The sequence below is a fragment of the Streptomyces sp. NPDC002896 genome, assembly GCF_040295225.1.
GTDB lineage: Bacteria > Actinomycetota > Actinomycetes > Streptomycetales > Streptomycetaceae > Streptomyces.
Map to the genome: position 1 here is coordinate 1 of NZ_JBEOVA010000019.1, position 56,089 is coordinate 56,089.

The following is a 56,089-nucleotide window of genomic DNA, read 5'->3' on the forward strand; positions in this document are numbered from 1 at the left end:
CTGGCCGAGAGAGAGTCCGGTTTCTTCGGCGGCCTCGCGGTGTGCGGTCGCCAGGGGGTCTTCGCTGGTGTCGGTGTTGCCGCCGGGAAACTGCCACAGCCGGTTGCCGTACACCGAGCGCAGCTGTTCGGGCCGATCGTGTTCGTCGCGGATGTACAGGCAGCCGTGCACCGTGTGGTGGGGCACGGTCTTCACGTACTCGGTCGGGGTCATGGGTAAAGGGTGGCCTGCACGTTCGGGCTGGTGATCGAACTCGTATGCCAGGGCGCCCAGTTGTTCTTTGGCTGGCGGATAGATTCTGTGGAGTGCGTCGAGCAGTTTCGCACGGTCTCCGCCTCGAGGCTCTCCTCGCGCGAGGACGGCCGTCCGGCCCGCCCGGAGCCAGACCGGCCTTCCCGCTCTCCAGGAACTGGGCCTTCCACTTGACCACCGAGGTCTCAGAGGTCTTGTTCTTCCGGGCCGCCTTGGCGACCGTCATCTCGCCTGCCAGGACGGACAGCACGATCCGTATCTTCACTTCCACCGGGAACTGCGGTGGACGGCTCATCAGACTCTCCGTCGGGTCAGGGACTCAGCTAACCCCTGAGCCACAAAGTCTGACGCGCGACACCAACGTCACCCCCGACAACCCTCCGGAAAGGTCAGTAACGCTCGTAAATGCCGTTCGGTGGCGAGAAGTTCAGCGGCTACGGCCGTACCGGCGGCAAGCATGCCCTGGAGGCGTTCACCGTCCCCGTGGGCATCACCGTGACCGCCTGACCCGCGGCAGACCGTAAGACCGGGCAAGGCAAAGCCATCCGCGAAAGGGTGGCCTTGCCCGTGTCCTTTGTGGGCTCCGGGGTCTTGACGGTTCGACCGACCCACGGAGAGTATCGCAGAAGTTCGTGAGTTTTCCATGTGAACGGCGGTGCCCCGAGGGGACCGATAGCGAGGAGGAGCCCGATGACGTCGCGGACGGAGAGCGCCACCCGCCCGGCCTGGATGCCGGAGTGCTGGGACATGGAGGCCGATGTCGTGATCGCCGGGTACGGGGGTGCCGGGGCGACCTGCGCCGCGATCGCCACCGACGCGGGGCAGGAGGTGCTTCTCCTGGAGAAGGGGGCGGTGGGAGGCGGCAACTCGGCGTGTATCGCGGGTTCCCTGCTTGTCGCGTCGGTCGACGACGACAAGTCGCTCGAGTATCTGGACTGGATGTGCGGCGGGCAGACCGAGAAGGACGTGCTGCTCGCCTACCTCGACGGGCTCGGCCGTCTTGCCGAGTTCGAGTCCCGCCTGGGCTTCCCCCTGAAGCCGGACGCGCGGCCCTTCAGGGCGGACGGCTTCTTCCCCGAGTTCCCCGAGGCGCCCGGTGCCGAGGGATTCCTGGGCGTCAGTTTCATCAAGGCCCCCGGCGGCGCGGCGTTGTTCGAGTCGATTGCCCGCCTGGCTGAGAGTCAGGGTGCCCGGGTGGAGTATTCGACGCCCGTCACCGCGCTTATCCAGGATCCGGCGTCGGGAGAGATTCTTGGTGTGACCGCGTCAGCGCCCGACGGCACACGGATTTCGGTCAAGGCCAGGAAGGCGGTGGTGCTCGCGACGGGCGGCTTCGAGTTCAACGAACGGATGCGGCAGCAGTACATCAGCCACTGTCCGACCCTGTTCTCCGGCAGTTCGAATCTGACCGGAGAGGGCATAGAGATGGCTCAGGCCGCGGGCGCTCAACTCTGGCACATGAACTCGGTGACGGGTCCGCTCAACTGGGGTGTTCAAGTCGATCCGGACACGGTGTATGTCACGCATGAGTTCATGCGAATGACCGGATACGGCTACAACGCGGGACTCTTCAAGGACGCCGGTAGCGTCATCTGGGCGAACAAGCACGGCCGCCGCTTCTACGACGAGACGACCGAAATGGCCGGACTCCATCACGGCTACGGAAACAGGGAACCCTGGTTCGCTATGGAGGTGGAAACGGCCGAGTTCGCGAATGTGCCCGCGTTCCAGATATTCGATCAGAAGGCGTTCGACGCCGGCGCCGCCATGACGACGAAGAACTCGCGTCTGCCTGCATGGAGTGAGGACAATCGCGCCGAACTCGAACGAGGCTGGATCATCAAGGCGGACACCGTCGAGGAACTGGCGAGGCGTTGCGTCTTCCCCACGTTTCCCGGTGCGTCCCGGGGCGGGCACATCGATCCGGGGCAGCTCGTCGACACGGTCGAGGAGTGGAACCGGATGTGCGCCGCGGGGGAGGACCGGCACCACGGGCGTGCCGAGTTCCTGACCCCTCTCGACACCGGCCCCTTCTACGCGGTCGGCCCGATGCTGCCGACCTTCATCAACACACACGGCGGTCCGAAGCACGACGCGGATCAGCGGGTACTGGACGCTCGTGACCAGCCGATCCCCAGGCTTTACGCGATCGGCGAATGCGGATCGATGTGGGGCCCGTACTACAACTCGATGGGCGACATCGCCGAGTTCATGATCTCCGGCCGGCTCGCCGCTCGTCACGCCGCAGCGCTGACGCCCTGGGACGAGACGGCTTGACCCGGCTCAGGTTCGCCGGTGACCCATCATCGTGGGTTGGTGGGTCACGCGCTTTCCGATGAGGCCTCCGCCAGGCGCCGCCGGCGCCGGAGGACCCTCAGCGCGCGCCGTGTCCATTCCAGTCTGGCCTCGGTCGTGAGGATCATCATTTCGATCGCCAGCTGGCGGCCGAAGACGGTGTCGTCCGAGGTCTCGGGGCCGCCGCCGTACTGCTCGGTCAGCACCTGCAGCGATATGCGTTGATGCTGCAGGGACTTCTCCCACTGATCCGCGACGGAATGGACGAACTCCTCGAAGGATTCCCCTGGAAACAGGTCCGCGGTGCAGGTCCGGAGCCCGACCTCGTCCTTGATGCGGTCCAGATCCATCGAGGAAGTCAGCCACTCGGTGACCGACGACAACCCCTTCTCCGAAATCGAGTACAAGCGCCGCTGAGGCCCGGACACACCTGGAGCGACCCGCCCGGTGATGAAACCGTGAGTCTCGAGCTGCTTCAGCTCACGGTAGATCTGCGTGTCGTACGCGTGCCACCCGTTACCAATCGATGAGTGGAAACGCTTCTTGAGGTCGTAGCCACTCATGGTGTTACGGGTGAGAAGTTGAAGGATGGCGTTTCCCAGCACGCTGGGCGTCCAGTCGGACTTCGAGTTCGGCATTGTCACCTCGACATTCGATCGAAGGGCTAACAGTATCGCATATGTTGTATGCCGGAGAGGCGAAACGGGCGCATGTGTGAACATCCAGATTCCGGATTCCTGTGTGACACGCGAGGCTCTTGTGGCGCGCTGTCGGAGCGGGCCGGAATCCCGGAAAAACCTTGACGGATCGTTCCAACAGGCGCACTTGTGCGATAGTGTCCCATGCTGAGAGCTGTGTTACAGGCAGGTGACTCGCTGTTGCCGGAGGTCGTCAGGCTTTCCGGGTCCGGACAGGAAGATGGGATGAGTCCATGCGTAAGTTCCTGGCACCGCTCGGCGCGTCCGCACTGATGCTGGTGGCCGTTGCGTGCGGCAAGCCACCCACAGCCAGTGCGAGCGACGCCGATGTCGTTTTCGGTTCAGTGGAGGAGATGGCGGCGGCGGCGGAGAAGGAAGGTACCGTCCTCGTCTACACCGACTTCCTCCCGACCGACGCCGAGGCGCTCAAGAAGGCCTTCAAGCGTGCGTACCCCAAGATCAATCTGCAGGTCCAGCGGATCGGCGGCACGGACCTCATAGCCCGCTACGAGGGCGAAATGGAGGCTGGCGCCCCTTCCGCGGACGTGGTCATCTCGGGGCAGCCCGACTACTACGCCGGCGCCGTCGACCGCGGCATGATCGTGCCGCTCCGGGACACCGGAGTGCTCGGGTTCGTGCCCAACTTCCCGAAGAAGTACATCTACGACGAGCTCGACACCGCCCTGATCCAGGCGATCCAGCCCGGCCTGGTCTACAACACCGAGCACGTTCCGGGCGGCAAGGTGCCCAAGACCTGGGAGGATCTGCTCGACCCCTTCTGGAAGGGCAAGGTCGTCACCTATTCGAGCTCCGGTACCGACAACACCAACCAGTTGATGGCGCTGAACCTCCTTGTCAAGAAGTACGGCAGCGGCTTCCTGGACAAGCTGGCCGGCCAGCTCGGCCCCGATCAGGGCGGAATCCAGCCCATGCACAGCGCCGTGGGCGCGGGTGAGGCATGGGTCGCGATGCGGAGCCTCCCGTTCATGGTGGAGGCGATGAAGGCCGAGGGCGCCCCGGTCGAGTTCGTCCCCATGGCGGACGCCTACTGGCCGACCCACGGTTTCGGCATGTCGGCGAAGGCCGCTCATCCGGCCGGCGCCCGCCTGCTCTCCTACTTCCTGCTGACCCCGGAGGGCTCCGAGTCGGTGAACACGCCCGTCGGGTCCTACGGCCCGTACGACGATATCCCGGACACGTACGTCCCGCCCACGCCGAAGGACATGCGGGATGTCAAGGAACGAAGCGACGAGCTCCTCAAGCCCTTCAAGAACTGACCGCGGGTGAAAGGAAGAGGACCGGTGCGGGCAGCGACTGCCCGCACCGGTCCTCTTCTTTCGCGTCAGGAGGTCGTCACGGCCTCACCGGAGCGCCACTTCGCCTCCTTCTCTCCGAGCGCCGAGTCCCAGAACCCGCCGGTGACGGCACCCTCGTAGGGCGGACGGGCGCTCGCGCGCAGGGCCCCGACCGTCGACGCCTCACGGCCACGGGTCGCGAAGGGGTCGAAGCGGAGGTGTCGCATGGCGTTCAGATGCGTGATCTTGTTCACCTCGTCGTCCGGCATACCGGAGAGGTAGCTGTTCCACGCGAACTCGAGTCCGTCCGGCCAGACGCAGTCGCCGTGCGGGTAGTCGAACTCCCAGCAGATGTTGTCGATACCGATCTCGTGCCGGAGGGCGACACCCGACTTGTCCTCGATGAAGCAGGTGATCGCGTGCTCCCGGAAGACCTCGGTCGGTGACTTCGGGCCGTACGCCTCCCGCACCCACGGGCGGGCCCGGTAGGCGATCTCGCATCGCTCGAGGAAGAACGGCACCCACCCGGTGCCGCCCTCAGCCAGGAGCAGCTTGAGCGGCTGATAGGTGCGGAAGACGTTCGACCAGACGTAGTCGGCGGCGGTTCCGTAGAGGTTCAGCGGAATCATCACGCCCGTCGCTTCCATCGAGCAGTCGTCCGATGTCTTGGGGAGTGACGACGAGGAGCCTATATGAGTGGCGACCACCGTTCCCTCGTCGCAGCACGCGGTCCAGAACGGCTTCCAGAACTCGTCGTCGTAGATGCTCGGAAGGCCGAGCTTGGACGGGTTCTCGGAGAATCCGACGACATGGACACCCAGCTTGGAGATGCGGCGGACCTCTTCGGCCATGGCCACCGGGTCCCACAGCGGCATCAGACCGAGCGGGATCAGACGGTCGGGGTGCGGGCCCGCCCACTCCTCGACCATCCAGTTGTTGTACGCCTGAACCGAGGCCAGGCCCAGTGCGCGGTCCTTGACCTGCATGAAGAGCTGGCCGGCGAACCGCGGGAACGACGGGAAGCACAGCGACCCGAGGATGCCGATGCTGCTCAGCTCGGCGACGCGCTCGTCGGCGTTCCACGCGCCAGGGCGCATGGCGCCGTAGTTCATCGTCCAGGGGCTGTGGACGCCGTCGACCACCCAGCCGCCCTGGCCGTTCTCCCCCGCGACGAACTTGGGACCTCGTTCGGCGAGGCCGCTGGGCAGGCGGCCCTCGAACATGTTCGGTGGCTCCAGTACGTGATCGTCGACACTGACAAAGACCAGATCCTCGAACTTCACAGCAATGTCCTTCCTGCTTCGCCGGGAGTTGCTTCTTGTCCGAAGTTCACTGACGCCGTACGCGGGCGTGCCGTGTCCCGATCAGTCGGTCACGGGGGGAAAGGCATGGATCCACTTGGCAGTCGGCCTGCCCTCTTCGTCGACCGACCCTTCGGCGGCGTAGAACTCGAGTTGGAGGTTGTCCGGGTCGCGGAAGATCAGTACCGCGCCGGTCCTGGTCGGCAGAATCTCGGTCCGGGGAACTCCGAACTTGTCGAGCCGCTCCCGCCAGCGCTCCAACTCGGCAACTGACGGCACGGCGAAGGAAACGTGGTCAAGACCGGTCCGGAACTCGCTGAAGGAATCGCCCGAGTTCTTGTCCCCGTGGTGGGTCAGGGACACAGCGATGCCGCTCCCCGGATCCTCGAGGATCACCTTCGTATAGCCGTCCCGGCGCATCTCCCGGACGTTGACCAGGCCCAGTACCTCCGTGTACCAGGCCTCACTGCGCTCGAGGTCGCTCACGGTGAAACTCACATGCGCAAAGCCGGATATCCCGAGCATGCCGTCCTACCCTTCCGGTGTGGTCCTCGGCTACCGGCCAACTCGGGGCCTTGAGCACCGCCACATGCGGTCCGGCCGCTGGGCGAACGCGTCATGCGCGGCCAGAGCCTGATCGACCGGTTCATGGTTCACGACAACCGTGCACTACCCCCTTCACGAGGGGCACCTAGCGCATTATTTTGCTAGTGCTCCGGGAAGTCAACAGGTCGCATATGGGCGGCGATCGGGCGTAGCGCCGCCTCCGGCGGAGTCGGACCTCGTTCGTGCGGGCGCGGCGCGAGGTTCGGCCGGAATCTCAGAAAACCCTTGACGGACCGTTCCGACAGGCGCACTTGTGCGATAGCGTCCGGCGCTGTGAGCTGTGTTGCAGCGCAGGTGACTCGCTGTTGCCCGAGGCCGTCAGGCCTTCCGGGTCCGCACACGAAGATGGGATGAGTCCATGCGTAAGTTCCTGGCACTGCTTGGCGCGAGCGTACTGATGCTGGCGGCTGCCGCGTGCGGCAAGCCGCCCACCGCGAGTGCGAGCAGCGCCGATCTTGTTTTCGGTTCTGTCGAGGAGATGGTGGCGGCGGCGGAGAAGGAAGGAACGGTCCTTGTCTACACGGACTTCCTCCCGACCGACACCGAGGCGCTCAAGAAGGCCTTCAAGAATCGATATCCCAAGGTCGACCTGCAGATCCAGCGGATAGGTGGCACGGACCTGATAGCGCGCTACGAGGGTGAGCTGGAAGCCGGAGCGCCCTCGGCGGACGTGGTCATCTCGGGGCAGCCCGACTACTATCCCGGCGCCGTCGACCGCGGCATGATCGTGCCGCTCCGGGACACCGGAGTGCTCGGTCTCGTGCCGGACTTCCCGAAGAAGTACATCTACGACGAGCTTGACACCGCGCTGATCCAGGCGATCCAGTCCGGCCTGGTCTACAACACCGAGCACGTACCGGCCAGCAAGGTGCCCAGCACCTGGGAGGATCTGCTCGACCCCTTCTGGAAGGGCAAGGTCCTTTCCTACTCGAGTTCTGGTCTCGACAACATCAACCAACTGCTGACGCTGGACTCCCTCGCCGAGAAGTACGGCACCGGCTTCCTCGACAAGCTCGCCGGCCAGCTCGGCCCGGCGCAGGGCGGACTCCAGCCCATCCACAGCGCCGTGGGCGCGGGCGAGGCATGGCTCGCCATGCAGAGCCTGCCGTTCGTGGTGAACGCGATGAAGGCCGAGGGTGCCCCGGTCGAGTTCGTCCCGATGGCGCACGCCTACTGGCCGACTCACGGTTTCGGGGTGTCGGCGAACGCGCCCCACCCGGCGGGCGCCCGCCTGCTCTCCTACTTCCTGCTGACTCCGGAGGGCTCCGAGTCGGTCAACACGGGCGAAGGCTCCTACGGGCCCTACGACGACATCCCGGACACGTTCGCCGAGCCCACGCTGAAGCGGATGCGACAGGTCAAGGAACGTCGCGACCAGCTTCTCGGCCCGTTCAAGAACTGACCGTGCCGTGTGACCGCAGCTCTTCCACCGACGGACAAATGCGACACGTTCCGCTGAGCAGAGACTTCGGCTCAGATCATTTCGAGAGGAGCACCATGTCGGACCAGGCTGATGTTGCCGGAACCGAACGGGCGTCGGACTTCGACCCGATGGACCCCGCATTCACCGATGACCCGCACCGTCTTCTCCACGAGATGCGATCCAAGTGCCCCGTCGCCCACTCCGATCAGTGGGGCGGATTCTGGGCACTCACCCGTCGCCGTGACGTCGTGGAGGCGGCCAAACAGAACGACCTCTTCGTCAACTCGGTGCTCCACATCATGACCAAGCCGCGGGCCGGCGCCCCGGTGCACAATCGACCGTTGATGCACGTCGACCAGCCGGAGCACACCTGGTTCCGCGACGTGATGGTCCCGGTGTTCGGCGGCCCTGTCGGCCCGGAGATCATGCCCGCCATCCGCGCCGAGGCCGAGCGTCTGGTCGCGGCGATGGCGGCGAGCGACGACGTCGACCTGGTCCGCGACTATTGCGGCCCGCTCATGGCGTTCACGATCACCAAGGTCTTCGCCATGGACGACGTCGATCCGGCAGACCTCAACCGCTGGTGCGGGATGTATGTCCGCGGCGGCCAGCCGGGTCACCAGAATCCGGCCGAGGTGGCGGAGGCGCACGAGAACATGCAGCGCGTCGCGCAGGAGTTGGTCGAGGACCGGCGCCGCACCCCGCGCGACCCGTCGCGCGACCTCGCGACAGCCCTCGTACAGGCCCGCAGGCCGGACGGGCAGCCGCTGGACCCCGAGAAGGTCGTCGGCGCGGTACGGCAGCCCATGCTGATCGTGTGGCTGGCGACGTCGCACAGTCTCGGCAATATGCTGCAGCGACTGCTGCTGGACCAGGACCTCCAGAGCACTCTCCGTGAGAACCCCGCGCTGATCGCAGAGTCGGTGGAGGAGTTCCTGCGGCTCGACATGCCTCAGCTCGGCTTCGCCCGTACCGCGGCCGAAGACGTGGAGTTCGCCGGCGTGCGGATGAAGGAAAGCGACCCGGTGGCGCTGGTCTTCCCGGCCGCCAACCGCGATCCCGAGGTCTTCGAGAACCCCGACGAGTTCCGAATCGGCCGCTCGCCCAACCCGCACCTCACCTTCGGCGCGGGAATCCACTCGTGCCCGGGCAAGAACATCGCGCGCAGCCTGATCTTGGCGGCGCTCGAGTCGGTGATCAACGACACCGGCTCGCTGGAGCTCGCAGGCGCGATAGGGAAGGAACACTGGCCCTTCCGCGCCCCCCTGAACCTGCCCGCTCGCGTCACGCCCGCAGCGGCGTCGTAGCCCGCGGCCAGGGATCCGAATTCCGACACCTTGCAAGGAGGCATGGTGACGAGCATTCCCGTTCCGCGGGGAGGGCGGCTGCGGGCGGCGCGCCGGCATCGGCGGATGTCGCCGTTCGCGGCGTTCAGCCTGCTGCTGGCACTCGCGGCAATCGTCCTAACCGTGATCTCGCTGGGCTCCGTCGTGCTCAAGCTGTTCTTCACCGACGGCTCGTTCACCCTGGACCCGATCCAGCGCACGCTGAACCACCCCGACCTGGGCAGGACCGTCCTCCAGACCCTGACGATCGTGCTGGCGAGCACGGTGGTCGCGGTGATCGTCGGCGGAGGACTGGCCTGGCTCAACGAACGTACCGACGCCCGGATGGGCCTGCTGTCGGATCTGCTGCCCATGGTGCCGTTCCTGGTACCGCCGATCGCCGGCTCCATGGGCTGGATCATGCTCTTCGCGCCCGAGGCCGGTTACCTCAACAACGCCTGGCGGTGGTTGCTGGGCCTGTTCGGGATCGACACCGACGGTGCTCTGATGAACATCTACTCCTGGCACGGCATGGTGTTCGTGTTCTCCGTCTACGGAGTGGCGTTCACCTATATGATGATCGCCCCCGCCCTGCGCACGCTCGACTCCAACCTGGAGGAGCAGAGCCGGATCAGCGGTGCCGGGGCGCTCGAGACCCTGCGCAAGGTGACGCTCCCGTCGATCATGCCGGCCGTCCTTGCGGGTGCCCTGCTGTGGATCTGGGTCGCCATGGTGACCGTCGACATCCCGGTCGTCATCGGAACCCCCGCAGAGATCAGCATGCTGTCCAACGAGATCGTGACGGCGCTGCGCAACACCTATCCCGCGGACCGCGGTCTGGCCGTCGGGCTGTCATCGATCATCTCGATCGTCGTGATGTTCGTGTGGTTCCTGCAGACGCGGGTGCTGCGCGGAAGCCGACACGCGACCATGGGCTCCAAGGGAACCCGCACCATCCCGCTCCGGCTCGGCCGCTGGCGGACCCCGGCCCGCCTGGTGATGGTGCTCTACATGCTGCTGACCACCGTTCTGCCGTTCGGCGGTCTCCTCGTCGTGGCCTTCACCGGCACATGGCAGCCGTCCATCCAGTGGAGCCGGATCAGCTTCGACGGATACGCGACACTCCTGTCGAACCCGCAGATGCAGGCAGGCCTGCGCAACAGTCTGCTGCTCGCCCTGGCGGCCGCGACGGTCGTCGCGCTGGTGACAGCGGTCGTCTCGCTCTACATCAAGCGCGCCGGGCCGGTCCTCGGGCGGCTCGTCGACGCCGGGATCAAGCTGCCCGCGACGCTGGGCACCCTGCTCCTCGTGGTGGGCATCGTGCTCACCTTCACGGGCTCGCCGTTCTGGATGGCGGGCACGGTCACGATCCTCTTCCTCGGCTACCTGCTGCTGAACATCCCGAACGCCTCCATCACCTCCGACGCCGCCGTCGCCGGTGTCAGCGAGGAACTCACCGAGGCGTCCGCCATATCCGGGGCGGGCGACCGGCGCACCTTCTGGCGAGTGGTGCTGCCGCTGCTGATCCCCGCTCTGGTCGGCTCATGGGCGATCGTCTTCGTCCGCGTGATGGGCGATGTCACCGTGTCGTCGCTGCTCGCGGGCGTGACCAACCCCGTGATCGGCTACCAGATCCTCGAGACCCAGCAGAACGGCTCCACCTCCCAGGTGGCTGTTCTGGCATCCGTGCTGACGGTCGTCTCCGCCGTGGTCGTGTTCCTCGCCGTCTGGTACGGCCGGAGGGCCTCGCGGTGGGCGTCCTCGGAGCGACGCAGGCGGACCACGTAATCCTCCACAACGCCTGACAAAGGAGTCTGCGATGTCGTTGATGAAGTCCGCCACCCGCACGGCGGAGAAGGTCTCAGGAAACGCCGAGCCCGGCCGGCCGGTGCTCTCGGTGCGGAACCTGCGCAAGCACTTCGTCCGCTCCAACGGCGCCAAGGTCCCCGCCGTCGACGGGGTCTCCCTCGACGTCGCGGCCGGCGAGTGCCTGGTGCTGCTCGGCCCGAGCGGTTGCGGCAAGACCACGCTGCTCCGTTCCATCGCCGGACTTGAGCACCCGGACTCGGGCGAGATCCTCATCGAGGGCCGCCGGGTCTACTCCTCCGAGGCAAGGGTGGATCGTCCGCCCCAGCAGCGGTCACTGAGCATGGTCTTCCAGTCCTACGCGCTGTGGCCCAACATGTCGATCTTCGACAACATCGCCTACCCGCTTCGTCAGCGCGGTGTCGCGCGCGGCGAGGTGAGGAGCGAAGTCGAGCGGATCTGCTCCCTGGTGGGAATCGGCGAGGTCGTCTCGGCGTACCCGAATCACATCAGTGGTGGCCAGCAGCAGCGCGTGGCTCTCGCCCGCGCACTCGTCTCGGGGGACTCCCTCGTTCTTTTCGACGAGCCCCTCTCCAACGTCGACGCCAAGGTACGCAAGGACCTCCGCGTCGAACTCACCGCCCTGCAGAGCAAGTTCGGCTTCGCCGCCGTCTACGTCACGCACGACCAGGAGGAGGCGATGGAGCTCGGGCACCGGATAGCCGTGCTGGAGAGGGGCACTGTCGCCCAGCTCGCCGACCCACGCACCCTCTACTCCCTGCCGGTGTCCCACTACGTGGCGACGTTCGTGGGCTCGGCCAACGAACTCGAAGGCCAGGTCGAGTCCGTCACTCCCGACGGCGCGGTGATCAGCACACCGCTCGGCAAGGTGGTGGCTGGGAGGGCCGGACTCGACGTGGAGGCCGGCTCGACAGCAGTCGCCGTCTTCCGCCCCGAGCGCGCCCGGGTGGTGGCCGAGCAGCCCACCGGGCCGAACGCCTGGCCGGTGACCTACCGGTCCGAGATGTTCTCCGGCAATCACGCCGAGCACGTCGTCACGCGCGACCACGTCATCTACCGCGTCTGGTCCGACGGAGTCTCGGCGCCGCCGGCGCCGGCCAGTGAGGCGTGGATGTGCGTCGACCCGGCAGACGTGCACGCATTCCGCCCCCGGAGTGACGCGAACGGCTGACGGCCGGCGTGCAGGTACGCGAACGCGCCCGCGGCGTCGCCCCGGGCGCCGGCGTCGCCACGACCCGGGGAGGACGCGCCACTTGATCGGCTCCGGCCCGGCTCCCGCCCCGGCAAAGGGACCGTTCCGCCCGGGAAACGACCTCCTGGGACGACCGTGATCCGTCCGCGGCCGGGCGCGACCACATGCGAGTGGCACAGGCGCCCTGGACCTCGCTAGGTGGGACAGGCCACCACGCACGCTCCCACCGGCGGCGCGGACACCTCCCAGCCGCATCTGTGAGAGCCCCGGACAAGGGATGGCAGCGTCAACTGCCCCTGAGATCAAGAGGGTTGCGGACTAACAAATAAATGCGCTACCTTCGACGAAGCGTACTCGAGGAGTTGATCGACCATGTTGGTGTGTCTCTCGCCCAACGGGCAGAACCGCACAAGGACAGTCGACCCGGCCACCGAACTGCTCGTAGGTACCATCCGCGGCGTTGTCCACTTCACCCGCGCGAGCGCCGGCGACCCCTGGCGGGAGTCGCGTCGCTCGATCGAGCAAGTTCACGTCAGTTCGATTGCCTACGACGCCGAGTCGGGAGCCGTTCTCGTCGGCGGTCACGGGCAGGGTGGGCTGTGGATCAGCCGGGACGGCGGCCTCACCTGGGCCGAGTCGATGGACGGCATCACCGAGAGGCATGTCTTCCATGTCGCCGTCCAGAGGCGGAGCGAGGGCGTCGTCTGCTACGCCGGGGTGGAGCCGCCCGGCCTCTACCGCAGCCACGACCTCGGCAGGAGGTGGGAGCTGCTTCCGGCGCTGACCGAGGTGCCGGGGACGGACAAGTGGACCTTTCCGCCGCCCCCGCACCTGGCCCATGTCAAGAATGTCACCTGGCACGACAGCGACCCCGACACCTTCTACGTGTGTGTCGAGCAGGGCGCGTTGCTGCGCACCCGGGACGCGGGGGAGTCGTTCTCCGAGATCGACTCCTACGAGAAGAAGACCGATCTCTGGTATCGCGACGTGCACCGGACCGTGATCCGTGAGGACGACCCTGCCAAGATCATCCTCGTCGGCGGTGAGGGCATCTACCGGTCGCTCGACGCTGGCGTGACCTGGCAGCACGTCCAGACCCGCTTCGACCGCCTCGGTTACCCCGACGCGCTGGTCCTCGACCCCGACGACGAGGCGACCGTGTATGCCGCCGGTGCCGGGGACCCGCCGCGCACCTGGGCGGAGCAGCAGCTCGGCACCGCTCACGCGGGTGTGATCCGGAGCTTCGACTTCGGCGAGACCTGGCACGAAGCCGTCCAGGGCCTTCCCGCCGACGTCAAAGGCAACTTCGAGGCCATGTCGCTGCACGGTCACAACGGCGAAGCCGAACTCTTCCTCGGCACCGCGACCGGTGAGGTCTACCACAGCACCGACCGTGCCGAGACCTGGCACGAGATCGCGTCCGGTCTGCCGCCGGTGTCGAAGGTCCATCACTACCGCTGGTTCCTGAGCCCGGACGAGCGCAGCCGGATCGAGAAACTGGCCGCCGCCGGCCACTGACCAGCGCCTCAACCATGCCGTGGCCCCTGACTAGGAGCACCATGACCACCAACGCAGTCAACGCCGCCGGACCGACCGACGACCGGCCGCCGCCGGCGGTGCTCGTCTCACGAGAGGAAGCGCTCGCCGCGACCTGCAAGCTCAAGGAGGGCATCGCGGGGCGGGCCGAGGAGACCGAGTCGGCGCGCTCCGTCAGTCCCGACTCGATCGCCGAGATGGTCGACGCGGGCCTGTTCGGGATTGTCACGCCCAAGCGGTACGGTGGCTCCGAACTGGGGTTCGCGACCCTCCTCGAGGTCCAGGCGGAGATCGGGTCGGCCTGCGCGTCCACCGGCTGGGTCTACGGCGTTCTGGCAGGACACACATGGCTCGCCGCCCTGTTCCCGGAGCAGGCCCAGGACGAGGTGTTCGCTGACCCGCGCAGCCTCATCGCCTCGCTCATCCGGCTCGGAGGCAGGCCTCCCGAGCGGGTCCCCGGAGGATTCAGTTGGCGGGGCGGGACAGGACGGTTCTGCAGCGGCATCGACCACTCCGACTGGGTGCTCGTCGGCGGGCTGGTGTCCGACGGCGACGGCGCGCCCGAGCCGTGGTACTTCCTCATCCCGCGCGGCGACGTCGAGATCGTCGACGACTGGTACACGGTGGGTCTGCGCGGCACCGGCAGCAAGTCCCTCGTGGTCACCGACGCCTTCATCCCCGAGCACCGGGCGGTCCGGTTCGCCGATCTCAGCGCGGGAAACGCTCCTGGCGCCGCGATCCATGAGGGCGGCCTGTACCGCCAGGCGTACGACACCGTCTGGCCGTTCTCCCTGCCGGGAGCGGCGGTCGGAGCGGGGCGGGCCGCGCTCGAGGTCTTCACCATCAGCACCCGCCGGCGCCTCGAGGGCCTGCCGCCGATCGCGCAGGCCTCCAACGGCACCGCGCTCGCCCGTATCGCGAAGGCGGCGTCCCAGATCGACGCCGCGACCTACCTTCTGCTCCACCACGCGGAGGAGGCCGACAAGGCGCCCGCCCGGCCGGTCTTCGACACCGTTGCCAAGGCGCGCCGGCAACGTGACCTGGCCTTCGCCGTGCAGCAGGTACGCGAGGCCGTCAACACGCTCTACGAGGCCAGCGGCGGAAGCGGCGTCTACGAGTCGGGTGCCATCCAGCGCTGGTGGCGCGACGTGAACACCGCCGCCGAACACGTCGCATTCACCTGGGACCTGGCGTCCGTCGCCTTCGGCCGCGCAGCGGTGGGCCTGGGGCCGGGCGAGGGGCCGAAGCCGGGGCCCGGCGTCAGGGCGCGCTGAACGGGCAGCGGGGTCGTCGGCCGCTCAAGGGCGATCGGTCATGGGGCCGACGACCCCCCTGCCAGTAGTGCACTAATTGGTTACTGAGAGCAGGAGATGTTATGGGATCGCTCGAAAGTGCCAAACGACTGCCGCGCCCGCCCACCGACGGCGAAGACAGCCTGGGCTCCGACCAGTTCCGGAACATCATGGGCAGCTTCCCCTCGGGGATCACGGTCGTCACCACCCTCGGCCCCGGTGCGGTGCCGTGCGGTGCGACAGTCACGGCCTTCGCATCGATCTCGCTCCAGCCGCCCGTGCTCATGGTGAGCCTGGCAGCGGGATCGAGGACGCTGGGGGCGATCCGCCGGCACGGTGCCTTCGCTGTCCATGTACTGGACTCGTCCGGGGCCGCTGTCTCCCAGCACTTCGCGGCGCCGGCCAGCGGCTTCGACGGCATCGCGTGGGAGCCCTCCGGCCTGGCGCGCGGCGTGCCACTGCTGTCGCGGCACACGGTCGCGCACGCGGAGTGCCTGCTCCATGACATCCACACGGTCGGCGACCACCAGTTGGTGCTCGGTCTCGCCGTCGGCGGGCGTGCGTCGCAGGACATGCCGCTCGTCTACCACCGTCGCACCTACACGTCGATCACGGAGGAACTCGTATGACGTCCACGACGCCCACCCCGCGGCCGCTGACCGCGATGCTGCGTCCCGCCAACATCGTGATCGTGGGCGCCTCGGACAAGGGGCCGACGGCACGGCAACGTGCCGACCTGACGCGGACGGGGTACGCCGGCGCCGTGTACCCGGTCAACCCCCGGCGCCGGGAACTGTGGGACGGACCCTGCTACGCCGACCTGGCCTCGCTCCCTCAGACGCCCGACCACGTCATTCTCAGCATCCCCGCCACCGCGGTGCCCGCGGCGCTGGAGCAGGCCCTGGCCGCCGGGGCACGGAGCGTCGCGATCCACGCGGCCGGGTTCGGCGAGGGCGGTGACGACGACGGTCGCGCGCTCGCGGACAAGGTCCGGGCGATCGCGGCCGGCAGCGACGTCCCCGTCACCGGCGGCAGCTTCGGCGGCTTCTACCGCCAGGAGTCGGGCGTGATGACCCTCAGCCTGTCACGGGTTGCCGAGCGCGAGGGCAGTCCCGTCGCGCTCGTCGGCCAGAGCGGCGGAGTCCTCATGTTCACCTACGAGGCGCTCATGGACCGCGCGATCCGGCCCACCACCGTCGTGGCCTCGGGCAGTGAACTTCTGGTCGGCTGCGCCGACTTCGTCGCCGAACTCGTCGAGGACGACGCGACAAGGGTCGTCGCCTGCTTCGTGGAGTCCATCAAGGATCTCGACGCGTTCGGCAAGGCATGCCTGCGCGCCCGGGAACTCGGCAAGCACATCGTCGTCCTCAAGGTCGGCGCGTCGCCGGAGGGGCGTGCCGCCGCGCTCGCCCACACCGGATCGGTCGTCGGTTCGCTCGAGGCGTTCGAGGCGCTCGCCGCCGAACTCGGTGTGGTCACCGTGAGCACCCAGGACGAACTGGTCGACGCCGTCGAACTGCTGCTGCACTCCGGCGGCCTGCCCGGCCCCCGGATCGGTGTCATCAGTCACTCGGGAGGCCTCAAGGACCTCGTCATGGACTACGCCTCCCGCCTGGGCATCACCTTCCCGAAGTTCGACGACGCCACGATCGAGAAGGTCGCGGGACTCCTCGGCACCGGCTCCTCACTGGGCAACCCGCTCGACACCGGATTCCCCGGACTCTCCAACCCGGACATCTACCGCCGGTGCGTCGAGGCCGTCGCCGCCGACCCCAACGTCGACGTCGTCCTGGTCCAGGAGGAACTGCCGCGCAGCCCCCTCAAGCCGCGCGAGGAGAAGTACCTCCGCCAGCTCGCCGAACAGATCAGTTGCGGTGCCGTGCGCAAGCCGGTGGGCGCGATGTCCCTGTCGTCGTACAGTCTCACCGACCACGCCCGGTCCATCCGCGACGACCTCGACGGCGTCTTCGTGCTGCAGGAGGCGAGCCGCGCGCTCGCGGTCGTCACCAAGGCCGGCCGGGCCGCCACACCCGCCAGGCGGGCGGAACGGCAGCCGCAGCACCCCGACCTGGACGCCATTCGCGCGCGGCTCACCGAGCTCCAGCGCCCGGGTGTCCCGACGACCCTGTCCGAGCACGACTCCAAGCAACTGCTCGCCTCCTACGGCATACCCGTCACCTCCGACCGGCTGGCGCAGTCCGCGGAAGAGGCGGTCAAGGCCGCCGAGGAGATCGGCTTCCCCGTCGTACTCAAGGTCACCGGGGCCGCGATCAGCCACAAGTCCGAAATCGGAGGAGTACTCCTCGACCTTCGCGACGGCCCCGCCGTGCGCGAGGCCTTCGACAAGCTCGCCCAGGCGGCGGCCCGCGTCGCCCCCGGTGATCAGGCCGAGGTGCTGGTCAGCGAGTTCGTCAGCGGCGGCGTCGAGCTGGTGCTCGGCCTCAGCCGTGACCTCGAGGTCGGCCCGGTGGTCGCCGTCGGCTCCGGCGGTGTCGCGGTCGAGATCCTCGACGACGTCGCCGTCGGCCTGCCCCCGTTCGACCAGGAGACGGCGGCCGCCCTCCTGGCGCGGACCAAAGCAGGCCGACTGGTGGGCGGTTACCGCAACGCCGTCCACGACATCGAGTCCGTGCACCGCGCGACGATCGCGCTCGGCGCCCTCGCAGCCGACCTCGGCGACCTGGTCGAAGCCGTCGACATCAACCCGCTCACGGTGACCGCCGACCGCGCCTGCGCCCTTGACGCCCTGGTGGTGCTGAGCCCGGCGGCCGAGGCCTGACACCGCGATGCCCGTACCTGGAACGACCCCGCTCCCACGACGCGCGACGAAGCAAGAAGGAGAACGATGAAAACGGCAACGGCGGTTCAGGCACAGGTCGTCGACGGCGTCGGACACCTCGTCCTCGACCAGCCCGACCGGCGCAACGCGATGACGGCGGAACTCGTGGACGAGGCCATCGCCGCCCACGACGACTTCGCCGCCTCAGGCGTGAAGGTCGGTCTGCTGTCCGCGACCGGCCCGGTGTTCAGCGCGGGCGGCGATCTCAAAGCCAAGCGGATCCCAGGCGTGCCGCCGGCCGGCGTGCGGCTCATAGAAACCTTCGACAGCTCGCCGATCCTGTGGGTCGCCGCGGTGCACGGCCCGGCCATCGGCGCGGCACTGCACCTCCTCAGCACATGCGCAACCGTCGTCATCGCCGACGACGCCTGGTACCGCGTCCCCGAGTTCCTGCACGGCCGCTACCCGCGTCCGGTCGTCGCCGCGCTCGCGGAGATCATCGGCCCGCGCCGCGCGCTGCGGATGGCCACCACGGGCGAGAAGATGCCGGCGGAGGAAGCGTTCCGCCTCGGTCTCGTCGAACACGTCGTGCCCCCGGCCGAACTCATGGACACAGCCTGGGAACGCGCCCGCGCGCTGGCGGACACCGATCCGTCGACGAACGCCCTCACCCTCGCCAACGAGGCCTGGCGGAGCCGGCTCGGCACCCGCCCGCTCAAGGGGGCCTCCGTTGCCCGATGAACCGGACGCCGACGGGCTCACCGAGATCAGCCTCACCGTCAACGGCGAACCGGTGACGGCACGGGTCCCCGCCGACCAGAGACTTGTCGACTTCCTCCGCGACGAACTGGGACTGTCCGGCACCAAGATCGGGTGTGAGGTCGGCTTCTGCGGCGTGTGCTCCGTGCTCCTCGACGGCACCCCGGCCGGATCCTGCCACACGCTCACCGTGCTCGCCGACGGCCGTGACGTCGTCACGGCCGAAGGTCTGGCCGCGCGTGAGCGCGTCGATGAGCTCCGGCGGGCCTTCATCGAGGAAGGCGCCTTCCAGTGCGGATTCTGCACCTCGGGCCAGCTCGTCATGGCCGCCGCCCTCGTCAATACTCCGGACGCGGGCGAGTTGACGGCGGGGGAGCGCGCGTCGCGGATGGCGCTGACGCTGTGCCGGTGCACCGGCTACTACGGCATCCAGCGGGCGATCGACCGGGTGCTGACATGACCGTACTTCTGCGCGAACCCGAGACGCTGGAGGAGGCGGTCGGCATCCTCACCGCCGACCCGGGCGCCCGGCTCGTCGCCGGAGGGGTGACCGTCTGCCTGCAGATCACCCACCGCCGCAGCGATCCGTCGGCACTCGTCCTGCTGCGCCGCGTGCCCGGACTCTCGGGCGTCACCGTCCTGGGGGACGGCACTCTCGAGATCGGCGCGCTGACCACCCACGGCGAACTGGCCGCCGACCCCGAACTCTCCGCGCGTCACCCGCGTCTGACGGAGCTGTTCTCCGATGTCGGCAACGTGCGGGTGCGGGCGGCGGGGACGATCGGCGGCAACCTCGCCAACGCCGACCCGGCCCAGGACCCCGCAGTGCTCCTTGCCGTGATCGGCGCCGAGGCCCACACGGTGTCGCCGCGCGGCGAACGGACCGTCCCGATCGCCGGCCTGTCGGCCGGCGCGTGGCGGAGCACCCTGGCCGCGGACGAGGTGATCCGGCGTGTCCGGGTGCCACGACTGCCTCCAACGTCCCGGACCGGCTGGTCGAAGATCCAGTCCGGCAGCCTCGACGACTATGCGACGGTCAACGCCGGGGTCCGGATGGACCTGGGCGCCGACGGCACGATCGCCTCCGTACGGGCGGTCGTGGGCGCGGCCGTTGCGTCGCCCCGCGTCTTCGACATCCCCGCACTGGCCGGCTCGCACCCCGGCGACACCCTCGCTCTGAAGGCATGTGCGCGGGAGGCCACCGCGGACCTGGAGACCGTCACCGACCACCGCGGCAGCGCCGACTACCGGCGTCACCTCGCCGGTGTGGCACTCGGCCGCGCGCTCACCCGGTGCCTCGACGACGACAGGAGGCCGGCATGACCGGCAGGCCTCTTACCGACGGGACGGTGGTGCCGTCGGCGGACCACCTCGACCGGGTGACCGGTGCCGCGGTCTACGCCGCCGACGTGCCGTGCCCCGGCGCGCTGCACGCCGCGCTGGTGCGCTCGACCCAGGCCCACGCCCGTGTGGTCTCCGTGGACACCAGTGAGGCGGAGAAGCTCCCCGGTGTGCACACCGTGCTCACCGGCGCCTCCACCGGGGCACGGCGGTTCGGGCGGTTCACCGCCGACTACCCGGTCCTCGCGGTCGACCGGGTGCTGTTCGCCGGCCAGCCCATCGCCGCGGTCGCCGCGACCGACCGGCGGACGGCGCTGCGTGCCGCTGCACTCGTCAACGTCACCTACGAGCCGTTGCCCGCGGTGACCGACCCGGCCGAAGCGCCGGCCGAGGGCGCCGTCGTGCTCCACCCCGGGTACGACGGCTACACCAACCGCGTGCCCGGCCGGCCCGCGCCCAACGTCCAGGGCAGCGGATCGCTGAGCTCCGGTGACGCCTCGGCCGCGCTGGGGGAGTGCGACCTGGTCGTCACGCACACCTACACCTGGGACCGGTCCCACTCCGCGCCCCTGGAGCCGCACACCTGCCTCGTCGACGCCACCGGGCCACTGGTCCATGTGTGGGCCGCGCACAAGGAGCCGTTCAAACTGCGGCGCGATCTCGCGGCCATCGGCGGCCGCGACGAGTCCACGATCGTCATCCACCCGGTCAAGATCGGCGGCGACTTCGGAGCGAAGGGCTCGCCTTTCGTCGAAGGGCCGTGCCTCCTGCTCTCCGAGGCGACCGGGCGGCCGGTGCGCGCCGCCCTGCCCTTCGCCGAGGAACTGGCCGCGACCGGTGCCCGCCACGGAGGTTCGGTGGAGCTCCGGGCCGGGCTGCGCGACGGCAGGCTGCATGCCCACCAAGGCCGCATCACCCTGGACGGCGGTGCCTTCGCCGCCCTCAAACCAATGCCGACCGGTGTCCTGCCGCTGCTGGGATTCGCGGTCGGCGCGTACGACGTGCCCCATGTCGAGGAGACAACACTCGGCGTCTACACGAACAACGTTCCCGGCGGCCATGTCCGCTCCCCGGGAGAGTTCCAGCTCGCGTTCGCGGCCGAATCCCACATCGACGAGCTGGCAGCCGAACTGGGCGTGGATCCACTCGAGTTCAGACGTGAACACGCCGCACACGCCGAGACGGCCGGCATCGTCGACCGGCTCGCGAGGGCGTCGGCCTCATGGGAGACAGGCGAGTGTGACGGCCTGCTCCTCGGCGTCGGTCACTCGGTCTTCCACCGCGGACCCGGCCCCGGCGAGAGCACGGTGCGGCTGCGCGCGACCACCGGCGGCGTCCTGCTCGACGTCGGTGTCCCCGACCAGGGCGCGGGCAGCTACGAGTTGTTCCGCCGAATCGTGAGCGACAGGCTCGGCGTCCCCGTGGACCAGGTCGTGGTGACCGGAGCGGGCACCGACGCAGGCCTCACGGACGCCGGTGCCGGCGCCAGCCGGGTCACCGTGGTCGTGGGGCGCGCGACCGCCGCCGCGTGCGGCGAACTCCTCGCCGCACTGGAGGTGGCGCAGCCACCGGACGATCCCGGATGGCTCGGCCCCCTGACGGCAGCCCGGGGCGAGGTCACCGTGAGCGCGACGGCCGGGGTCTCACGCCAGGAGTTCCGGACACTGCGGGCAGGACTCGGCGGCCTAGCAGTCCAGGCCGCCGTCGACCCCGACACCGGAGTCACACGCGTCCTGCGCGCCCATCTCGTCGCCGACATCGGCCCGGTGCTCAACCCGCCCGCCGTGCGCGGCCAGTTCGAGGGCGGCTTCGTCTTCGGCCTGAGCCAGACGTTCTACGAGCGCCTGATCACCGACGGCGACGGCGCGATCGTCACCACCGGCCTCGACAGCTACAAACTGGCAGGCCACTGCGACATACCCCCGCTCGAGATCGAACTGGTCGAATCCGCGGACGATCCGAGGGACTTCTCAGCAATCACGGCGGTCGGCGAACTCGCGAACCTCGGCGTCCCCGGAGCCGTCGCCAACGCCGTCACCCGTGCCACCGGCGGACGCGTCCGCCACCTTCCGCTCACCGCCGAGCGCGTCCTGGCGGCCCTCACGGCCACACGGGACTCGGCGCACACAGCTTCGTAGAAACAGAAGAGGAGCCGGCCCATGTCCGACAAGATCCTGCTCGACAAGAAGTACGACGAGAAGGTCGCAGTCATCACCATCAACCGCCCCGAGAAGCGCAACGCGTTCGACGCCGACATCCTGAACGGCTACATCGACGCACTCGACGAGGTGCGCGACGACGACGGCATCCAGGTGGTGCTCACCCAGGCCAACGGCCCGTCCTTCGCCGCCGGCATGGACCTGCACTATCTGCGCGACTTCCGGGCCTCCTTCAAGCCCGTGTACGACTGGGGCCGGATGAAGGCACCGGCCCGCCTGTCGCTCGCTCTCATCAACTACCCGAAGATCAGTGTGGCCGCGGTCCACGGCTACTGCCTGGGCGGCGGATTCTCGCTGATGATGGCGCACGACGTGGTCATCGTCGCAGACGACGCCCAGATCGGCATGCCCGAGGTGCTGCGCGGCAGCTTCGGCCAGGGCGTCACCGCCCAGGTGATCAAGGAAGGCATCCCGCGCAAGAAGGCGGTGCTCCTGCAGCTGCTCGGCCGCAACCTGAGCGGCCTCGAGGCCGAGCAGCTCGGCTTGGCGACGTTCTCGGTACCGGCGGGAGAGGTCAAGGACGAAGCCCTCAAGATCGCCACCGAGCTCGGCACCCGCAACCCCTCGGTCCTCGCCCACGCCAAGATCGCCATCAACCTCGACCAGCACCTGCCGCTGGAGCACGCGATGTGGTCCGACGACATGGTGGCCGCCCGGATGCGGATGTCCATCGACCCGCTCGGCGACGTCGAGGGCTACCTCAAGTCGCAGAAGGGCGGCACCAACAAGGACTACCAGCGGAACTGAGCCGACCGGCCTCCTCCCCCGCCCGGACGCGGGGGAGTCCACGCAAGCACGCAAGGAGACGGAGATGACGCGGCTGAGGCTCAGCGCCTGCCTGTCGCCAGGCCTGGTCACCGACCCGCTCGCGAATCAGTCACCCGAGGGGATCGACTGGACGGTGAGCCATGTCCACCCCTCGGAGATGTTCTGGCGCCAGCTCAAGTTCGGTGACTTCGACATCTCGGAGATGTCGCTGGCCACATTGCTGATCCAGTACGAACAGGGCGTCAGGGACTGGGTCGCGCTGCCCGTGTTCACCATGCGCCGCTTCTTCCACACCGGCATCGTGGTGCGGGCGGACAGCGACATCAGACGGCCCGAGGACCTGAAGGGCGCTCGGGTCGGCGTGCCGGAGTACCAGCAGACCTCGGCGGTCTGGTCGCGCGGGGCGCTGCAGCACGAGTTCGGTGTGGCGCCCTGCGACATGACCTGGTTCATGGAGCGACCACCGGGGCTGAGCCATGGCGACGCGACCGGTTTCACCCCGCCGCCCGGCGTGACGGTCACTCAGCTCGACGGCACGGACACGCTGGCGGAGATGTTCGTCCGCGGTGAGCTGGACGCTTCGCTGGTGCATCTCACCGGCACCAATCTGATCGACCGCGGCGGCGCCCAGGGCGGCCGGCATGCGCCAGTGCGCCCGCTCTTCGACGACGGCCGGGCCGAGGGGCTGCGCTACCTCGCCTCGACCGGGATCCTGCCGGTGAACCACTGCGTGGTGATCCGGCGTTCCGTCGCCGAGGAACATCCGTGGGTGGTGCTCAACGTGTACGCGGCGTTCGAGCGGGCCAAGGCGGATGTACTGCGCCGTACGGCGGAGTTGGTCGAGCTGTTCGGCCGTGTGGGCATCACGCCGCCCGAGGCCGCGGACTCGGTGGCCTCGGGAGATCCGCTGCCCTACGGATTCGCGGGCCAGCGGCATGTCCTCGAGACGCTGGCGGGCTTCCTGCACGAGCAGGGCCTGGTGGGCAACACGATCGATCCCGCGAGTGTCTTCGCCGAGCAGACACTCACGCTCTGAGCCGCACACACGACGGGTTCCGATGCGGTAAGGCCCGGTGACGCCTGCTCCCCCAGAGCGTCACCGGGCCTTACGTGTCCCCTGGCTCATCGGGGAGCGGAGGTCGGGTCAGCCGCCCGGTTCCGGGGTGGTGCGGAGAAACGTCTCGAGGACCAGGCCGAAGAGGTCCGGGCGCTCCCACTGCGGCGAGTGACCGCACTCCGGCAGCACGACCAGCGACGGGTCCGCGTAGCACCCGGCGAGGGCGCGGACCATGGGCGGCGGCAGGAACGGATCGGCGTCTCCCGTGAGCAGCAGCACCGGACACGTCAGGGCGCGCAGCGCGTCAGGATCGATCCGGCCGGGTGGGGGACCGTCCGGCGGGAGTCGGTCGGCACTGGCGCTCTCGACCGCGATCCAGCGGCGTACCCCTTCCGGGTCGGCTGCGCGATAGGCCGGGCCGAGTTCGCGGAACCACGCGGGCAGCTTGGCGAACAGCTCCGGGAGGATCGGGGCGGTGCCCGCCCCCTGCGGACCACGCAGTCTCACGCCCGCCATGCTCGACGCGAGGGTCAGCGAGCGCACGCGGTCGGGGTGGCGGACGGCCATCTGGTTGGCGATCCGCGCGCCTTGCGCGACCCCGACGAGGTGCACGGTATTCAGCCCGAGCCGGTCGGCGATCGCCAGGGCGTCGGCGGCCTCGTCGTGAGCGCCGCCGACATCACGCGAACGCCCGTGCCCCCGGCGGTCGTAGGCCATGGCCCGGAAGCCGGCCCGTGACAGCGACGCCAGCTGGTGGGCCCAGAGCTCCACCGAGCCGACCCCGGAGTGCAGCAGCAGCACCGGATCGCCGCGGGTCCAGGTGTCGTCGGCCCCGGTGTCGCGGGAACCGGTGTCGACGGTCCACAGGAACGCCCCGCCCACGTCGACGTACCTACCCGAGGGCAGTGGGGGCGGCGACGGGGGTGCGGCTATCGGGGGTGCGGCCAGGTGGCCGGCCGCGTCCAGCTCAAGTCCGGTGAGCGCGCGGACCGTCATGATTCCTCCGCCCTCGGCACGGCGAGCAGCTCGCACTGGACCGCCATACCCGGCGGCAACTGCTGGGTGAGGGTGTGGCGCGCGGGACGGCTTCCGGGGTCGGGGAACATAGCGGTCCATTCGGCGTTCACCGCGTCGCGCAGCGCTCTGTCGGCGACGAAGAAGGTCATCTTGACGACGTCGTCCACGGTGGCGCCGGCGGCGGTCAGGACCGCGCGGATATTCTCGAAGACGAGTCGCACTTGTTCGTTTCTGTCAGGGGTGAGCTCGCCGATCTTGCGGTCGATTCCGGCGATGCCGCCGCTCGCCAGGAAGCCCCGGTGCAGGGACGCGACGGGGATCGGCTGCCCGCCGTGGCCGAGCCCTTCGACCTCGATGGAGCGACGCATCACACGGCCCCCTCGACAGGCGGCATGCCGTACAGGTCGATGCTCCGCTTGCCCTCCCGCAACAGGCGTATCACTTCCGCCTCCTTGTGCTCCCGCTGAATGCCGGCGGCTATCGCCTGACGCGCTTCGGCCGCCGGAACCACCACCACTCCGTCGGCGTCCCCAACGACCAGGTCGCCCGTGTGGACCGTGGTCCCGCCGATGACGACCGGCTTGCCGAGCGAGCCGGCCAGGGCGGGATTCTTGCCGGTGCCGCGGATGCACCGGCGCTCACTGAACACAGGAAACCCCAGGTCGGCTGTCTGGCGTGTGTCGCGGACCCCTCCGTCGATGACCAGCCCCGCGATGCCGCGGGCGAGCGCCGCCTCGGCGAGGACCTCGCCGAAGTAGCCGTACTCGTAACCGCCCGCCGCGGTGGCGACGATGACGTCGCCGGCTGACGCGGCGTAGATCGCGTGGTGCAGCCACAGGTTGTCGCCCGGGGGCAGCGTGACGGGGAAGGCCCGGCCGCTCACCGGCAGGCCGGGGGAGACGGGCGTGATCCGTGAGGGCAGGGCGCCGGCCGTTCCCGCGGCCTCGAACAGGGTGGCGGCTCCCAGCCGCAGGGCGGTCTCGAGCTCCTGCGATCCGATCCCGGCAGGTGTTTCTGTCATGCGGAGTCCTCCTTGGCGCGTCCGGCGTGCGCAGATCTTGCCTCGTGGAACCTGCGGGCCTACAGTAACGCACAAGTTTGTTTCTTCGTGAGCGGTGTCACTCTTTCCGAGGAGCTCTACGGATGGCCCAGATCGTCGGTGGAATAGGCACGTCGCACAGCCCGATGCTCCTCAACGAGCCGGACCTGTGGCGTGAGCGGGCGGACCAGGACCGCACCAACCCCGAACTCTTCGACGAGTCCGGTGTGCTGCGCACCTTCGAGGAGCTGGGGGCGGCAGCCAGCGACCGCTTCGCCGGCGAACTGGGCGAGGAACTCTGGGAGCGGCGGTACCGTGCCTGCCACGACTCGATGGACCGGCTCGCCCGCGAGATCTCGGCGCTGGACGTCGATGCGGTCGTCGTCGTCGGTGACGACCAGGGCGAGGTCTTCGACAAGTCGATCCAGCCCGCGATCGGGATCTACTGGGGTAAGGACTGGCACACCGGCATCCTGGAGAACGCCCCTGCCGGGCAGTTCTTCGAGAACGTCAAGGTCGGCTACGCCATGGATGACGTCCACTTCTTCGAAGGCGCGCCCGACCTCGCCCACGATCTGGTGACCACCGGTGTCGCGCTCGGCTTCGACATCACGTCGCTTCAGGAGATGCCCCCGGGCCGGGGTTTCGGGCACGCCTACGGCTTCGTCATCCGCAGGCTGCTGGGCGAACGGAACGTCCCCGTCGTCCCGGTGCTGCTCAACACCTATTTCCCGCCCAACCAGCCCACCGCGGCCCGCTGTTACGACCTGGGCCGTGCCCTCGCCGAGGGAGTGCGCCGCTCGGGCAGCGACCGCAAGGTCGTCTTCGCGGCCTCGGGCGGTCTGAGCCACTTCGTGGTGAACGAGGATCTCGACCGCGCGGTACTCGAAGCGATCGTTGCCGGCGACGCCGGATACCTCCGCTCGGTCCCTCAGGAACTGCTGCAGTCGGGCTCGTCCGAGATCCGCAACTGGATCACGGTCGCCGGCGCCATGGAGGGCCGAGCGGTCACCTGGTCCGAGTACATCCCTTGCTATCGCACGGCCGCCGGTACCGGCTGCGGGATGGCGTTCCTGCGGTGGGAGTGAATCCGCCCCTTCCGCCCGAAGGCGGGACACCGGCGGCCCGCCGGAGCCACCGCCCATCGCCGACTGCCCCGGGAGAACCCCTATGAGCGTGACCCCCACCGATCTGCTGAGCCGGCTCGCCGCGCTGGACACCTGTGCCGTCTCCGACGCCTTGGACCGTCACGGCCTGACGGGCGCCGTCCCGGGTGTCGTGTGCCGGACCGGACAGTTCAAGGTCGTGGGCCGCGCGGTGACGGTCGAACTCGCTCCGGCCGGCCGGACGGCGCCCGCCACCGGACCTGACGGAAAGCCACGGCACCTGTGCACGGCGGCGGTCGCCGCCTCCGGACCGGGCGACGTCCTGGTGGTGTCCCACCCGGGCGGAGTGATGGCCGGATGGGGCGGACTGCTCTCACTGGCCGCGTCGCTGCAGGGCATCGAGGCCACCCTCCTCGACGGCCCGTGCCGCGACGTGGACGAGAGCCGCGAGTGCGGCTACCCGGTGTTCGCCCCCGATGTCACCCCGATCACCGCTCGCAGCCGGATCGTCGAGGCCTCCTGGGGCGAGCCGGTGACGTTCGCAGGCGTGGCGGTCACCCCCGACGACCTCGTCCTCGCCGACGGCAGCGGTATCACCTTCGTCCCCGCCCAGCAGGCCCACGAGGTCGTCGCCACCGCCGAGGCCATGGCGGCCCGCGAGGCCGCCATGGCGGCCGACGTGCGCGCGGGCATGCCGATCACCGAGGTCATGGGCGCGAGCTACGAAGCACACACGGCAGGAGCAGCTTCATGACAACGACCGAACTCTCGCCCGAGCTCCTCACCGGGCTAAGGGATCTGGAGACTCCGACGGTGAGTGACGCCCTGGACAGGCTCGGGATCCCGGGCCAGTGCCTCGGCATCATGCCGCTCGACCGCGGCTTCCGGATGGCCGGCCCGGCGTTCACCGTGAAGTACTGCGACGACTACGTCACCGGCGGCAGCGTCGGCGACTTCATCGACGACATCGCTCCCGGACAGGTGGCGGTGCTCGACAACCGCGGCCGCCTCGACGTCACCGTCTGGGGCGACCTCATGACGATCCTCGCCGGCCGCAAGGGCGTCGCCGGCACCGTCGTCGACGGTGTCTGCCGCGACGTACGCCGCGCGCTCGCCCTGGACTACCCGCTCTTCACCCGTGGCAACTGGATGCGCACGGGCAAGGACCGGGTCCAGCTGGAAGCGGTCGGCGTGCCGGTGGAGATCGGCGGTGTCGTCGTCCGGCCCGGTGACGTCCTTGTCGGCGACGCCAACGGCGTGGTCGCCGTCCCCGCGCACCGGGCCGAAGAGGTCCTCGCCGTCGCCCAGGACATCGAGGCGGCGGAAGAACGCATCCGCGAGCAGGTCCAGAACGGCGTGAGCCTCCGCGAGGCGCGGAAGCAGGCGGGTTACCACTCCCTCCAGACGAGGGTCGGGTGAGCGCGGTGACCACCGAGGAGCACACCCTGCGGCTGCTGCTGCGTCAGATCCAGTACGAGGCGGACGGAGTCGTCTCGCTCCTGCTGACCGACCCGGCTGGTACGCCGCTCCCCGCATGGCGGCCCGGAGCCCACCTCGAACTCGAACTTCCCTCGGGACTGGTACGCCAATACTCCCTGTGCGGCGATCCGTCGGACCGTACGGGCTACCGTGTCGCCGTGCTGCGCGAGGACGGGGGACGCGGCGGGTCCAAGGAGATCCACACCGCACTCCCTGTCGGCACCCAGCTCACCGTACGCGGCCCGCGCAACCACTTCGAACTCGACGAGTCCGACGCGTACGTCTTCATCGCCGGTGGCATCGGCATCACCCCGATCCTGGCCATGGTGCGGTCGCTGGCCAAAGACAAGCGGTGGGAACTGCACTACGGCGGGCGCACCCTGACCTCGATGGCCTTCCTCGGCCAACTGGCCGAGTACGGTGGAAACGTCGAGATCGTCCCCCAGGACAGAGACGGGCTCCCCGACATCGAGGGAATCCTCGCAGGAGTCAAACCGGACGCCCTCGTCTACTGCTGCGGGCCCGAGCCGCTGCTGACGGCCGTGCGGAAGCGGTGCGAGGAACTGGGCATCGCCGGCCGGCTCCACATCGAACGGTTCTCCGCCTCCGAGGAGGCGCTCGCCGAGGCCGAGGCCGCCAGGTCCGGCGACGGCTTCGAGGTCGAACTCGCCCGAACGAGGCGCGTCCTGCGGGTCGACAGCGGCCGCACTGTCCTTGACACCCTCCGGGACGTCCTGCCCGACCTGCCCTCCTCCTGTGAGGAAGGCGTCTGCGGGACATGCGAGGTGCACGTCCTGGACGGGACCCCCGAACACCACGACCAGATCCTGAGCGACGCCGAACGCGAGGAAGGCACGTCGATGTTCATCTGCGTCTCCCGCGCGAAGTCCCCGCGGATCGTGCTCGACCTGTGAACCCGCCGTCCGACACCCGCACTTCGGCCGTCCAAGCCAAGGAGACGATTCCGTCTTGACCGTCATCGACATCCACGGCCACGTCAGCGCTCCAGCGGAGCTCTACGCCTACCGGTCGATCCTCGTCGCCGGACGCGGCGCCCACGGCCGCTCCGGCGTGAAGCTGCCGCCGGCCGGTGTGCTCAAGGCCGCCGAACGCCACGTCGGCCTGCTCGACGCGGTCGGCACCGACATCCAGCTGATCTCCCCGCGGCCCTTCCAGCTCATGCACTCCGAGGGGCCCGCCGACATCGTGCGCTGGTGGGCCAGGGCCACCAACGACGCGGTCGCAGCCCAGGTCGCCGCCTTCCCCGAGCGGTTCCGCGGCGTCGCCGCGCTCCCGCAGGCCGTGGGCACCACCCCCGACCAGTGGCTGGACGAGCTCGAACGGTGCGTCGGCGAACTCGGCTTCGTCGGCGTGCTCGTCAACCCCGACCCCGCCGAGGGCCAAGACCTCGGCATCCCACGGATCGGCACCGAGTGGTGGTACCCGCTCTTCGAGAAGCTCGTCGAACTCGACGTCCCGGCCCTGGTTCATTCCGCGGGCTGCAAGTCCACACGGGAGTCCTACAGCGAGCACATGATCACCGAGGCGAGCCGAACGGTGATCTCACTCGCCGAGAGCCGCGCCCTGACCGACTTCCCCGGCCTCAAGCTGATCGTGTCCCACGGCGGCGGCTCGGTGCCCTACCAGATAGGCCGCTGGCGCGCCGCACGCTACCTCGAGCAGACCGAGGTCGAGTCCTACGACTCCAAGGGCGGCGAACCCCTCCCGGAGGTCGAGCACTTCGACACCTCGCTCTCCCGGATCTGGTTCGACTCTCTGGTCCACGACGCGCACGGCCTCGACCTGCTGCTGCGCGTCGTCGGTGCCGAGCGGGTCCTGTTCGGCACCGAGGTCCCAGGCAGCGGGTCGCCGGTCAATCCGGAGACCGGCCGCTCCTACGACGACATCCTCTCGCTGCTCCAGTCCCTCGACTGGCTCGGAGCCGACAAGCGACAGCAGATCACCGAAGGCAACGCCCGCCTTCTCTACACCCGCATCTGAGAGCGCACCACCGCCCCGTGGTCCGGAGCCGAGCCGTGCCCGGGCCACCGAGAGGAGAAGCCGATGAGGATCACCCCTGAGCTCAACGAGCGCCTGACCCGCGTAGGACCCGGCACACCGATGGGTGAGCTGTTCCGCCGCTACTGGATCCCGGCCTGCCTCAGCGAGGAAATCCCGGAGCCCGACTGCCCGCCGGTGCGGGTGCGGCTGCTCGGCGAGGACCTCGTCGCCTTCCGGGACAGCGCGGGCAGCATCGGCCTGCTCGACGCCTACTGCCCGCACCGCAAGGCGCCCATGTTCTTCGGGCGCAACGAGGAGTGCGGTCTGCGCTGCGTCTACCACGGCTGGAAGTTCGACACGCTCGGCACCTGCGTCGACGTCCCGACCGAACAGCCCGACAGCAAGTTCCGTTTCCGCGTGAACATGAAGGCCTACCCGACCTACGAGGCCGGCGGGATCGTGTGGACCTACATGGGTCCCCAGCAGCTCACGCCGCCCGTGCCGGACCAGGAGTGGCTGCGCGCCCCGGCCACCCACCGCCGCGTCTCCAAGACCGGCGAGCACTGCAACTTCCTCCAGGCGATCGAGGGCGGCATCGACACCGCGCACAGCTCGTTCGCGCACAACAACGACCTGGAGAACCCGCGGCTGCTGCGCAACCTCGACCGGCACCCCCGGCTCGAGGTGGAGTTCACCGACTACGGCTTCCGCTACGCCAGCCTGCGCAACGTCGGGAACGAAACGACGTACCTGCGCATCTACCAGTATCTGATGCCGGCGCAGCAGTGCCGCGGCTTCTTCGTCGGTCTCGACGGCAGGCAGCCCGAACTTCCCGGTGTGTTCGGCCACCTCTGGGTGCCGATCGACGACGAGCACACCTACGTCTACAACACGCTGTACTCGATGGACGACCGGTTCCCCATCACCGACGAGTGGTGGGAGGAGCACGAGTCGGAGATGGGCCGGGGCAAGGACGAGAACATCCCCGGCACCTACTGGCTCATCCGCAACCAGTCCAACGACTACCTCATCGACCGTCAGGTGCAGCGCACCAAGACCTTCACCGGCATCCAGGGAGTCAACACCCAGGACTTCGCGCTCCAGGAAGGCATGGGCCCCATCGTCGACCGCAGCAGTGAGGCGCTCGGCTCCACCGACCGCGCCGTGCTCGCCTGCCGCCGGCTGCTGCTGCGTGCCATGGACGACGTGGAGGCCGGCCGGACACCTCCTGGAACCGATCCCGAGGCGGTCGCCGAAGTGCGCGGCGCGGACGCGCTCGTACCCCACGGCACCGACTGGAAGGACGCCGCCAAGACCATGACCCTCGCCTACTGGCACTGACCGGTCCGCACGGCCAGCACAGAATCGAAGGAGCCCGATGCAGCAGCACCATGTCGTGGAGATCCGCGCGACCGGGGTGACACCGGAGCTGGTGACCGAGCGCATGCAGGAAGCACTCGACAAGCACGACGCCGAGGACTGGCACCTGCGGACCATCCAGCCGATCATCTACAACTCGTCCACCACCGGCTACCTCATCCTGGTCTTCGAGCGTGAGCAGGCCGGGACATGAGGACCGCTGTGAAAGCCGGCGACACCGTCACCGCCGCGGTGACCACGGCACCCGGCCGCACGGAACTGCGTGAGCTCACGGTTCCCGAGACCGGGCCGACCGACGGACTGCTGCTCGTCGAAGCGGCCGGCATGTGCGGCTCGGACGTCAAGATGTACGGCGCCGACCTGCCCGAGCGGGTGATGGGCCACGAGAACGTCGGGACCCTCGCCAACGTCGGCGAGATCGCCGCCGAGCGGTGGGGATTCTCCGACGGGGACCGGGTGCTCCTGGAGGAGTACCTGCCGTGCGGCCACTGCCACTTCTGCCGTACGTCGGAGTTCCGGTCGTGCCTCGCGTCCGACACATCGGCCAACCCCGGCGCCGTACGGTTCGGGTCGACGCCGCTGTCCGTGGCGCCAGGACTCTGGGGCGGCTACGGCGAGGTGATGTACGTCCACCCGTCCGCGGTGCCGCATCGCGTCCCTGACTCGGTGCCGTCGGCGCTGGCCACCCTGGGACTGCCGCTCGGCAACGGATACCAGTGGGTGTGTCTCGACGGCCGGGTGCGCGCCGGTGAGACGGTGGTCGTGCTGGGGCCGGGACAGTCCGGCATCGGGGCGGTCGTGGCCGCCAAGCAGGCGGGCGCCACAGTGGTCGCGGTGGGCAGGGCGAGGGACAAGGCCCGCCTCGAGGTGGCCCGCCGCCTCGGCGCCGACACCGTGGCCATGACCGGACCGGACGGCGACACCACCGAGGTCGAGGTACGCGAGAGAGTCCTCGGGCTCACCGCAGGCCGGGGCGCCGACCTGGTCGTCGACGCCGCCGCCGGCAACGACGACACGGTTTGCTTCGCCGTGGACCTCCTGGCGAAGCGAGGCCGCCTAGTGCTGGCGGCGGCCTCGTCCGAGCCACTGGCCAGCTTTCCCGTCTGGCAGGTGTCGCGCAAGCAGATCGGCGTCCAGGCCGTGCGCGGCCACAGCTGGGAGTCGGTTGAATGGGCGCTGGCGCTCCTGGCCTCGGACACGTTGCCCCTGGACCTGATGTCCACCTACGTGGGCGGCCTCGCCGACGTCGACTACGCCCTGCGTGCGACCGCGGGGGAGACCGGCACGCCGGTGCTGCACGCCACGATCCTGCCCCAGGGGAGCCCGAATGCCCGATGAGCCGAAGGTGTTGGTACGTGGCCTCGAGGTCGACTTCACTGTCAAGAAACGGATCGTTCGGGCGCTCGACCGCGTCGACCTCGACATTGCGCGGGGCGAGTTCCTCGTGATCGTCGGACCCTCGGGCTGCGGCAAGACCACGCTGCTACGGGCGATGGCAGGCCTGGAGCAGCCGACCGGAGGCCGCATCGAGGTCAGGCCGGCTACGCCCGGCGACGGCGACGGGCTGAAGACGGAGAGCGCCATGGTCTTCCAGGAACACGGCGTCTTCCCCTGGATGACCGTCACAGACAACGTCGAGTTCGGGCTCAAGGCGCAGGGCGTGCCGAAACGCCGTAGGCGGGAGATCGCCGGGCGGTATATCTCGAAGGTCGGCCTGGATGCCTTCGCTGCCGTCTACCCGCATCAGCTCTCCGGGGGCATGCGCCAGCGGGTGAGCCTCGCGCGGGCGTTCGCCACCGATCCCCAGCTTCTGCTGATGGACGAGCCGTTCGCGGCGCTGGACGAGCAGACGAAGCTCGTGCTGCAGGACCTGTTGCTGACGATCTGGGAGGAGACGGCCAAGACGGTCGTCTACGTCACGCACTCCCTCGACGAGGCGCTCGTGCTGGCCGACCGCGTCCTCGTCATGAGCGGTCGGCCGGGCCGTGTCCGGGAGATCGTCGACGTGTCCGCCGTCTTCGAACGCCCCCGGTCGGTGGAGTCGGTGCGCACCGATCCGCGGTACGGCGAGATGTTCGGCCGCATCTGGAACCTGTTGGCGCCGGAGGCGGCAGGGGTGACGGCGTGAGCGCGGCGAGCACCGCGGACGCCGCGGCCCCCGCGGCGTCCTCGGGCCGCCGGATCCGGATGGTGCGCAGGCCGATGAGCCGCCGGATGACCCTGCTGCTGTCGGCGGCCTCCTCCGTCGGCTTTCTGATGGCCTGGGAGCTTGCGTCCCGGATCGGACTGCTGGACGCGCGTTTCTTCCCCGCGCCGACGGCCGTCGTGGCGGCGCTGGCCGAAGCGGTGGCGAGTGGAGAACTGTTCGGCCACCTCGGCATGAGCCTGTCCCGCATCGCTGTCGGATTCGTGATCGGCGCGGTTCCGGCCGTGCTGCTGGGGCTCGTGATGGCGCTGGTGCCCGTGGCGCGCGCGCTCGTCCAGCCCCTCATCGATGCCACCTTCCCGATACCGAAGCTGGCGATCCTCCCTCTGTTCATCCTGGTCTTCGGCCTGGGAGAGACCTCGAAGTACCTGGTGATCGCGGTGACGGTCTTCTACATCGTGCTCGTCAACACCGTCTCGGGGGTGGCCGGCATCGAGACCGCGCGGTTCGAGGTGGCGGCGAGCTTCGGCGCGAGCCGGCGCATGACCTTCTTCGACGTCGCGTTCCCCGGCGCGCTGCCGATGATCATCGCCGGGCTGAAGCTCGGGATGAACGTCGCGCTGCTGGTCATCGTCGCGGTGGAGTTCACCGGCGCCGAGAGCGGCCTGGGCTACCTCATCTGGAACAGCTGGCAGGTCTTCCAGATCGAGCAGATGTACGTGGGGCTGGGCACCACGGCGCTGCTTGGCTTCGCCTCGGCGGCGTTGTTCGCGCTTCTGGAGAAGTGGCTCGTGCCGTGGAAGTCCTGACGGCGCCTTCGGGGGAGCGCGGCGCCCCACTTCGGTCCCCCTGCTGATTGGAGAAAGCACATGGCAAGCGCATTGTGGTGGCGGCGGCTGGCCCGCCGCGTCGCCGGATTCGGGGCGCTGGTGTCGCTGGTGTTCGCCGCCGCCTGCGGCGGCGACACCACGGGGCGGAACGACGCGGGTGGCGGGCTCACCACCGTCCGGGTCAACTCCGTGGGAGGGGCCGCGGACGTTCCCCTGTACATCGCGAAGGAGAAGGGGTTCTTCGCCGAGGAGGGGCTGCAAGTCGAGTTCGTGCCGGTGAAGAACACCAGCGACCTGCCGGCCCTGCTGTCGGGCGGTGAGATCGACTTCGCCATCGGACAGCCGAACGCCGCCTTCTTCAACGCGGCGGCTACCGGACTCAAGGACCCGGTGGTGCTCGCCACCAACACCTACGACGTGCGGACCCGGATCCCCGGGCTGCTGGTGCGCAAGGAACTGGCCGACTCCGGCGAGGTCAAGACGGCCGCGGACCTGAAGGGCCGGAAGATCGCGGTCATCGGCCCCTCGACCAGCAGCCAGTACTTCGCGGAGAAGGTCCTGGAGGGCGCCGGGCTGACGGCCTCGGACGTGAAGTTCACCGTCCTCGGCCTGCCCGACATGGTGACCGCCCTGTCCAGCGGCGCGATCGACGCCGCCTGGATGTTCGAGCCGCTTGCCTCCAAGGCCGTCAAGGATGGCGCTGGCGTCCGGATGGCCTCCGTCGGCGAAGTGGCGCCCGGCTTCCCGAGCTGGGTGCAGGCAAGCGAGAAGATCATGGGGGACAGGAAGACCGTCCAGGCCTTCGTGAACGCCCTGATGAAGGCCATCGCTGACTACGACGGCCTGCTGAAACCGGACGACCGGGACGCGATCGTCGCCGTGCTGGTCAAGTACACCCAGCAGAAGGACGCCTCGGACTGGGACGGTGTGGAACTGCCGACCGTCAATGTCGAGGGCGGCTTCGACCAGTCCTTGGTGGACGCCTTCCAGGCGTATCTGATCGACCGGGGCGTGGTGAAGACACACACCGACGTGGCGAAGCTGTCGGACTTCAGCTTCCGCGACGCCTACCTCGCCGCGGCCCCTTCCGCCGCAGCACCGCGCTGACGGACGTTCACGGCCGTTTGGCAGAAACAGCGAAGGCTTGCACCGTTTCATCCGGTGTCGGCCACGATGATGTGGAGACGTTGGCGATGAGAAAGTCGGATAACGCGGGATCGTGGCTCCCCTTCCAGTGGGACCGCGAGGCCAACGTCGTCGTGGTGGGGTACGGCGGCTCCAGGGCGACGTTCGGCGCCATGGCCGCGGAGCAAGGCGCCGAGGTGCTGATCCTGGAGAAGGGCGCCGCGGGCGGCGGCAACCCGGTCTGCGTGGCCGGGTCGTTGCTGCTCACCTCGGTCGACGACGAGCAGACCCTGGCGTACCTCGACTGGATGTGCGGCGGGCAGACCGACCCGGTGGTGCTGCGCGCCTACCTGGACGGGCTGGACGAGATCCCGTTCTCCAGAGCAAGCCGGGTTTCCTGATGAAGGACGACCTGCGGCCGTTCCGGGGCAGCCGACGGCTTCTTCCCGGAGTTCCCCGGCGCCCCAGGGGCGGACGGCCTGCGCAGGCTGAGCCTCCTCGCCGCGCCCGGCAGGACCCGGGGACGCGCGAGGTCCTCGGCGTGATCGTGCTCGCTTCGGACGGCCGAGAGATCGCGGTCAAGGAGCGGCGGGCGACCGTGCTGGCGACCGGCGGCTTTGAGTTCAACGGGAAGATGCGCCGCCAGTACCTCACCCACTGCACGACCTACTTCCTCGGCAGCCCCAACCTCACTGGGGACGGCATCGTCATGGCGCAGGCGGCCGGGGCCAAGCTGTGGCACATGAACTCGGTGGCCGGGCCGCTGTACTGGGGAATCAAGGTCGACGGCGACCTCGTCTACGTCACCTACGACTTCATGAAGACGTCGGGCTTCGGACACCGGGCGGGCGCGTTTAAGGACGCCGTCAGCCTGATCCGGGTCGGCAGGCACAGCCGGCGCGTCCACGACGAGACCACCGAGACCGGCACCGTGCACCACGGCTTCAGCAACCGTGAGACCCGGTTCGCGGTCGACCCGGAGGTCCCCGAGTTCGTCAACGGGCCGGCGTTCCAGATCTTCGACGAGAAGGTGCGGGCGGCTGGCGCCGCGATGACCACGCTGAACTCGCGGACCCCGCCGTGGAGCGACGACAACCTGCGGGAGATCGACAACGGCTGGGTGGTCCGCGCCGACACGCTGGAGGCCGTCCGGTACTCCTTCCCCGCCGCGCCGCGCCGCGCCGCGCCGGGCCTACCGGGCCGGTCACCTCGATCAGGCGACCCTGGTGGAGACGGTGGAGCGCTGGAACGCCCAGTGCGCCGCGGGCACGGACGACAACTTCGGCCGCGAGCTGTTTCTCGTGCCCCTCGACACCCCGCCGTACTATGCGGTCGGGCCGATGCTGCCGACCTTCGTCAATACCCACGGCGGGCCCAAGCACGATGCCGCGCAGCGGTTGCTCGACGCCGACGACCGGCCGATCCCGAGCCTGTACGCGATCGGCGAGTGCGGGTCGCTGTGGGGTCCGTATGACAACTCGATGGGCGACATCACCGAGTTCATCGTCTCGGGGACCAACGCCGCCCGTCACGCACTCAAGGAGACGCCATGGGACGCGACGTGACCACGGGCGCGGTGACCGACCGCGCCGCTTTCGACGATCCGGCGAGCCTGCGCACGCAGATCGCCAAGGGCGAGTGGGACGGGGCCCTGGACACCGTGCCCGAGGGCTACACGCAGGCGAGCGTGGTGATTCTGCCCAGTGAGCACGCGGCCGACTTCCACCGGTTCTGCCAGCGCAACGCCAAGGCGTGCGGGCTGCTGTGGATGTCCGCGCCGGGCGACCCCAGCCCCGGCCCGCTCGCCCCCGGGGGCGACATTCGCACCGACCTGTACCGGTACCGCGTCTGGCGCGACGGGCGCCTCGTGGACCGGGTCAGCGACGTCACCGGCCTGTGGCGGGACGACCTGGTCACCTTCTACCTCGGCTGCAGCCTGACGTTCGAGCACGCGCTGGACCGGGCGGGGGTGGTGCGCGGGCCCGGACGCGTCTACACGACGGGCATCCCGTGCGAGCCCGCCGGTCCCTTCGCCGGTCTTCTGGCGGTCACCATGCGGCCGATGACGACGCCCAACGCCATACGGGCGATCCAGGTCACCTCGCGCTTCCCGGCCACCCACGGCGCGCCGGTGCACTTCGGTGACCCGTCGGCGATCGGCATCGCCGACCTGTCCGCGCCCGACTTCGGCGCGCCGCCGGACCTCGCCTCGGACGAGGTCCCCGTGTTCTGGGCCTGCAGCGCGACCGCGGTGATGGCGGCCGAGGCGGCGGCACCCGACCTGATGATCACATTCGACCCGCCGTACATGCTCGTCACCGACCAGCTGATCGAGCAGACCTCCGTCTTCTGACGGTCCCACCGTCCGGCTGGAGCGGCCATCGCCGCCGCCCGGTAGCGCCGGCCGCTCACTCCAGGAGGGCGATCTCGGAGCTTTGCACGACGAGGCCGCACCACGAGGTCGCCCGACCGCCCCATCTGACGGGCGGCGGGCGACCGCCACGAACAGCCCATCCGAGAGGGCGTCCTGGCGTCTGACGGGCCTTCGGCACATCGGCTGAGGAGGATCGGAATGATCGAGATCGCCGCGGATCTGCGGCAGTGGTGCGAGGACGGCCGCCCGTTCGCCCTCGCCACGGTGACCGGGATCCGGGGCAGCGCCCCCCGTGGGGCCGGTGCGTGCGTGGCCGTCGATGCCGGCGGCCAGGTCCTCGGAAGCATCTCCGGCGGTTGTGTCGAGGGCGCGGTGTACGACCTGGCGAGGGACGTGCTCGCCACCGGCGAGCCGCAGTGCGCCGAATTCGGCTACAGCGACAGCGACGCCTTCGCCGTCGGGCTCAGCTGCGGCGGCACCATCGAGGTCCTGGTCCGACCGGTCACCGGCACCGCCCGTGCCGTCCTCAGCCGGGTTCTCGGCGCCATGGCCGAGTGCCGCCCTGTCGCGTTGACCACCGTCGTAGGCGGTCCCGCACACCTGCTGGGCGCCACCATGGCGATCACCGAGCACGACGGCGCCGGAAGCCTCGGCCACCCGGGCCTGGACCTGGCCGCGAGCCGGGACAGCCGCGCCCTGCTCGCGCTCGGCCGCGACGGCGCACACCACTACGACCCGCACGGCGGTTGCGATCCGGCCGCCGGTGAGGTGACCGTCCTCACCACCGTGCACAGCACCCCGCCGCAGATGCTGGTCTACGGTGCGATTGACTTTGCGGCCGCCGTGTCCCGGATCGGCAAGTTCCTCGGCTACCGCGTCACCGTCTGCGACGCCCGGGAGGTCTTCACCACCGCCCAGCGCTTCCCCGCCGCCGACGAAGTGGTCGTCGACTGGCCGCACCGCCACTTACGCGCACTCGCCGACAGCGGTGCCCTGGACACCCGCACGGTGGTGTGCGTCCTCACCCACGACGCCAAGTTCGACCTGCCGCTGCTCGAACTGGCCCTGCGGCTGCCGCTCGGCTACGTCGGCGCCATGGGTTCCCGCCGCACCGACGCCCAGCGCCGCAACGACCTGCGCGCCGCCGGACTCGGACCCGCGGCACTCGCCCGGCTGCACTCCCCGATCGGGCTGGACATCGGCGCGACCACCCCGGAGGAGACCGCCCTCTCCATCACGGCCGAGATCATCGCCACCCGCGTCGGCGCCCCAGGACGCAGGCTCAGCACCACCAGCGGCCCCATCCACCGCCGATGACCGTCTCCCCGGAGGGCCTCCGACACGCCGTCACCAGCGGACTCGCCGCGGCGCGGGCTGCAGCCCGAGTCCATCGGCGACGTCATCACCCGCGCCGGCGAGTGCGCCGGGATCGAGATCCGGTTCACCGGTCGCAGCCCCCGCCGCGGGCTGGCGACGTCCTCCCGCCTGAAGGGCCATGACCAGATCGTCATCGCCAAGCAGGGCGGCTGGGCCCCGCACTCCAAGGTGCTCGCCGGGTACCTCGAAGTCGTCGACCAGTGGGAGGACAACGCCTTGCTTGGCGTGCAGTAGACAATGCAGGAGACCTCCGCCCTGCTCCTCTAGAACCGAGGGGTGGCACGCTCCTCGGATAACGGAAGGTCACGCAACGGGATGCCACTGCGGGATAGCGATGTCGGGGGACGGCAACGAGATCCGCAGCCGCACCAACCGGTCCAGTTCGCTGAGCAGGTGCGTGGGGCCCCTCTCGGCTTCCCAAACCGAGGCAATGCCAAGGCAGGCGCCTGCGTGACCGCGTGGCAAGATGCACCGCTCGCAGGAGTGGTACAGGACTGGCGGAGGAGGCCGTTTCCAGGGCGTATTCGGCGGGGTCCAGTTCCAGTTCCAACCGGCCCGTCACAGCTCGACGCGTTCGCGTCTGGGATACGCCTGCCCTACCAGCGCGCGATGCGGGCCCTCGTGCCCATGCAACAGGGGACAGCTAAGAAAGGCCAGCAGGTTGACCTCCGGGCCGGAGGATGGGGCCGCGCGGCATGGCCGGGGTCGGCCGATCCGCCTCATCTGCCCAGCAGGGGCCAGCCCTTCGAACCGTCGCACTTCGGTGGACGCGTGCCGTGCGCGATACGCAGCCTGTCTGCAAGCGCCCGAGCAAAAACGGCGCGCGCGGCCCCCGCGCCCTAACGCCACATTGGTTGTCCGCTCGGCGGCACTAGGTCAGACGGCGCGACACCATATGCACGAGGCATGTCGACTACGCCGCCGGAGAACGTCGCGCCATCGAAGCGGATCGGACCGTCTGGGGGTTGCCGAAGGCAGCCACCTGGTCGACCTGGCGTGCGGCACCGGCTCACTGGCTGTCCAGGCTGCCCGACGAGGGGCCGTCGCCCACGGCGTGGACGTCTCCGAGGAAATGCTCGGCTGCTGCGGGCAGGTGCGGCCGCGGCAACTGGCAGACGGGCGCGGGACAACACGATGTTCTCGGTTGCGGCACGGCCGGCCCCTGTCAGGCTGACTGGCGAAGCGCGCCGATCCGCGCCGCTCGCCCTCCGCTCGACAAGGCCGTGTTCCTGGAGGGTTCCGAGCGACTTGCTGTGCTGTCAGGCGCCACGGCGCAGATCGCGCGGGGAGCACCCGTAGGTCTGACGGAACACACGACTGAAGCTCGCGGGGTCGCGATACCCCCACCGCGACGCAATCGACGCGATCGAGGCATCGCTCGACTGGCGCAGATCGGCCAGCGCCCCTTCGAGCCGCTGCTCCCGGATCCAGGCAGACACGCCACATCCGGACGCGGCGAACAGTTTGTGCACGTAGCGCGTGGAGACGAAGTGTGCGCGCGCGATCTGTTCGGGGCCGAGCCCGGGGTCGTGCAGGTGCTCCAGCGCGTAGCGGCGCATCCGTCGGAGCAGTGCGTGCGAGCGCGTCGCCGGGGTCGGACCAGCGTCGCTGCCACTGTGCAGGGTCCACAGCATGGCGACGAGCATGTCGGAGAGGCCCTCAGCCTCCTGCTCGGAGACGGGTGAGCTCTCGACGGTGTGCGCGAGCCCGGCGAGGAACGGCGTGCCGAGCCGGACCACGGACTCCTTGCCGTGCGCGATCTTCATCGCCGTACGCCGGACGATGCCGTTGCCTCGTGCGCCGAGCAGCCACTTCGGGAAGCTGAACACCGCCAGGTCCAAGCCGTCGCGTGCCTCGAAGGTCGAGGGCCGCGAGGTGTCGTGGATCGCGAGGGCGCCAGGTCCCAGCACGCAGGAACGATCGTCCTGCTCGATCCTGCAGGAGCCGTTGCGTAGTAGGTAGAGCAGGATGCAGTCAGGGTCCCCCTCGGCGATCATCCGTGCGGTCCGTCTGGCGGTGTGCGGCGCGCCGACGATCGAACGCACCGCGACGGCGCCCAGCGGGCCGCCGGTGAGCCGCGCCTCGAACGGGCGCGGCCCGACCGACTCGACGCCCATCGGGAAGAAGTGCTCGGCGATGCCCGCCGACCAGTACTCCGGACGGTCGGACGGGGCGACCGCCCGGGTGTCGAGCAAGGTGGTCATCGCTGGGCGATCTCTCAGTGCTTCTTCTTCGGCAGGGCACGGGCGACCGTATCGGCCGTCTTCATCAGGAAGGCGTTGCCCGCGGCCCACACGGCGAAGTTCTGACCCGGTGTGGAGGCCTTCGCACCTGGGTCCTCGCGACCCATCTCGGGGTTCTTGTGGCACGCCACCGGGATGTTGAGGACGAGCCGACGCAGGCATGAGTTGGCGTGGTCGCACCACACGATCTCGGAGGTCCGGCCTTCGACGACCTTCAGTGCGTAGTCCGGATCGGCGAGTATCTGACGGGCGAGCATCGTCGCATCGGCGTGTCCGGCGGCGATCGCCTCGCCGGCCTGCTGCGGGTCGGGCGTACTCGACAGGAACAGCCGGACACCGTCGCCGACCGCCGCCCGGAACGCCTGCGGCTCACCGTGCGCCAGCATGTTGCCAGAAGCGGACGGGATGTTGTCTCGCATCGACTCGTAGTTGCCCTCAGTGAGCGAGATGAAGTCGACGCCGGCTCGGACGATGTGGCCGGCTACCTCGGCGAAGCCATCGGCGTCCTGGCCATCAGGCATGTGGTCGTTCACGCTCATCCGGATGCCTACGGGGAAGTCGGGGCCGACCTCGGCGCGGACCGCGGCAACGGCGTCCCGCAGCGCACGGGCACGGTTCTCTGCGGAGCCGCCGTACTCATCGGTCCGCTTGTTCGCCAGCAGGGAGAGGAACGAGGAGTAGAAGTAACACATGTGCGCGGCGATCTCGACACCGTCGAAACCAGCAGCCTTCGCCCGCCGCGCCGACGCGACCACGTCGCGCTCGAGGCCCTTGATCTCCTCGACCGTCGCCTCGTGCGGGAGCGGTGTGACGCGGCCACCCGGGACGTAGAGATGGTCCGGCAGCCCGCCCGAGCCGAAGTCGACCGGCTTCGGACTCGCAGCCGAGATCCATGCGCCGTTCCGCGGAACGCCCATGCGGCCGAAGCTCGGGAAGAGTTGCGCGAAGATCGGCGATCCGGCCGCGTGCACCGAGTCGGCCAGGCGGGCGAGGTCCGCGACGAACTCGTCCTTGTCGAAACGGAGGTTGGGGAAGAAGGGCGACTCGTTCCACGCCCGCTCGCTTGCCACCGAGCCGCCAACGATGACCAGGCCTACGCCGCCCTTGGCGCGCCTCGTGAGGAATGCGATGGTCTGCTCGCTCGGGCGGCCATCCTCCGTCGGACGAAGCACCGCCATCGGGCCGAGAACGATGCGATTCTTGATCTGCAGCTTGTTCACGGTGAACGGTGAGGCCAGCACCTCGGTGGTGGTGCCCGACGTCGTCACATTCATTTCTTCTCCTTGTTGATTGCGGGTCTGAATCACCGAACCCGAAGCCGCCAGGCCGTACCGCTCCTCCACCGGGTACCAGGGCTGGCGCGCGAGGTTGCGGCGTCGGCCGCCGTCGAGTTCACAGGCCTGTTCCAGGCAGTGGCCCTGCACGTCGAACTTTCAGCCGTGGTAGCAGCAGCGGATGCCGTCCTCTTCGATACGGCCGTAGAAGAGGCTGCTGTCGCGGTGCGCGCACCGCTCGAAGACGACACCGGGGCGGCCCTGGCCGTCCCGGAAGACGATCAGGTTTTCGCCGAGGAGGCGGGCGCGGTGTGGAACGTCGCTGGTCAGCGCGGCGGATTTGGCGATCGGCTGCCAGTAGCGATGCAGGGCCTCGCCCATCGGCGTGCCGGGGCCGGCCTCGGTCAGGCGCGCGTCGTGAGAGGAGGGCTTGCGGCCGTAGCCGGTTCCCGTGCCGGTCACGGTTATGTCGGTCATGCTGAACCATCTCCTCGGCGTTGAGGCAGCGGGGACGCGCGGCAATGGGCCACTGGAGCGGGTAGGACGGCTGCGGGAGGCCTGCGGTCGAGGCTTGTTGGCTTGTTCGTGCTCCCGAAGGGCGTGGTCGCACGAGCGTGCGGCGGCTCTTCCTCGACGGCTCGGACAGGAGCTGCAAGCGTGCGACCCGCATGGCGTTCGTGCCGTTGTACGACCTTGACGAAAGCCTGTCAATGGGTCTGACCTGCTTTGATGAATTACTTGCATGTGGACCCGGGGGCCCATATCTGTGCTGAAGGTCTACTGCTGCGGGAAGCCCGCCTGGCGCAAGCGCGTCCCCCAGATTCCCGACTTGCCGGGCGCGATGATGCCGTTGGGGTCGAGCGTGTCCTTGATAGTCTCGTTGAACCGCCGCTGCGCGTGGTCGTTGAAGCCGAACTGGTCCGCCGCGAGGTCCATGAACGACAGGTGGGCGCGGTACTCGCCGTAGCCGAGCTTCCCGGCTGCCGCGACCATCCGCTTGGCGTGCTCGTACGCGGCATGCACCTGTGCCTCGTTCTTGGTGTCGAAGGGGATGACGTTGATGAACGTCGTCGCCCGCGCGTTGATCGGCAGCATTCCGCCGAGGTAGTCGAAGCCCGCGTCGGTGCACATCTTCGAGAACAGGTCCTGGGCGGCCTTCGCGTGCTGTGCGGTCAGCGGGATCACCGGGGAGAAGTCGACGTGTCCCCCCTCGTCGCCGCCCGACCAGCCGGCCATCTTGTAGAGGTCGAGGCTCGGAACGCCGATCTGGACCCGCTCGTGCGGGTTGGGGAGGGTCTCCCACTCGTCCACACCGTGCTTCTCGCCGAAGACCGAGACCGTCGGGATCGACTCGAAGCGCTTCTTGAGCTTGGCGAAGTTGTAGTCGACGACCGCCTCGTCGCCGTACAGCGCGAAGCGCATCATCCAGCGCCCGAGCCCGAGGTCCTTGGCGATCTTCTCGATGACCTCCTCAGGCATCGCGCCCGGGCCGTCGTACCACTCCGCTCGGGCGGTCATCATCGACGCCATGCAGAGGGTGTTTGAGAGCTGCGGGCGCATGTCGATCGTGCCGTCAAGCATGAGTTCGCGCAGCGCGTCGACCACGGCGGGCATCTGCGAGTCATCCCACAGCTGCAGCCACAGCGGCATGTAGATCTCGGGCTTCGGCATCAGCCAGTAGCCCATCTTCGTGACGATTCCGTAGTTCGACTGCATGAACAGCTCGGTGGACGTCGGGCCGAGGCCGCGCTTGTAGAGAGGCCAGGTCGGGTTGTTGTCCATCGCGCCGGAGCCGGTGCGCAAGAGGTCGCCGTTCGGCAGCACCACCTCGAAGCCGCAGTGCGACGCCTGGTCGATGCTGTACGGCATGTAGGTGAGACCGTGCTCGAGGGTGTTCGAGACGACGCCACCCCAGCCGATGTCGACGATGGAGGCGACAAGGTTGTGGCCGCCCGCCTCGATGGCGTCGTGCAGGTCGAACCAGCTCACGCCCGGCTCCACGATCGCGTAGCCGAGCTCCTCGTTGATCTCGAGGACCTTGTTCATGTTCCTGAACGACAGCATCAGTGCGCCGCGTACCTGCGGCGCGGCACCGCCGTAGCCGTTGTTCTTCCCGCGGCTGATCGGCCAGACCGGGACGCGGTGCTCGTTGGCGATCCGGACGATCGCCTGGACCTCCTCGACGCTGGTCGGGCTGACGACGCCCGACGGGACGTTCGTGGCGGTGCCGGGAAACTGGTAGGGATCCTGGAAATCCGCGAGGGACTCGGCGTCGGTGGCCACCTTGTCGTCACCGATCGCGGCGGCGATCGCGACGAGTGCACGGTCGAGGTCGCCCTCGGTCAGGCCGGGTGGGATCGGTTGGGTGGTGTCGAGCATGGCTCCTCATCTCTCCCTTGAACAGTTCGCGGAGTGGTTGGTTTCAGGCGGTTCTACTCGCGCACGCGCCTGGACTGTGTTCGGTGCAAGCGGACTGGGCAGATCCCGCACAGAGTTGTGCACTGCGTGCACGTCGTCGGCGAGGAGCATGCTCGCGTCGGTGCGCTGTGCTGGGATCGGGCATGTCAGCACAGAACCAAGGAGGAAGTGACAGTGTCCGGTCGTCTTGAAGGCAAGGTCGTGCTGCTTACCGGGATCGGCAGCGGAATGGGCCGGGTGACGGCACAGCTCCTGGCACGAGAGGGCGCTACGGTGGTCGGCTGCGACCTGAACCCGGAGGGTGCAGCCGAGACTGTCCGCCTGGTCGAGGCCGAGGGTGGCACCATCGACTCCAGCGCTCCCGTCGACCTGAGCAATCGCTCCGACGTCCAGACGTGGATCCAGGACGCGCTGGCGAAGCACGGGCGCATCGATGTGCTCTACAACAACGCGAGCATGCCGAAATTCGCCCCGTTCGCCGAGCAGAGCGACGAGGACTACCTCTTCACGATCGAGAACGAGCTGCATCTCGTCTGGCGCGCGTCGCAGATCGCATGGCCCCACCTCGCGAAGGTGCACGGTGCGATCGTCAACATCGGTTCCGCAGCGGGTCTCGACGGCGTCCGGACGTTGCCGCAGGCCGCTCACGCCGCTGCCAAGGGTGCGGTCATGGCCCTGACCCGTCAGCTCGCAGCCGAGGGCATCGCTGTCGGAGTCCGCGTGAACTCGGTGAGCCCCGGCGCCATGGGAACACCGCCGGTCCTCGCGATGTACGAGGAGATGGGAGCCAACGCCCCCGTCGCTCCCGTGGTCGAGCGCACGATCACCGGAAAGCCGGGAGATCCGATGGCAGTCGCCTACGCGGGGCTGTACCTGGCCTCCGACGAGGCCGCATGGGTCACGGGGACGAACATCGTGGTCGACGGCGGGGCAAGCGCGATCATGTAGCGGTCGCATTGCTCACTGCCGGCGGCTACCAATGCGCCTCGCCTGGCGCATCTGCCGCGCATCGATCTGCTGCCGGAGGGGTGGATCGCTGATCACTCCGCGGCCGTATGTGAGCAGCTGGCCATGCTGCGCCACAGCGCCCAACTGGTGCCGCTGTGGACCCCGTTGCGCAACTGCATCCCCCGTGGGCTGGCTGGTTCGCGACCACGGCCCTTCCCGGCCGGTCCGGGGGAACGGCCTGGGGGACTGACCATCGCCTCCGGCCAGGCCCGGCTGCTCGGCGCCCGCCTCACCTTCTGCAAGCATCCCAACGGGGGAGTGGAGGCCACCCGGGACCCCTGGCTCGCTGCCCAAACGGCGAAAGGCGGACGCCGGTTGTGCGCTCATATTGAGCGGAGTCACCGTCAGGTACCGCTTCTCGACGATCGTGTGGCTCAGCGACAGGTGGCGCAGGATGTTCTCCATGGTCATGATCTGCAGGGCCTGGGTGTAGCCCTGAGCTGCGCCAGTGGGATGCCAAGGCGGTCAGGCTCGAGGGATGAAGTCCCAGTCCTCTCATCCCGGGTGACCCATCGCGAACTGGCATCGGCCGCGCTGGGCGGGCCCATGCCGTAGAGCAGCGCCCAGGTTGTGACCAGCATCCACCGGATGGTGTCCGGCGCGTCGAACGCGGTGGCGGACCGAGTCGTGTCAGTCGTCATGTCACATCGGCCTCCCAGCCATGCCGTCTTCAGCACCAGCAGGTGGGTCGTCTCGATGCGGATGTGCGCTTCAGCCACCCAGTTCTGGAAGAAGCCCTGCTCGGCGAGCGGTTTAGCGACGGGGGTGCGCTGATGGGCTCGGGTACACATCAGGTCGAAGGCGCGTTCGGCCATGCCGACCAGGCGCATGGCGTGGTGGATCCGGCCGGGGCCGAGTCGTGGCTGGGCGATCGCGAAACCGCCGTGCAGCTCGTCCAGGAGGTTCTCCCGAGGGACCCGGACGTCGTCGTACACGATCTCGGCGTGACCACCGTGACCGCTGTCGGAGTATCCGAACACGTTGGTCGATCGCAGGACCTTCATCCCGGGAGTGCCGAGCCATGCGTGCGGGCAGTGACTCGCCGGCGGGCCACGCCTGCCCGGCCTGTTACAGGAGCCAACGTCATTGGACAGTGTGACTGTTCGGGCCAGGCTGCTCTCGCCAGTGGGCCAGGGCGCGCTCGCTCTTGACGGTGTCGGGGTGTTCCGGCCCGAGTACTCGCCGCCGGTCGACTACCAGTTCGGCGAACGCAGCGGCGGCGCCCGTGGCGTCCCCCGCCTCGCCTGTCCATAGCGCCAGGTTGTGCCGCGACATGAGCGTATGCGGGTGGTCGAGCCCCTGGATGCGGATGCGATCCGGGACTATTTCGGCGAACTCGGCGGCGGCACCCGCGGCGTCCCCTGCCCTCCCTCGCCATCGGGCCAGCTCATGACGGACATCAAGGGTGTTGCAATTGTCGGGACCCAGCACTCGCATGGCGTCGCCGAGAAGTTCCGTGAACAGCTCGACGGCACCCAGTTGATCCCCCGCTTCGCCCAGGCAGAATCCGAGGTTGTGCCGGTAGACAAAGGTGCGCCGGTGATCCGGTCCCACCGTCCGACGCTGGTCGGCGACGATATCGGCAGCAACCGTGGCGGCGGCGGACATGTCGCCCGCCTCCCTCAGAAAATGGAAGAGCTGGATGCGCGTGGTACATGTGTCGGGGTGCTCGGGCCCCAGTGCCCGTGACTGGTCGTCGAGGAGTCTCCCGAGCGCAGCCGCAGCGCCCGCGGCGTCACTACCACCTCGGCGGTTGGCCAGGTGGTGCCGGACGTTGAAGGAGTCTTGGTCGTCCGGGCCCCGGAGCCGGAGGAACTCGTCCAGCAACTCGGCCGCTGGAGCCGCACTCGGCATGGTGTCCATTCCGATGTGGGCAAGAAAACGGCCCAGACGGTCCTCCTGGGCCAGCAACTGACCGAGGAACCAGAAGGTTCCCTCGTCACGGGCAAGGATGCGGCTGCGCAGTTCCTCAAGTGCCGATTGTCGCACCGCGGATTCGCTGTGGCGATCCAGGATGTCGCTTGAGTACGGCCGACTGGCCTCCCGTGTTGCGTACCTTCACATCGAGCACGGGAGACATGTCTCGCGGACCCATGGCCGAACCCGACGGCGGCGAAATGGTCACGTCGACCAGCTCGACCTGCGACTTCGGCGGGCGCCGAGCGCGAAGCGCCGCCCACGCACCGATAATTGCGGCCGCAACGCCGCCGATCAGCCCGAGAACTGTAGCCAGCACGAGATCGACGTTACAGTCTGATTGTTCGAGTCACCCCCTTATTGAGGGCAGATCGCGACCGAGCACGGACGCTCCAGGCGCGCCAATGTCCGAAGTCCTCTGCACGGCTTACCTCGGCTTACTAGGCGGGGGCGTCAGCGCAGCCGTGCATCCACATCCCGTGCGACAGGGCACGCTGCTCCGTCTTGGTCTTGCGGTCCCACATGGCCTGGTACGGCTCGTCGCTGGGGGTGTACCCCTGGTCCACGGTGACCTGCTGCGTCTCACGGCCCGCCTGCAGGGAGGCGTCCAGGCGGGCCTGCGCGGACGCTTTGATCTCCTCCGACGTCGGCGGCTTGGCCGTGCCCTGGCCGGTCGGCTACACCAGGACGACGCCCGCTATGGCGGCCGCCAACGCCAGTGCTGCGGCGATGACTTTCCCCCTGATCGTCATGGGCGGTGAGGGTAGCAGTGGGGGGCTTGTTCGGGCGTTTGTCTTTATGGGGCCGTTTCGGCTGTCTCAGGGCGACGTTACTCATGGCTTGAACACGTCCGCCGCAGCCGACGCGAGCGTGCCTGTCATGGCGAGTACAGCGACAGCCAGGCCGAGAGCTGCGAGCTTTTCGGCCGTGGAGAGGCGCTGCCAGGTGTTGCCCGTGGGCAAGTCCGCCGTGACAACGAGGGCCGGTCGGCTCGCCCGCAGCCGCACGAACTGGCGGAATACTCCCGCCACGCACCACAGGAAAAGGAAGAGCAGGAAGACCAAGGCGCCGGTGGGCACCTGGCCTGTGGGCTCGGTCAGCACTTTCTTTCCGCCTGCGATGGTCACCTCTTCCTGATAGTCCGGTGCCTCGAAGATGGCGTACAGCAGGATGCCGAGCCAGACCATGGCGCCCCACAACGCACCTCGGAGCTTCTTCTCTGCCGGAGACCGGCACTCGTCATGGGCGCCGGCTTGCTCCTTCAGGAACCTCTCAAGGCGTGCTTGCTGGCCGTGAGCCCAGGTGGAGTTGGAGCTGATCAGTTGCACCTCGGTGCGGTCGGTGTCGATCAGGACGGCGACGCGCTGAGGTGCTTGAGGGTCAGCAGTCTCTATAGCAAGGTTCGTCCACTGATCCGTTGCGCCGCTGTCAGGTGACGCCTGCACTGCTGCGACGAGGTCTGTGAGCGTATCCGCCTCAAAGTGGTATGTGCCGCGCCGTGTAGAAAACTTCAGAGCGTCAGGAGGCAGGCCGTCGGAGGCTATGTCGACGATCCTGTCCAGTTGGGTGCGTCCGAGACGGCAACCGTAGTACTTCCCACTGAGGTTGACATGCGACGAAGGCGTGGACATGGCTGCATGATGTCAGCAGGCAATTGCTCGCCGCTGAACTTGGCCATATCGAGATCACCTGGCAGCGCGCCCCTCAGTCGCATGGTGCACCGTTCAACGGCGACCCTCCAGGCGGTCGTCGTGGATGTGTCCGGCCGCGGTGGCGAGCTGTTCGGGGTCGGCGAGTTCGGTCAGTCCGTGGACGGCGGCGTCCATCCGGTCGGGGGAGTCCATGCCGACACCCAGGTGACCATTTGCTCTTCGAGGCGCACGTGGGTGCCGACGTGGTCGACCGGGCCCTGCTCGTACAGTTGGGTGATCGGTTCGGCCCGCAGGCGTTTGCCGAGTTTCGCTGCGACTTCGAGGACTCTGGGCATGAGCTGTCCGGCGGTGGTGCCATCGCGGCGCAGCTGCTCCCACGCCTGTGACAGCACCTGACGGGCCATGTCGCCGCCGTAGTTGGACTCGACGACGATCGCGTCGGCTTTCATGGACAGGGCGAGGCGGCACGCGGTGAGGCCCCAGTCGTTGGCGCCCATGGACGCGGAGCGGTCCTCGAGGATGTACAGGTGTCCGTCGAAGCCGCGGGCGGCGCCGATGATGCCGGTCTCGTCGCCGACTGCGGACTCTCCGCCGGCGGGGTCGACGGCGACGATGACGCGGGCCATGTCCAGGCCGCCGAACTCGGCGGTGGTGATGCGATGGTCGGTGATCCAGGCGCGCTGCCACACGTCGCCCTCCGGGGGGCGCGGCTTTTGCTGGTACAGGGCGGCCCACACGCGTTCGCCGACGCGGCGGCGGGTGACCGCGTGATGTTCGGCGTCGAAGCGTTCGGGCCACAGCGGCTCGCCGGCCTCGCGGCCGAGGGGGTCGTCGGGTGAGTCGGCGAGCGCAGGCAGGTCGATGACGTGCCACTCGTTCGCCTGTGCGTCGGCGAGGATGCGCCCGGCGAGGTCGTCTTCGTTCCACCTCGTCTGGATGACGCAGATGGCGCCGTCGGGTTCGAGGCGGGTCTGCAGCACCGACTGCCACCACTCCCACGTTTTGCGGCGCATGCTCGGGGAGTCGGCGGAGGCCATGTCCTGCACGGGGTCGTTGACGAGGGCGATGGTGGCGCCCTTGCCGGTGAGGCTGCCGCCGATGCCCGCTGCGACGAGGCCGCCCTGGTGCCCGGCGATGTCGAAGCGCATCGCGGCCCTGGAGGAGGGATTGAGATGGATGCCGAGGTCGTCGCCCCACGTTTCGATGGCGTCGCGGATCCAGCGGGAGTGTTCCTCGGCGAGGTCACCGGAGTAGGAGACGATCATCACGCGGCGGTCGGGGTGCTGGCGCAGGTACCACAGGGGTGCCCAGCGTGAGGCGCGGCGTGACTTGCCGTGCCGCCGCGGCATGGTGATCACGACGCGGTCGGCGCGGCCTTCGGCCATGTCGATCCACGCCTGGTCGATGAGGTGGAGTTGGCGGGCCTGCATTTCGCGGCGTTCGGTGAGGACGGCGGCCAGCGCGCCGGGAGAGGCCTCCGTGGCGATGGAGCGTTTGATGCGGGCGAGCTGGACGCGCAGCTCCGGGGAGGCCTTCGCGGCCATGGCGCGGCGCACCGCTGGCGGCTTGGAGCGGTAGGCGGCCAGCAGCTTGGCTTCCCGCTCGCTGCTACTCGTCGGAGCCATGCGCTGCCTCCTCCGATATGCCGATGAGGGCTTCGAGTTCGTCGAGCGCGACGGCGGTCAGCTCGCTGCCCGTGGCGGGCGGGGTGACGATCTCGGTCTTGGAGGGCTTGTCGAGGCCGTTCATGCGGGCGCGGCGTTCCATGATGCGAAGGGCCCGGTCGATGGCGGGCAGGTCGCCGTCCTTGACGGCTTGGCGGTAGGCGACGAAGAACAGGCGGTCCAGGCGCAGGTTTTCCACCGCGCGCAGCTCGTCGGCTTTCTCGTCCTGCTCGGTGGTGCGCTCCTTCAGGGCGAGGCGCACGTCTTTGCAGGCGGCGTTGATGAGCTGGTCGTCGCTGGGTGGCTCCAGGCCCTTGTTGTACCGGTCGATGCCGTAGCCCTGCGGGTAGGCGATGCGGTCGGAGTTGATGGCCGGGTCGGCGGCGAGTTTCCGGCCGACGGTGAGCCAGTCCACGCCGGCCAGGCGTAGGTCGATGGCGTCCGCTCGGCGCTGCGCGATGGCGGCGCGCGCGGCCTTGTCGGGGCGTCCCACCGCGTGGTCCTCTCGCTGATGCGCGCCCCCACGCCACGGAACATGATGGCACTGATGGCGCTCTTGGATATTCCCCACCCGGTGCTCACGGATTCCCCAGACCTGCTCACCTTCGCTCCCCAGCGGAAGTGCGTGATCTGGCGCTGGACTCCACAGCCCGGATTCGCTGACGGTCAGCGCGGACCGTGTGTCAAGGTTTTGTGATGACCATGGTGACGGTAGGGCGCTTTTTGCCGCAGAGGGCAACTCCTGACGATCTTGCGGCCTGGTGTGCCGTTTTCAGCGATGGCCACGGCGAACTGTCGGGCAGTTCGGTCCAGCCGTCTGTGCTCGCCGAGCGGCTTCTTGTTGAGGACTCCTCCGCGATGCGCTGGGCCGCGCGCAGCGGCCTGGCGAGCAGCAGGGTCGCAGGGGTCGCGGAGTTGAGACCACAGCTGCATATGCCGGGTGCCGGTTTTCTCCGCCTATTCGTGGCACCATCAGCCCGCCGCGGCGGTATCGGCTCTGCCCTGCTCTCAAGTGTGATGCAAAGCGCCGCCGCAGCCGGGATGGAGCGGGTGCAGGCGACGGTGCTGGCTGGCCCGCCTGGAGAGCCTTTTGCCCGTACGCTCCCCAATCTGCGAGTGGCGCTGCGCCTGGAACTTCAGGAGCAGCGGTTGGACCAGGAGCTGGTGTTGCGCCGTTGCCGGGAGCTGGCGGCGGATCCGCTTCCGGGCTATCGGCTGGCGCATTGGAACGGGGCTGCTCCCGAACCGCTGGTCGCCTCCTTCGGACGGGCGATGGGTCATGTGCTGGATGCCCCTGGGGCCGCGCTGCAGATGGCGCCCCGGGCCTGGAATACCGCGGCGGTGCGGGCGTGGGAGGCGAAAATGACCGCGGGTAGCGCGTGGCTGATGGTCTGCGCGGCCGTGCACCTGGCCTCCGGCCAAGCCGTCGCCGCCACGGTGGCCACCGTCCCGCAGAGTGGTGGTCCAGTGGCCGACCAACACGACACCGTGGTCGTTCCCGAGCACCGGCACCGGGGGCTGGCCCGCGGGGTCAAGGCCGCGCAGGCACTCCGGATCCACGAACGCTTCCCCGGGGTGCGTGCCGCCACTTCGACCGTCAGTCAAGAGAACCTGCAGATGAAGGCCGTGAATCGGGCGGTCGGCTACCACCTGATTCACGAAAGGCTGCTGGTGGAAGCGCCCCTGGCTTCCTGCTGAGGGCTGCCAGCCGGCGAATACGGGCCCTCGTTCAACTCGCAACCGAGTGAGGGACGACGGGCCACCCTGGGGATTTTCGGGGCTCTGTCCGCAGTTCCGTGAACTCTGGCCGGACCGGACGGTGAGGTCTTCCGTAGTCGAGGATCGTTGCCTGGTTGGCCGATCAGTCCGGGTAGAGAGCGGCGATCCGCGGCAGTCGGGCAGCGATCCTGCCGTGGTCGTCGAAGTCGAAGTTCCAGGCCGGATCGAGATCGGGGTAGTTGATGGTGAAGGCGTTTCCGGGGAGTTCTGTACCGGTCGCCGTCTCGTAGGCGTCCCAGGGGATGCTTGATTCGCGACAGTCCCTGCATACCTGGCTGCGACGCTTCCGCGAGGGCGGACGGGCTGGGTTGAAGGACCGGTCCCGTCGGCCGCACAGCTCACCGGCCAGGCTCCGCAAACACCCCGAGTTCGGGTCATCACCCCACTCGAAACCGGGATCCGACTGCAACACGACTTCGCCCCCGCAGCGTAAGCAATCGCTGTCCAAGATCGCGGGGGAACTTCAGCACAACGGAAGGGGCGACGCCGGAATCCTCCGGTGCCGCCCCTTCCGGCTGTCTGTCTACGTGCTCAGGAGCCCGACATGGCGTCCCCGAACATGGGGTCGTCCCCCGATTTCCCGATGCCCACGGACGACGCACCGAAGCTCACCGCGCCGGTGGCCGTGACGCCTCCGGTGGAGCCGCGCAGGACCCATACGGCACCGTCGTCGCTGTTCTCGCCGCCCGCGCCCACCGACAGATCGGCGCGGCCGTCCTTGTTGTGGTCGGCGAGGTGGATGGCGTCGCCGAACATGTCCGACGACTCGTTGGCGCCCGGGACACCCGAGGTGCCCTGGTTGAAGGACTGGGCGCCGGTCCCCGTCAGGCCGGAGGCGCCGCCGCGCAGCACCCAGACGTTGCCGGCGTCGTTGCCGGAGCCGATGGACTCGAAGGGGGCGCCGACGGCGAGGTCCGGGTAGCCGTCGCCGTTGACGTCGCCCGCTGCGAGCGTGTTGCCGAACAGGTCCCACGACTCGTCCGCCCCCGGCACGCCCTCGGTGGCCTGGCTGAAGACGCCGGTGCGGGCGGTGTCGACGCCGGCCGCGGCGCCGTAGTGCACGGTGACGTAGCCGCCGAGCGCCGTCTGGTCCCCGATGGGGTCATCGTCGGTGCCGATGACGAGGTCGTCGTGGCCGTCCTTGTCGAAGTCGGCCGCGGTGAGCGAGGCGGGGCTGTCGTCGCTCACCTGGGTCTGCAGGGTGAGTCCGGCCGAGGAGCCCCGGTAGACGAAGGTGCCGGCGAAGGAGCCCACCACCACGTCGTCCGCGCCGTCGTTGTCGAAGTCCCCGGCGGCCAGATCGACGGCGCCGTTCGGGTATGCGCCGGACTCGATTTGCGCGTCGAAGCGTAGCTTCCCGGCCGCGCCGCCGGACTTGGTGAAGCCGCCCTTGAAGATCCACACGTCCTTGCCGGTGGAACCGACCGCCAGGTCGGCCTTCCCGTCACCGGTGAAGTCACCGACCGCGAGGGACTGGCCGAACCGGTCGTGGCCCGACGCGTTCGGGTCGCTGATCGTCGTGCCGCCTGACAGGCCGGACGAGCCGCCCCACAGGATCGTGACCGAACCGCCGTCGACATCGCCGCTGACGTCCTCCAGCGGTGTGCCCACGACGAGATCGCCGTAGCCGTCTCTGTTGAGGTCGCCGTGCGCGAGTTCGGTGCCGAAGCGGTCGGAGGTCTCCGAGGCGCCTGGCACGCCGGAGGAACTCTGCGATGTGGTCTTGTGGCGCGCGGCGCTGATACCGCTCGACGAGCCGTAGTTGACGACCACGGCGCCCGCCTTCGCCTTCCCACCCGCAACAGCACCCGGGGCGCCGATCGCCAGATCGCGGTAGCCATCACCGTTGAAGTCGTCGGCGAGGCCCGACGCGGCGGCACTCGCGCCGTCGGGCAGGGTGATGAGCAGGCCACCGGCCAGGGCGGCCGCGACGGCGGTGGCGCCAAGGACGACGGGACGCCGGGAGCGCTTGTGATGAGGCCGGGACATGGGTTCCTCTCCAGGACATACGTGCGGGCTACACAGATCTGACCTCTGGTGAGCCTGAAGGGTTGCACGGGAAAGGGGAGGGTTTGATGCTAACGACGTGGCGCACGGTAACGATCGGGACACTTCCGGGGCATGAAGTAGGCCGCGCGGCTCGGGTGTTGTTGTGACGCAATACCTGGGCCGCACGGCTTTGTCCAAGCGCATCTCTACTGGCCTCGCTCCGCGGCGCCTTGGGAAACTCGTCGCAGGGCTGGCCGACTCCTGGTTGGCCGCGGAGGAGGGCCAGCTGCGTAAACGCCGAGGTCA

Annotated in this window: 52 protein-coding genes and 4 pseudogenes; 36 read left to right on the forward strand and 20 right to left on the reverse strand. The window is 68.9% G+C overall.

Annotated features, from left to right (window positions below):
• Together ABT009_RS29955 and ABT009_RS29960 are read right to left on the reverse strand one after the other, a co-directional pair.
• A partial coding sequence (locus ABT009_RS29955) for an NUDIX hydrolase (protein WP_351301712.1) occupies positions 1-213 on the reverse strand: 213 nt, incomplete at its 3' end.
• Between the two features lie 190 nt (positions 214-403).
• Positions 404-547, reverse strand: a pseudogene (locus tag ABT009_RS29960) (transposase); the annotation flags it as partial.
• A gap of 395 nt (positions 548-942) precedes the next feature.
• Between ABT009_RS29960 and ABT009_RS29965 the strand changes: the two are divergent.
• Positions 943-2,529: an FAD-dependent oxidoreductase gene (locus ABT009_RS29965; protein ID WP_351301715.1), complete on the forward strand. Its 1,587-nt coding sequence runs from the start codon at positions 943-945 to the stop codon at positions 2,527-2,529.
• Between the two features lie 44 nt (positions 2,530-2,573).
• On the opposite strand, the gene ABT009_RS29970 is transcribed toward ABT009_RS29965, so the two are convergent.
• Positions 2,574-3,185 carry a PadR family transcriptional regulator gene (locus ABT009_RS29970; RefSeq protein ID WP_351301717.1) on the reverse strand — a complete coding sequence of 204 codons (612 nt, stop codon included), beginning with the start codon at positions 3,183-3,185 and terminating at the stop codon, positions 2,574-2,576.
• A 293-nt stretch (positions 3,186-3,478) separates the two neighbouring features.
• Here ABT009_RS29970 and ABT009_RS29975 point away from each other — a divergent pair, with 293 nt between their 5' ends.
• The gene (locus ABT009_RS29975) at positions 3,479-4,522 is read left to right on the forward strand and encodes an ABC transporter substrate-binding protein (RefSeq protein ID WP_351301720.1); all 1,044 of its coding nucleotides are present in this window, start codon (positions 3,479-3,481) and stop codon (positions 4,520-4,522) included.
• A gap of 65 nt (positions 4,523-4,587) precedes the next feature.
• Here ABT009_RS29975 and ABT009_RS29980 read toward each other — a convergent pair whose 3' ends face one another.
• Both ABT009_RS29980 and ABT009_RS29985 read right to left on the reverse strand, forming a co-directional pair.
• Positions 4,588-5,823 carry an amidohydrolase family protein gene (locus ABT009_RS29980; RefSeq protein ID WP_351301723.1) on the reverse strand — a complete coding sequence of 412 codons (1,236 nt, stop codon included), beginning with the start codon at positions 5,821-5,823 and terminating at the stop codon, positions 4,588-4,590.
• An 81-nt stretch (positions 5,824-5,904) separates the two neighbouring features.
• Positions 5,905-6,366: a VOC family protein gene (locus ABT009_RS29985; protein WP_351301726.1), complete on the reverse strand. Its 462-nt coding sequence runs from the start codon at positions 6,364-6,366 to the stop codon at positions 5,905-5,907.
• Positions 6,367-6,805: 439 nt separating this feature from the next.
• On the opposite strand from ABT009_RS29985, the gene ABT009_RS29990 reads away from it, so the two are divergent.
• The 14 genes from ABT009_RS29990 (at position 6,806) to ABT009_RS30055 (ending at position 23,944) form a co-directional block, all read left to right on the forward strand.
• Positions 6,806-7,849: an extracellular solute-binding protein gene (locus ABT009_RS29990; protein ID WP_351301729.1), complete on the forward strand. Its 1,044-nt coding sequence runs from the start codon at positions 6,806-6,808 to the stop codon at positions 7,847-7,849.
• A 95-nt stretch (positions 7,850-7,944) separates the two neighbouring features.
• Complete coding sequence (locus ABT009_RS29995; RefSeq protein ID WP_351301732.1) at positions 7,945-9,177, forward strand: cytochrome P450; 1,233 nt, start codon at positions 7,945-7,947, stop codon at positions 9,175-9,177.
• Positions 9,178-9,219: 42 nt separating this feature from the next.
• A complete protein-coding gene (locus tag ABT009_RS30000; protein ID WP_351301734.1) occupies positions 9,220-10,983 on the forward strand; it encodes an ABC transporter permease in 1,764 nt (587 codons plus the stop codon).
• Positions 10,984-11,014: 31 nt separating this feature from the next.
• Complete coding sequence (locus tag ABT009_RS30005; RefSeq protein WP_351301737.1) at positions 11,015-12,193, forward strand: ABC transporter ATP-binding protein; 1,179 nt, start codon at positions 11,015-11,017, stop codon at positions 12,191-12,193.
• 393 nt (positions 12,194-12,586) lie between these two features.
• Positions 12,587-13,732 carry a WD40/YVTN/BNR-like repeat-containing protein gene (locus tag ABT009_RS30010; RefSeq protein ID WP_351301740.1) on the forward strand — a complete coding sequence of 382 codons (1,146 nt, stop codon included), beginning with the start codon at positions 12,587-12,589 and terminating at the stop codon, positions 13,730-13,732.
• Positions 13,733-13,773: 41 nt separating this feature from the next.
• Positions 13,774-15,024, forward strand: coding sequence for an acyl-CoA dehydrogenase family protein (locus ABT009_RS30015; protein ID WP_351301743.1), 1,251 nt, complete (start codon positions 13,774-13,776; stop codon positions 15,022-15,024).
• Between the two features lie 101 nt (positions 15,025-15,125).
• The gene (locus ABT009_RS30020) at positions 15,126-15,671 is read left to right on the forward strand and encodes a flavin reductase family protein (RefSeq protein WP_351301746.1); all 546 of its coding nucleotides are present in this window, start codon (positions 15,126-15,128) and stop codon (positions 15,669-15,671) included.
• Positions 15,668-17,821 (forward strand): acetate--CoA ligase family protein, encoded by a 2,154-nt coding sequence (locus ABT009_RS30025; RefSeq protein WP_351301748.1) that lies wholly within the window; start codon positions 15,668-15,670, stop codon positions 17,819-17,821. Before ABT009_RS30020 ends, ABT009_RS30025 begins: the two co-directional genes overlap by 4 nt.
• Positions 17,822-17,887: 66 nt before the next feature.
• Complete coding sequence (locus tag ABT009_RS30030; RefSeq protein WP_351301751.1) at positions 17,888-18,562, forward strand: enoyl-CoA hydratase/isomerase family protein; 675 nt, start codon at positions 17,888-17,890, stop codon at positions 18,560-18,562.
• Positions 18,552-19,040: a (2Fe-2S)-binding protein gene (locus ABT009_RS30035; RefSeq protein ID WP_351301754.1), complete on the forward strand. Its 489-nt coding sequence runs from the start codon at positions 18,552-18,554 to the stop codon at positions 19,038-19,040. The genes ABT009_RS30030 and ABT009_RS30035 overlap by 11 nt, the downstream gene beginning before the upstream one ends.
• The gene (locus ABT009_RS30040; protein WP_351301757.1) at positions 19,037-19,903 is read left to right on the forward strand and encodes an FAD binding domain-containing protein; all 867 of its coding nucleotides are present in this window, start codon (positions 19,037-19,039) and stop codon (positions 19,901-19,903) included. Before ABT009_RS30035 ends, ABT009_RS30040 begins: the two co-directional genes overlap by 4 nt.
• Positions 19,900-22,059, forward strand: coding sequence for a xanthine dehydrogenase family protein molybdopterin-binding subunit (locus tag ABT009_RS30045; RefSeq protein ID WP_351301760.1), 2,160 nt, complete (start codon positions 19,900-19,902; stop codon positions 22,057-22,059). The genes ABT009_RS30040 and ABT009_RS30045 overlap by 4 nt, the downstream gene beginning before the upstream one ends.
• Before the next feature lie 21 nt (positions 22,060-22,080).
• Positions 22,081-22,887 (forward strand): enoyl-CoA hydratase/isomerase family protein, encoded by an 807-nt coding sequence (locus ABT009_RS30050; protein ID WP_351301763.1) that lies wholly within the window; start codon positions 22,081-22,083, stop codon positions 22,885-22,887.
• 64 nt (positions 22,888-22,951) lie between these two features.
• On the forward strand, positions 22,952-23,944 hold the full coding sequence (locus tag ABT009_RS30055; protein WP_351301766.1) for an ABC transporter substrate-binding protein: 993 nt from the start codon (positions 22,952-22,954) through the stop codon (positions 23,942-23,944).
• A 108-nt stretch (positions 23,945-24,052) separates the two neighbouring features.
• Here the strand turns inward: ABT009_RS30055 and ABT009_RS30060 are convergent, their stop codons facing one another.
• Genes ABT009_RS30060 through ABT009_RS30070 form a run of 3 tightly spaced genes read right to left on the reverse strand, consistent with a single transcriptional unit; the run spans position 24,053 to position 26,003 of the window.
• On the reverse strand, positions 24,053-24,961 hold the full coding sequence (locus ABT009_RS30060) for an alpha/beta fold hydrolase (RefSeq protein WP_351301769.1): 909 nt from the start codon (positions 24,959-24,961) through the stop codon (positions 24,053-24,055).
• Positions 24,958-25,350 (reverse strand): RidA family protein, encoded by a 393-nt coding sequence (locus tag ABT009_RS30065; protein WP_351301772.1) that lies wholly within the window; start codon positions 25,348-25,350, stop codon positions 24,958-24,960. The genes ABT009_RS30060 and ABT009_RS30065 overlap by 4 nt, the downstream gene beginning before the upstream one ends.
• Entirely contained in the window at positions 25,350-26,003 is a 654-nt protein-coding gene (locus ABT009_RS30070) for an RraA family protein (RefSeq protein WP_351301775.1), read from the reverse strand. Before ABT009_RS30070 ends, ABT009_RS30065 begins: the two co-directional genes overlap by 1 nt.
• Before the next feature lie 122 nt (positions 26,004-26,125).
• On the opposite strand from ABT009_RS30070, the gene ABT009_RS30075 reads away from it, so the two are divergent.
• The 17 genes and pseudogenes from ABT009_RS30075 (at position 26,126) to ABT009_RS30155 (ending at position 41,013) form a co-directional block, all read left to right on the forward strand.
• On the forward strand, positions 26,126-27,109 hold the full coding sequence (locus ABT009_RS30075; protein WP_351301778.1) for a DODA-type extradiol aromatic ring-opening family dioxygenase: 984 nt from the start codon (positions 26,126-26,128) through the stop codon (positions 27,107-27,109).
• Positions 27,110-27,191: 82 nt separating this feature from the next.
• Positions 27,192-27,881, forward strand: coding sequence for an RraA family protein (locus ABT009_RS30080; RefSeq protein WP_351301781.1), 690 nt, complete (start codon positions 27,192-27,194; stop codon positions 27,879-27,881).
• Positions 27,878-28,546 carry an RraA family protein gene (locus tag ABT009_RS30085; protein ID WP_351301783.1) on the forward strand — a complete coding sequence of 223 codons (669 nt, stop codon included), beginning with the start codon at positions 27,878-27,880 and terminating at the stop codon, positions 28,544-28,546. Before ABT009_RS30080 ends, ABT009_RS30085 begins: the two co-directional genes overlap by 4 nt.
• A complete protein-coding gene (locus ABT009_RS30090; RefSeq protein ID WP_351301786.1) occupies positions 28,543-29,520 on the forward strand; it encodes a PDR/VanB family oxidoreductase in 978 nt (325 codons plus the stop codon). The genes ABT009_RS30085 and ABT009_RS30090 overlap by 4 nt, the downstream gene beginning before the upstream one ends.
• Positions 29,521-29,575: 55 nt before the next feature.
• Complete coding sequence (locus ABT009_RS30095) at positions 29,576-30,607, forward strand: amidohydrolase family protein (RefSeq protein ID WP_351301789.1); 1,032 nt, start codon at positions 29,576-29,578, stop codon at positions 30,605-30,607.
• Between the two features lie 63 nt (positions 30,608-30,670).
• Entirely contained in the window at positions 30,671-31,948 is a 1,278-nt protein-coding gene (locus tag ABT009_RS30100) for a Rieske 2Fe-2S domain-containing protein (RefSeq protein WP_351301792.1), read from the forward strand.
• Positions 31,949-31,985: 37 nt separating this feature from the next.
• Positions 31,986-32,180 (forward strand): DUF4177 domain-containing protein, encoded by a 195-nt coding sequence (locus ABT009_RS30105; protein ID WP_351301795.1) that lies wholly within the window; start codon positions 31,986-31,988, stop codon positions 32,178-32,180.
• Positions 32,177-33,325 (forward strand): zinc-dependent alcohol dehydrogenase, encoded by a 1,149-nt coding sequence (locus ABT009_RS30110; protein ID WP_351301798.1) that lies wholly within the window; start codon positions 32,177-32,179, stop codon positions 33,323-33,325. The genes ABT009_RS30105 and ABT009_RS30110 overlap by 4 nt, the downstream gene beginning before the upstream one ends.
• Positions 33,315-34,115, forward strand: coding sequence for an ABC transporter ATP-binding protein (locus ABT009_RS30115; protein WP_351301801.1), 801 nt, complete (start codon positions 33,315-33,317; stop codon positions 34,113-34,115). The genes ABT009_RS30110 and ABT009_RS30115 overlap by 11 nt, the downstream gene beginning before the upstream one ends.
• Positions 34,112-34,942, forward strand: a complete 831-nt coding sequence (locus tag ABT009_RS30120) for an ABC transporter permease (RefSeq protein WP_351301804.1) — start codon at positions 34,112-34,114, stop codon at positions 34,940-34,942. Before ABT009_RS30115 ends, ABT009_RS30120 begins: the two co-directional genes overlap by 4 nt.
• A 60-nt stretch (positions 34,943-35,002) precedes the next feature.
• Positions 35,003-36,070 carry an ABC transporter substrate-binding protein gene (locus ABT009_RS30125; RefSeq protein ID WP_351301807.1) on the forward strand — a complete coding sequence of 356 codons (1,068 nt, stop codon included), beginning with the start codon at positions 35,003-35,005 and terminating at the stop codon, positions 36,068-36,070.
• An 86-nt stretch (positions 36,071-36,156) separates the two neighbouring features.
• Entirely contained in the window at positions 36,157-36,489 is a 333-nt protein-coding gene (locus ABT009_RS30130; RefSeq protein ID WP_351301810.1) for a hypothetical protein, read from the forward strand.
• Positions 36,489-36,818, forward strand: a pseudogene (locus ABT009_RS30135) (FAD-binding protein); the annotation flags it as partial. The gene ABT009_RS30130 and the pseudogene ABT009_RS30135, both read left to right, overlap by 1 nt.
• 505 nt (positions 36,819-37,323) lie before the next feature.
• Positions 37,324-37,653, forward strand: coding sequence for an FAD-binding protein (locus ABT009_RS30140; protein ID WP_351301812.1), 330 nt, complete (start codon positions 37,324-37,326; stop codon positions 37,651-37,653).
• Entirely contained in the window at positions 37,638-38,441 is an 804-nt protein-coding gene (locus ABT009_RS30145; RefSeq protein ID WP_351301815.1) for a D-glutamate cyclase family protein, read from the forward strand. The genes ABT009_RS30140 and ABT009_RS30145 overlap by 16 nt, the downstream gene beginning before the upstream one ends.
• 219 nt (positions 38,442-38,660) lie before the next feature.
• Entirely contained in the window at positions 38,661-39,779 is a 1,119-nt protein-coding gene (locus tag ABT009_RS30150; RefSeq protein ID WP_351301818.1) for an XdhC family protein, read from the forward strand.
• A gap of 955 nt (positions 39,780-40,734) precedes the next feature.
• Positions 40,735-41,013 (forward strand): class I SAM-dependent methyltransferase, encoded by a 279-nt coding sequence (locus ABT009_RS30155; RefSeq protein WP_351301821.1) that lies wholly within the window; start codon positions 40,735-40,737, stop codon positions 41,011-41,013.
• 85 nt (positions 41,014-41,098) lie between these two features.
• On the opposite strand, the gene ABT009_RS30160 is transcribed toward ABT009_RS30155, so the two are convergent.
• The 4 genes and pseudogenes from ABT009_RS30160 to ABT009_RS30175 all read right to left on the reverse strand — a co-directional run bounded on the left by ABT009_RS30160 (position 41,099) and on the right by ABT009_RS30175 (position 45,735).
• On the reverse strand, positions 41,099-42,043 hold the full coding sequence (locus tag ABT009_RS30160) for a helix-turn-helix domain-containing protein (RefSeq protein ID WP_351301824.1): 945 nt from the start codon (positions 42,041-42,043) through the stop codon (positions 41,099-41,101).
• 14 nt (positions 42,044-42,057) lie between these two features.
• Positions 42,058-43,356: an oxidoreductase gene (locus tag ABT009_RS30165; protein WP_351302109.1), complete on the reverse strand. Its 1,299-nt coding sequence runs from the start codon at positions 43,354-43,356 to the stop codon at positions 42,058-42,060.
• Positions 43,357-43,404: 48 nt separating this feature from the next.
• Positions 43,405-43,833: pseudogene (locus tag ABT009_RS30170) on the reverse strand (Rieske 2Fe-2S domain-containing protein); the annotation flags it as partial.
• A gap of 300 nt (positions 43,834-44,133) precedes the next feature.
• Positions 44,134-45,735 (reverse strand): FAD-binding oxidoreductase, encoded by a 1,602-nt coding sequence (locus tag ABT009_RS30175; RefSeq protein WP_351301827.1) that lies wholly within the window; start codon positions 45,733-45,735, stop codon positions 44,134-44,136.
• Positions 45,736-45,948: 213 nt separating this feature from the next.
• On the opposite strand from ABT009_RS30175, the gene ABT009_RS30180 reads away from it, so the two are divergent.
• A complete protein-coding gene (locus ABT009_RS30180) occupies positions 45,949-46,722 on the forward strand; it encodes an SDR family NAD(P)-dependent oxidoreductase (protein ID WP_351301830.1) in 774 nt (257 codons plus the stop codon).
• A gap of 716 nt (positions 46,723-47,438) precedes the next feature.
• Here the strand turns inward: ABT009_RS30180 and ABT009_RS30185 are convergent.
• The 6 genes and pseudogenes from ABT009_RS30185 to ABT009_RS30210 all read right to left on the reverse strand — a co-directional run.
• A pseudogene (locus ABT009_RS30185) lies at positions 47,439-47,795 on the reverse strand (acyl-CoA dehydrogenase family protein); the annotation flags it as partial.
• Positions 47,796-47,865: 70 nt separating this feature from the next.
• A complete protein-coding gene (locus ABT009_RS30190) occupies positions 47,866-48,771 on the reverse strand; it encodes a tetratricopeptide repeat protein (protein WP_351301833.1) in 906 nt (301 codons plus the stop codon).
• A gap of 368 nt (positions 48,772-49,139) precedes the next feature.
• Positions 49,140-49,265, reverse strand: a complete 126-nt coding sequence (locus ABT009_RS30195; RefSeq protein ID WP_351301836.1) for a hypothetical protein — start codon at positions 49,263-49,265, stop codon at positions 49,140-49,142.
• Between the two features lie 267 nt (positions 49,266-49,532).
• Positions 49,533-50,330, reverse strand: a complete 798-nt coding sequence (locus ABT009_RS30200) for a hypothetical protein (RefSeq protein ID WP_351301839.1) — start codon at positions 50,328-50,330, stop codon at positions 49,533-49,535.
• 170 nt (positions 50,331-50,500) lie between these two features.
• Positions 50,501-51,976 (reverse strand): terminase large subunit domain-containing protein, encoded by a 1,476-nt coding sequence (locus tag ABT009_RS30205; RefSeq protein WP_351301842.1) that lies wholly within the window; start codon positions 51,974-51,976, stop codon positions 50,501-50,503.
• A complete protein-coding gene (locus ABT009_RS30210) occupies positions 51,960-52,508 on the reverse strand; it encodes a hypothetical protein (RefSeq protein WP_351301845.1) in 549 nt (182 codons plus the stop codon). Before ABT009_RS30210 ends, ABT009_RS30205 begins: the two co-directional genes overlap by 17 nt.
• Positions 52,509-52,711: 203 nt before the next feature.
• On the opposite strand from ABT009_RS30210, the gene ABT009_RS30215 reads away from it, so the two are divergent.
• On the forward strand, positions 52,712-53,713 hold the full coding sequence (locus ABT009_RS30215; protein ID WP_351301848.1) for a GNAT family N-acetyltransferase: 1,002 nt from the start codon (positions 52,712-52,714) through the stop codon (positions 53,711-53,713).
• A gap of 163 nt (positions 53,714-53,876) precedes the next feature.
• Here ABT009_RS30215 and ABT009_RS47490 read toward each other — a convergent pair whose 3' ends face one another.
• Positions 53,877-54,152: a hypothetical protein gene (locus ABT009_RS47490; protein WP_502989990.1), complete on the reverse strand. Its 276-nt coding sequence runs from the start codon at positions 54,150-54,152 to the stop codon at positions 53,877-53,879.
• Between ABT009_RS47490 and ABT009_RS47495 the strand changes: the two genes are divergently transcribed.
• Positions 54,037-54,423 carry a helix-turn-helix domain-containing protein gene (locus ABT009_RS47495; protein WP_502989986.1) on the forward strand — a complete coding sequence of 129 codons (387 nt, stop codon included), beginning with the start codon at positions 54,037-54,039 and terminating at the stop codon, positions 54,421-54,423. The two genes, ABT009_RS47490 and ABT009_RS47495, sit on opposite strands and share 116 nt — an antisense overlap.
• Here ABT009_RS47495 and ABT009_RS30225 read toward each other — a convergent pair.
• Positions 54,326-55,783, reverse strand: coding sequence for an FG-GAP-like repeat-containing protein (locus ABT009_RS30225; RefSeq protein WP_351301851.1), 1,458 nt, complete (start codon positions 55,781-55,783; stop codon positions 54,326-54,328). The genes ABT009_RS47495 and ABT009_RS30225 overlap by 98 nt on opposite strands.
• Positions 55,784-56,089 lie beyond the last annotated feature (306 nt).

What these genes read in the sequence shown, in the direction of transcription:
- ABT009_RS29965 (WP_351301715.1), top strand. Translation starts at nt 943, where the DNA reads ATGACGTCGCGGACGGAGAGCGCCACCCGCCCGGCCTGGATGCCGGAG.
- ABT009_RS29970 (WP_351301717.1), bottom strand. Translation starts at nt 3,185, where the DNA reads ATGCCGAACTCGAAGTCCGACTGGACGCCCAGCGTGCTGGGAAACGCC.
- ABT009_RS29975 (WP_351301720.1), top strand. Translation starts at nt 3,479, where the DNA reads ATGCGTAAGTTCCTGGCACCGCTCGGCGCGTCCGCACTGATGCTGGTG.
- ABT009_RS29985 (WP_351301726.1), bottom strand. Translation starts at nt 6,366, where the DNA reads ATGCTCGGGATATCCGGCTTTGCGCATGTGAGTTTCACCGTGAGCGAC.
- ABT009_RS29990 (WP_351301729.1), top strand. Translation starts at nt 6,806, where the DNA reads ATGCGTAAGTTCCTGGCACTGCTTGGCGCGAGCGTACTGATGCTGGCG.
- ABT009_RS29995 (WP_351301732.1), top strand. Translation starts at nt 7,945, where the DNA reads ATGTCGGACCAGGCTGATGTTGCCGGAACCGAACGGGCGTCGGACTTC.
- ABT009_RS30000 (WP_351301734.1), top strand. Translation starts at nt 9,220, where the DNA reads ATGGTGACGAGCATTCCCGTTCCGCGGGGAGGGCGGCTGCGGGCGGCG.
- ABT009_RS30005 (WP_351301737.1), top strand. Translation starts at nt 11,015, where the DNA reads ATGTCGTTGATGAAGTCCGCCACCCGCACGGCGGAGAAGGTCTCAGGA.
- ABT009_RS30010 (WP_351301740.1), top strand. Translation starts at nt 12,587, where the DNA reads ATGTTGGTGTGTCTCTCGCCCAACGGGCAGAACCGCACAAGGACAGTC.
- ABT009_RS30015 (WP_351301743.1), top strand. Translation starts at nt 13,774, where the DNA reads ATGACCACCAACGCAGTCAACGCCGCCGGACCGACCGACGACCGGCCG.
- ABT009_RS30020 (WP_351301746.1), top strand. Translation starts at nt 15,126, where the DNA reads ATGGGATCGCTCGAAAGTGCCAAACGACTGCCGCGCCCGCCCACCGAC.
- ABT009_RS30025 (WP_351301748.1), top strand. Translation starts at nt 15,668, where the DNA reads ATGACGTCCACGACGCCCACCCCGCGGCCGCTGACCGCGATGCTGCGT.
- ABT009_RS30030 (WP_351301751.1), top strand. Translation starts at nt 17,888, where the DNA reads ATGAAAACGGCAACGGCGGTTCAGGCACAGGTCGTCGACGGCGTCGGA.
- ABT009_RS30040 (WP_351301757.1), top strand. Translation starts at nt 19,037, where the DNA reads ATGACCGTACTTCTGCGCGAACCCGAGACGCTGGAGGAGGCGGTCGGC.
- ABT009_RS30045 (WP_351301760.1), top strand. Translation starts at nt 19,900, where the DNA reads ATGACCGGCAGGCCTCTTACCGACGGGACGGTGGTGCCGTCGGCGGAC.
- ABT009_RS30050 (WP_351301763.1), top strand. Translation starts at nt 22,081, where the DNA reads ATGTCCGACAAGATCCTGCTCGACAAGAAGTACGACGAGAAGGTCGCA.
- ABT009_RS30055 (WP_351301766.1), top strand. Translation starts at nt 22,952, where the DNA reads ATGACGCGGCTGAGGCTCAGCGCCTGCCTGTCGCCAGGCCTGGTCACC.
- ABT009_RS30060 (WP_351301769.1), bottom strand. Translation starts at nt 24,961, where the DNA reads ATGACGGTCCGCGCGCTCACCGGACTTGAGCTGGACGCGGCCGGCCAC.
- ABT009_RS30065 (WP_351301772.1), bottom strand. Translation starts at nt 25,350, where the DNA reads ATGCGTCGCTCCATCGAGGTCGAAGGGCTCGGCCACGGCGGGCAGCCG.
- ABT009_RS30070 (WP_351301775.1), bottom strand. Translation starts at nt 26,003, where the DNA reads ATGACAGAAACACCTGCCGGGATCGGATCGCAGGAGCTCGAGACCGCC.
- ABT009_RS30075 (WP_351301778.1), top strand. Translation starts at nt 26,126, where the DNA reads ATGGCCCAGATCGTCGGTGGAATAGGCACGTCGCACAGCCCGATGCTC.
- ABT009_RS30080 (WP_351301781.1), top strand. Translation starts at nt 27,192, where the DNA reads ATGAGCGTGACCCCCACCGATCTGCTGAGCCGGCTCGCCGCGCTGGAC.
- ABT009_RS30085 (WP_351301783.1), top strand. Translation starts at nt 27,878, where the DNA reads ATGACAACGACCGAACTCTCGCCCGAGCTCCTCACCGGGCTAAGGGAT.
- ABT009_RS30100 (WP_351301792.1), top strand. Translation starts at nt 30,671, where the DNA reads ATGAGGATCACCCCTGAGCTCAACGAGCGCCTGACCCGCGTAGGACCC.
- ABT009_RS30105 (WP_351301795.1), top strand. Translation starts at nt 31,986, where the DNA reads ATGCAGCAGCACCATGTCGTGGAGATCCGCGCGACCGGGGTGACACCG.
- ABT009_RS30110 (WP_351301798.1), top strand. Translation starts at nt 32,177, where the DNA reads ATGAGGACCGCTGTGAAAGCCGGCGACACCGTCACCGCCGCGGTGACC.
- ABT009_RS30115 (WP_351301801.1), top strand. Translation starts at nt 33,315, where the DNA reads ATGCCCGATGAGCCGAAGGTGTTGGTACGTGGCCTCGAGGTCGACTTC.
- ABT009_RS30125 (WP_351301807.1), top strand. Translation starts at nt 35,003, where the DNA reads ATGGCAAGCGCATTGTGGTGGCGGCGGCTGGCCCGCCGCGTCGCCGGA.
- ABT009_RS30130 (WP_351301810.1), top strand. Translation starts at nt 36,157, where the DNA reads ATGAGAAAGTCGGATAACGCGGGATCGTGGCTCCCCTTCCAGTGGGAC.
- ABT009_RS30145 (WP_351301815.1), top strand. Translation starts at nt 37,638, where the DNA reads ATGGGACGCGACGTGACCACGGGCGCGGTGACCGACCGCGCCGCTTTC.
- ABT009_RS30150 (WP_351301818.1), top strand. Translation starts at nt 38,661, where the DNA reads ATGATCGAGATCGCCGCGGATCTGCGGCAGTGGTGCGAGGACGGCCGC.
- ABT009_RS30155 (WP_351301821.1), top strand. Translation starts at nt 40,735, where the DNA reads ATGCACGAGGCATGTCGACTACGCCGCCGGAGAACGTCGCGCCATCGA.
- ABT009_RS30160 (WP_351301824.1), bottom strand. Translation starts at nt 42,043, where the DNA reads ATGACCACCTTGCTCGACACCCGGGCGGTCGCCCCGTCCGACCGTCCG.
- ABT009_RS30165 (WP_351302109.1), bottom strand. Translation starts at nt 43,356, where the DNA reads ATGAATGTGACGACGTCGGGCACCACCACCGAGGTGCTGGCCTCACCG.
- ABT009_RS30175 (WP_351301827.1), bottom strand. Translation starts at nt 45,735, where the DNA reads ATGCTCGACACCACCCAACCGATCCCACCCGGCCTGACCGAGGGCGAC.
- ABT009_RS30200 (WP_351301839.1), bottom strand. Translation starts at nt 50,330, where the DNA reads ATGTCCACGCCTTCGTCGCATGTCAACCTCAGTGGGAAGTACTACGGT.
- ABT009_RS30205 (WP_351301842.1), bottom strand. Translation starts at nt 51,976, where the DNA reads ATGGCTCCGACGAGTAGCAGCGAGCGGGAAGCCAAGCTGCTGGCCGCC.
- ABT009_RS30215 (WP_351301848.1), top strand. Translation starts at nt 52,712, where the DNA reads ATGACCATGGTGACGGTAGGGCGCTTTTTGCCGCAGAGGGCAACTCCT.
- ABT009_RS47495 (WP_502989986.1), top strand. Translation starts at nt 54,037, where the DNA reads ATGCTTGATTCGCGACAGTCCCTGCATACCTGGCTGCGACGCTTCCGC.
- ABT009_RS30225 (WP_351301851.1), bottom strand. Translation starts at nt 55,783, where the DNA reads ATGTCCCGGCCTCATCACAAGCGCTCCCGGCGTCCCGTCGTCCTTGGC.